Source organism: Photobacterium sp. Alg240-V54 (genome assembly GCF_900537155.1).
In the GTDB taxonomy this organism is placed as follows: Bacteria; Pseudomonadota; Gammaproteobacteria; order Enterobacterales; family Vibrionaceae; genus Photobacterium.
This window is the reverse complement of record NZ_UNRL01000009.1, coordinates 1-57,671: the sequence shown is the minus strand read 5'-3', so window position 1 is coordinate 57,671 and position 57,671 is coordinate 1. Positions and strand designations below refer to the sequence as shown.

At 40.9% G+C, this 57,671-nt stretch carries 41 protein-coding genes, 1 tRNA gene and 1 rRNA gene (1 of these 43 running past the window's edge); 21 read left to right on the top strand and 22 right to left on the bottom strand.

Features of this window, described 5'->3' with window-relative positions; all coding sequences use genetic code 11:
* Together G6R09_RS16895 and G6R09_RS16890 are read right to left on the bottom strand one after the other, a co-directional pair.
* Window positions 1-533 carry the start of an inorganic phosphate transporter gene (locus tag G6R09_RS16895; protein ID WP_065166855.1) on the bottom strand. Its footprint begins 733 nt before the window's first position, so only the first 533 of its 1,266 coding nucleotides appear in the window; the start codon lies at window positions 531-533; its stop codon lies off the left edge, out of view.
* Between the two features lie 31 nt (window positions 534-564).
* Window positions 565-1,245 carry a TIGR00153 family protein gene (locus G6R09_RS16890; RefSeq protein WP_060998533.1) on the bottom strand — a complete coding sequence of 227 codons (681 nt, stop codon included), beginning with the start codon at window positions 1,243-1,245 and terminating at the stop codon, window positions 565-567.
* 185 nt (window positions 1,246-1,430) lie between these two features.
* Between G6R09_RS16890 and G6R09_RS16885 the strand changes: the two genes are divergently transcribed.
* From G6R09_RS16885 to hldE, 4 genes are all read left to right on the top strand, one after another.
* Window positions 1,431-2,945 (top strand): inorganic triphosphatase, encoded by a 1,515-nt coding sequence (locus tag G6R09_RS16885; protein ID WP_163923648.1) that lies wholly within the window; start codon window positions 1,431-1,433, stop codon window positions 2,943-2,945.
* Between the two features lie 274 nt (window positions 2,946-3,219).
* On the top strand, window positions 3,220-4,803 hold the full coding sequence (locus tag G6R09_RS16880; protein WP_163923645.1) for a methyl-accepting chemotaxis protein: 1,584 nt from the start codon (window positions 3,220-3,222) through the stop codon (window positions 4,801-4,803).
* Between the two features lie 107 nt (window positions 4,804-4,910).
* Complete coding sequence (gene glnE, locus G6R09_RS16875; protein ID WP_163923642.1) at window positions 4,911-7,793, top strand: bifunctional [glutamate--ammonia ligase]-adenylyl-L-tyrosine phosphorylase/[glutamate--ammonia-ligase] adenylyltransferase; 2,883 nt, start codon at window positions 4,911-4,913, stop codon at window positions 7,791-7,793.
* Window positions 7,794-7,864: 71 nt separating this feature from the next.
* Window positions 7,865-9,295, top strand: coding sequence for a bifunctional D-glycero-beta-D-manno-heptose-7-phosphate kinase/D-glycero-beta-D-manno-heptose 1-phosphate adenylyltransferase HldE (gene hldE / locus G6R09_RS16870; protein ID WP_163923639.1), 1,431 nt, complete (start codon window positions 7,865-7,867; stop codon window positions 9,293-9,295).
* 64 nt (window positions 9,296-9,359) lie between these two features.
* Here hldE and tolC read toward each other — a convergent pair whose 3' ends face one another.
* Window positions 9,360-10,658: an outer membrane channel protein TolC gene (tolC, locus tag G6R09_RS16865; RefSeq protein WP_163923637.1), complete on the bottom strand. Its 1,299-nt coding sequence runs from the start codon at window positions 10,656-10,658 to the stop codon at window positions 9,360-9,362.
* Between the two features lie 322 nt (window positions 10,659-10,980).
* Between tolC and nudF the strand changes: the two genes are divergently transcribed.
* The 8 genes from nudF (at window position 10,981) to idi (ending at window position 19,552) form a co-directional block, all read left to right on the top strand.
* Complete coding sequence (gene nudF / locus G6R09_RS16860; RefSeq protein ID WP_163923635.1) at window positions 10,981-11,616, top strand: ADP-ribose diphosphatase; 636 nt, start codon at window positions 10,981-10,983, stop codon at window positions 11,614-11,616.
* Between the two features lie 33 nt (window positions 11,617-11,649).
* On the top strand, window positions 11,650-12,078 hold the full coding sequence (locus G6R09_RS16855; RefSeq protein ID WP_082955644.1) for a DUF1249 family protein: 429 nt from the start codon (window positions 11,650-11,652) through the stop codon (window positions 12,076-12,078).
* Window positions 12,079-12,118: 40 nt separating this feature from the next.
* Complete coding sequence (gene cpdA, locus G6R09_RS16850; protein ID WP_065166847.1) at window positions 12,119-12,943, top strand: 3',5'-cyclic-AMP phosphodiesterase; 825 nt, start codon at window positions 12,119-12,121, stop codon at window positions 12,941-12,943.
* Entirely contained in the window at window positions 12,943-13,521 is a 579-nt protein-coding gene (gene yqiA / locus G6R09_RS16845) for an esterase YqiA (protein ID WP_065166846.1), read from the top strand. Before cpdA ends, yqiA begins: the two co-directional genes overlap by 1 nt.
* 215 nt (window positions 13,522-13,736) lie before the next feature.
* A complete protein-coding gene (gene parE / locus G6R09_RS16840) occupies window positions 13,737-15,620 on the top strand; it encodes a DNA topoisomerase IV subunit B (protein WP_065166845.1) in 1,884 nt (627 codons plus the stop codon).
* Window positions 15,621-15,701: 81 nt separating this feature from the next.
* Window positions 15,702-17,981, top strand: a complete 2,280-nt coding sequence (gene parC / locus G6R09_RS16835) for a DNA topoisomerase IV subunit A (protein ID WP_163923634.1) — start codon at window positions 15,702-15,704, stop codon at window positions 17,979-17,981.
* Between the two features lie 162 nt (window positions 17,982-18,143).
* Complete coding sequence (locus G6R09_RS16830) at window positions 18,144-18,869, top strand: 1-acylglycerol-3-phosphate O-acyltransferase (protein ID WP_065166843.1); 726 nt, start codon at window positions 18,144-18,146, stop codon at window positions 18,867-18,869.
* Window positions 18,870-19,018: 149 nt separating this feature from the next.
* Window positions 19,019-19,552: an isopentenyl-diphosphate Delta-isomerase gene (gene idi / locus G6R09_RS16825; protein ID WP_163923632.1), complete on the top strand. Its 534-nt coding sequence runs from the start codon at window positions 19,019-19,021 to the stop codon at window positions 19,550-19,552.
* A gap of 54 nt (window positions 19,553-19,606) precedes the next feature.
* On the opposite strand, the gene G6R09_RS16820 is transcribed toward idi, so the two are convergent.
* The 8 genes from G6R09_RS16820 to G6R09_RS16785 all read right to left on the bottom strand — a co-directional run bounded on the left by G6R09_RS16820 (window position 19,607) and on the right by G6R09_RS16785 (window position 28,271).
* Window positions 19,607-19,993, bottom strand: a complete 387-nt coding sequence (locus tag G6R09_RS16820; RefSeq protein ID WP_065166842.1) for a RidA family protein — start codon at window positions 19,991-19,993, stop codon at window positions 19,607-19,609.
* Window positions 19,994-20,100: 107 nt separating this feature from the next.
* Window positions 20,101-20,586, bottom strand: coding sequence for an arginine repressor (locus tag G6R09_RS16815; RefSeq protein WP_087845987.1), 486 nt, complete (start codon window positions 20,584-20,586; stop codon window positions 20,101-20,103).
* Window positions 20,587-20,899: 313 nt separating this feature from the next.
* Window positions 20,900-21,367 carry an aspartate carbamoyltransferase regulatory subunit gene (gene pyrI, locus G6R09_RS16810; protein ID WP_065166840.1) on the bottom strand — a complete coding sequence of 156 codons (468 nt, stop codon included), beginning with the start codon at window positions 21,365-21,367 and terminating at the stop codon, window positions 20,900-20,902.
* Window positions 21,368-21,381: 14 nt separating this feature from the next.
* Complete coding sequence (gene pyrB, locus G6R09_RS16805) at window positions 21,382-22,311, bottom strand: aspartate carbamoyltransferase (RefSeq protein WP_065166839.1); 930 nt, start codon at window positions 22,309-22,311, stop codon at window positions 21,382-21,384.
* Window positions 22,312-22,740: 429 nt separating this feature from the next.
* Window positions 22,741-23,751, bottom strand: coding sequence for an ornithine carbamoyltransferase (locus G6R09_RS16800; protein ID WP_065166838.1), 1,011 nt, complete (start codon window positions 23,749-23,751; stop codon window positions 22,741-22,743).
* A 125-nt stretch (window positions 23,752-23,876) separates the two neighbouring features.
* Window positions 23,877-24,791: a carbamate kinase gene (arcC, locus tag G6R09_RS16795; RefSeq protein WP_065166837.1), complete on the bottom strand. Its 915-nt coding sequence runs from the start codon at window positions 24,789-24,791 to the stop codon at window positions 23,877-23,879.
* A 62-nt stretch (window positions 24,792-24,853) separates the two neighbouring features.
* Window positions 24,854-26,074, bottom strand: coding sequence for an arginine deiminase (arcA, locus tag G6R09_RS16790; protein ID WP_065166836.1), 1,221 nt, complete (start codon window positions 26,072-26,074; stop codon window positions 24,854-24,856).
* Between the two features lie 748 nt (window positions 26,075-26,822).
* Window positions 26,823-28,271 (bottom strand): YfcC family protein, encoded by a 1,449-nt coding sequence (locus G6R09_RS16785; protein WP_065176387.1) that lies wholly within the window; start codon window positions 28,269-28,271, stop codon window positions 26,823-26,825.
* 531 nt (window positions 28,272-28,802) lie between these two features.
* Between G6R09_RS16785 and rraB the strand changes: the two genes are divergently transcribed.
* Together rraB and G6R09_RS16775 are read left to right on the top strand one after the other, a co-directional pair.
* Window positions 28,803-29,201, top strand: a complete 399-nt coding sequence (rraB, locus tag G6R09_RS16780; protein WP_060998551.1) for a ribonuclease E inhibitor RraB — start codon at window positions 28,803-28,805, stop codon at window positions 29,199-29,201.
* A gap of 201 nt (window positions 29,202-29,402) precedes the next feature.
* Window positions 29,403-31,838, top strand: coding sequence for a glycoside hydrolase family 2 protein (locus tag G6R09_RS16775; protein WP_065166835.1), 2,436 nt, complete (start codon window positions 29,403-29,405; stop codon window positions 31,836-31,838).
* A gap of 53 nt (window positions 31,839-31,891) precedes the next feature.
* Here the strand turns inward: G6R09_RS16775 and G6R09_RS16770 are convergent, their stop codons facing one another.
* The 4 genes from G6R09_RS16770 to pepA form a co-directional block, all read right to left on the bottom strand.
* Window positions 31,892-32,305, bottom strand: a complete 414-nt coding sequence (locus G6R09_RS16770) for a DUF2061 domain-containing protein (protein ID WP_065166834.1) — start codon at window positions 32,303-32,305, stop codon at window positions 31,892-31,894.
* A gap of 199 nt (window positions 32,306-32,504) precedes the next feature.
* Window positions 32,505-35,366, bottom strand: a complete 2,862-nt coding sequence (locus G6R09_RS16765) for a valine--tRNA ligase (protein WP_163923630.1) — start codon at window positions 35,364-35,366, stop codon at window positions 32,505-32,507.
* A 28-nt stretch (window positions 35,367-35,394) separates the two neighbouring features.
* A complete protein-coding gene (locus G6R09_RS16760) occupies window positions 35,395-35,850 on the bottom strand; it encodes a DNA polymerase III subunit chi (protein WP_065166832.1) in 456 nt (151 codons plus the stop codon).
* A 48-nt stretch (window positions 35,851-35,898) separates the two neighbouring features.
* A complete protein-coding gene (gene pepA, locus G6R09_RS16755; RefSeq protein ID WP_065166831.1) occupies window positions 35,899-37,407 on the bottom strand; it encodes a leucyl aminopeptidase in 1,509 nt (502 codons plus the stop codon).
* Between the two features lie 194 nt (window positions 37,408-37,601).
* On the opposite strand from pepA, the gene lptF reads away from it, so the two are divergent.
* Window positions 37,602-38,702: an LPS export ABC transporter permease LptF gene (gene lptF, locus G6R09_RS16750; protein WP_065166830.1), complete on the top strand. Its 1,101-nt coding sequence runs from the start codon at window positions 37,602-37,604 to the stop codon at window positions 38,700-38,702.
* Window positions 38,702-39,775 carry an LPS export ABC transporter permease LptG gene (gene lptG / locus G6R09_RS16745; protein ID WP_065176386.1) on the top strand — a complete coding sequence of 358 codons (1,074 nt, stop codon included), beginning with the start codon at window positions 38,702-38,704 and terminating at the stop codon, window positions 39,773-39,775. The genes lptF and lptG overlap by 1 nt, the downstream gene beginning before the upstream one ends.
* Window positions 39,776-39,837: 62 nt before the next feature.
* On the opposite strand, the gene G6R09_RS16740 is transcribed toward lptG, so the two are convergent.
* Window positions 39,838-40,329, bottom strand: a complete 492-nt coding sequence (locus G6R09_RS16740; RefSeq protein ID WP_065166829.1) for an RDD family protein — start codon at window positions 40,327-40,329, stop codon at window positions 39,838-39,840.
* 240 nt (window positions 40,330-40,569) lie between these two features.
* On the opposite strand from G6R09_RS16740, the gene G6R09_RS16735 reads away from it, so the two are divergent.
* A tRNA-Leu gene (locus G6R09_RS16735) sits at window positions 40,570-40,654 on the top strand.
* 171 nt (window positions 40,655-40,825) lie between these two features.
* Here G6R09_RS16735 and G6R09_RS16730 read toward each other — a convergent pair.
* Window positions 40,826-42,148, bottom strand: a complete 1,323-nt coding sequence (locus G6R09_RS16730) for a porin (RefSeq protein WP_163923627.1) — start codon at window positions 42,146-42,148, stop codon at window positions 40,826-40,828.
* Between the two features lie 425 nt (window positions 42,149-42,573).
* On the opposite strand from G6R09_RS16730, the gene G6R09_RS16725 reads away from it, so the two are divergent.
* Window positions 42,574-43,440, top strand: a complete 867-nt coding sequence (locus G6R09_RS16725) for a PA4780 family RIO1-like protein kinase (protein ID WP_065166827.1) — start codon at window positions 42,574-42,576, stop codon at window positions 43,438-43,440.
* Window positions 43,441-43,515: 75 nt separating this feature from the next.
* Here the strand turns inward: G6R09_RS16725 and G6R09_RS16720 are convergent, their stop codons facing one another.
* Window positions 43,516-44,199, bottom strand: coding sequence for a 2'-5' RNA ligase family protein (locus tag G6R09_RS16720; protein ID WP_163923625.1), 684 nt, complete (start codon window positions 44,197-44,199; stop codon window positions 43,516-43,518).
* A gap of 514 nt (window positions 44,200-44,713) precedes the next feature.
* Here G6R09_RS16720 and G6R09_RS16715 point away from each other — a divergent pair.
* Window positions 44,714-46,714, top strand: coding sequence for an FAD-dependent oxidoreductase (locus G6R09_RS16715; RefSeq protein WP_107204582.1), 2,001 nt, complete (start codon window positions 44,714-44,716; stop codon window positions 46,712-46,714).
* A 573-nt stretch (window positions 46,715-47,287) separates the two neighbouring features.
* On the opposite strand, the gene cadA is transcribed toward G6R09_RS16715, so the two are convergent.
* The 3 genes from cadA to G6R09_RS16700 all read right to left on the bottom strand — a co-directional run bounded on the left by cadA (window position 47,288) and on the right by G6R09_RS16700 (window position 52,801).
* Window positions 47,288-49,420, bottom strand: coding sequence for a lysine decarboxylase (cadA, locus tag G6R09_RS16710; RefSeq protein WP_163923623.1), 2,133 nt, complete (start codon window positions 49,418-49,420; stop codon window positions 47,288-47,290).
* 88 nt (window positions 49,421-49,508) lie between these two features.
* Window positions 49,509-50,861 carry a cadaverine/lysine antiporter gene (gene cadB, locus G6R09_RS16705; protein WP_087846004.1) on the bottom strand — a complete coding sequence of 451 codons (1,353 nt, stop codon included), beginning with the start codon at window positions 50,859-50,861 and terminating at the stop codon, window positions 49,509-49,511.
* A 473-nt stretch (window positions 50,862-51,334) separates the two neighbouring features.
* Window positions 51,335-52,801 (bottom strand): winged helix-turn-helix domain-containing protein, encoded by a 1,467-nt coding sequence (locus G6R09_RS16700; protein ID WP_163923621.1) that lies wholly within the window; start codon window positions 52,799-52,801, stop codon window positions 51,335-51,337.
* A gap of 294 nt (window positions 52,802-53,095) precedes the next feature.
* Here G6R09_RS16700 and lysS point away from each other — a divergent pair, with 294 nt between their 5' ends.
* Window positions 53,096-54,601 carry a lysine--tRNA ligase gene (lysS, locus tag G6R09_RS16695; RefSeq protein WP_163923618.1) on the top strand — a complete coding sequence of 502 codons (1,506 nt, stop codon included), beginning with the start codon at window positions 53,096-53,098 and terminating at the stop codon, window positions 54,599-54,601.
* Window positions 54,602-54,692: 91 nt separating this feature from the next.
* On the opposite strand, the gene tsgA is transcribed toward lysS, so the two are convergent.
* Window positions 54,693-55,880, bottom strand: coding sequence for an MFS transporter TsgA (gene tsgA, locus G6R09_RS16690; RefSeq protein WP_163923615.1), 1,188 nt, complete (start codon window positions 55,878-55,880; stop codon window positions 54,693-54,695).
* A 790-nt stretch (window positions 55,881-56,670) separates the two neighbouring features.
* Between tsgA and G6R09_RS16685 the strand changes: the two genes are divergently transcribed.
* A 16S ribosomal RNA gene (locus G6R09_RS16685) occupies window positions 56,671-57,671 on the top strand; the annotation flags it as partial.

The window sequence follows — 57,671 nt, the reverse complement described above, 5'->3', positions numbered from 1 at the left end:
ATTGGGTTATCAGTATCAAAGATTAATCTTTGAGCACTGATGAAAATCAGATACGCAAATATACCGGCAATAAGCGGTGTAATTAACCAGCTACCCACAATACCTTGAATTGAATGCCAATCCACTGCATTGGTGCCAACTGACACACAAGCAAAACCGATGATAGCACCGATAATAGAGTGTGTAGTTGAAACAGGCCAGCCCATAAAAGAAGCGACAAGTAGCCATGTACCAGCAGCAAGAAGCGCTGACATCATGCCAAAAACGAGGGTTTCAGGGTGGGTTGCATATAGAGAAGTTTCGATAACACCCTGTCGGATAGTATCGGTAACTTCACCACCTGCAAGATAAGCACCTGCGAATTCAAAAATCATCGCAATGATGATTGCTTGTTTTACTGTAAGTGCTTTTGAACCAACTGAAGTACCCATGGCATTGGCAACATCATTTGCACCAATACCAATCGCCATCAAAAGACCAAAAAAAGCTGCCACTCCGATTAATAGAGTGCCGTAGTTAGCCAGGATTTCCATTGTAAAACCTTGTTTTGTTTAATTCTCGTTATTAAGAACGCGAAAGCATAATTTCTAAACGTGAGCCGACCCGCTGTGCTTGATCAGCAATTGCGCCTACCCACTCGAGAATTTTGTACAGGAACATGACATCCACCGGGCTGTGTTGGTCTTCGATGGACATTAATTGTTGACGTAAGACAACCTGCATAGCATCGGTATCATCTTCGATAACATCTAGCTGATTAATCATTTCAGCAACAAGCGTCACTTCTCTGCCTTTGAAACCAGTTTCGAGTAATTCATCCAGTTCATTGATTACACGGCGAGCTTGATCAGCTGCGTCTAAACAACGTTGAATGTATGCCACGAAGTCTGGGTACATGATAGCAGGAACTTGTAGCTTACGTCCTAAGACTCGACCAGCGATATCTTTGGAGAGGTTAGCAAGTTTATCCTGCTGGGTTAACAGTCCTAACATATCAGTACGATCTACTGGCATGAAAAGACCACGAGGAAGCTTCAGACGGATCTCACGCTTAAGCACATCCGCATCTTTTTCAAGTTGCGAGATTTGTTCGCGTAAAATAGCCGCCTTTTCCCAATCTCCAGCATTACATGCCTCAAAGAACGGGATAAGCAGGTCACAACATTCAGTTACGCGAATAACATGACGTTGTAGTGGTTTGATTGGGGATTTTGCAAAGAGCCCCATAATTGTATTTACTGGCATAGCCGATCAACCTAAAGAGCGCCCGAATAAGGCTAAATCTTGAGCGATGGTCATTGAATCGCGCATGTTAACGTATTAAAGAGTATAGTGGAACCAGTTTTGATCAAGGTTTTATTGATATTTCTCACTTGCCCTTCGGTGAAGAAGCAAATATCCTTGGTTTGCCACCGTTTATAGGTATAACTATGGAAACCGAGATAGAACTGAAGTTTTTTGTCTTACCAGAATTTTCGACCCAGCTATTGGATAAAATTTCCGCAGCTAAAATTCTGCAACAGAGCCATCGTGAGTTAGGTAATGTTTACTTTGACACTCCCGACCAATTATTGCGCCAATATGATATTGGTTTACGCATTCGCCGTTTTGATGATGTGTTTGTTCAAACATTGAAAACAGCAGGTCGAGTTGTGGCTGGATTACATCAGCGTCCAGAATACAATGTTGAAGTAAACAGCACTGAACCAAGTTTAGCACTCCACCCAATGGATGCTTGGCCCCATGGTTTTGATGTTGCTGCAGTACAACAAAACATTAAGCCATTATTTAGTACCGATTTTACCCGTCAGCAATGGTTGGTTGCTATGGCTGATGGTAGTCAAATTGAATTAGCCTTTGATCATGGTGAAGTGAGTGTTGATGATAAACGCGCACCTATTTGTGAAGTTGAATTAGAGCTTAAATCGGGTCAAACAGATGCATTATTTACGTTAGCACGAGAATTATGCGCTGATGGCGGTATGCGATTAGGTAATCTTAGCAAGGCTGCTCGTGGCTACCGACTTGCTGCTGATTATCAAGGTGATCCTATTAAGCCGTTAGTTTTTGTTGAAACAATGGCGCAAGATTCCGTTGAAGAAACATTTATTCATACTCTTGAGCATGCGCTTGAACATTGGCTATACCACGAACAAATTTATGTGGAACGCCAAGATCCACAAGCATTAGTTCAAATTTCACAAGCATTAAGTTTATTGCGACAAACTTTTGCCACTTTTGGCGGTATTATTCCCCGTCGTGCCAGTGCCTTGTTACGTCAAGAATTGCAATGGCTAGAAGGTGAACTTGATTGGTTAGAAGAAGCCAATAGTATTCAAGAGCTGGTTGATGATAAAGCTTATGTACTGCGTAAACTAAATGTACGTAAAGAGCTGCAACAGCAATTAGAACTTCGCTACGTTCAATTACCTGATAGCGAAATGATGATCCAGCTGATGCGTTCAGCACGCTATTGTGGTTTATTACTTGATTTAAGTCGCTGGATTTTAAGTCGAGGTTGGCAACCTTTTCTTGATGATAAATCTCGTACTAAACTAGCAGCGCCTGTAAAAGCATTTGCGGATAATATGTTAACCCGCTCATGGTCTGAGTTATTGGATGTCTTTCCTGCAGAGCGTCAGCTTAGCCGTATTGATTACCTTGATCAAAAACCACGCTTAGTGCGTAATTTGATGAGTGGTATTGCGTTTGCGGGGTTGTATGACGAAGAACGTCGTGCCTCTTTTAGAATGCCATGGTTAGACTTATTACAAGGCTTAGATGACTTACGCGAGTTGGAGCCAATTCGACAGTTATTGCCGCTATTTGAAGGTGATGATTTAGCTCAAGTTGAAAAATGGTTACAACGCCAAGAAGAATCACTGTTGCATGCAATGAGCCAGACTCGACAGATCAGTATTGAGTTAACGCCGTATTGGACATAACGTCATCTCGACAACCCGGTCTCTATAATAACAACGCCTCGCTTAATGCGGGGCGTTGTTGTTTCTAGCGTGATAATCATTTCATCATAACAACAATCATCTGTGGTGAAGATCATGTTTTAATGGCTCTGTTGTGCTCAGTGCTAAATATTTACTCGTTGATGTCGATAATGTATTCAGACCATCATGATCGAGTGATGATATTACTGGCTTGCAAATAACACTATCACGATCAGCGTGAAGGGTTTAAACGTTTGCAATAGGGAGATAACAAATGGCAACGCTAATGTTTAAACCATGGGAAAAATGGCTCACAAATCTTAAATTAATCCCCAAACTGATCATGTTAATGGTCGTTAGTACATTATTGTTAATCGGTAAGCAGTTGTGGGATGCCGAGTTATTTTATCAATCTGTTGTCGTCAACCAACAAGCCAAAGTTCAGCAATTAGCGCAGTCTAACGCACAAACGTTAGCGGCATCGATAGCTAACCAACCGTTAGACTCAACGTCACTTGAGCAGCTTTTAACTGCATCAGACTCAAGTAGTAGTGTGTATTTCATTGATTATAAAAATAACATAGAAAAATCTGAATTTAATCAGGTGGTTAATCTAAATCAGCCATTATCAAATGGTCAAACATTGATTAGTCTTCTTAATAGTCACTCCAGTCAGCAGGCCTTTTCGCTACCAGATAACCAAGGCTATGGTTATATTGTTAAATTAGCGAGTGCTAATTTAGCCGTGATTAGTTATCAATCAAACACAGTAGCGTTACATCATTATCAACAATATCTTGTGCAAATTGTATGGCAAACAGGATTGATGATATTAATTTTCATGCTGATTTTATTACTCGTTTCACGGGTTATGTTACGCCAGATTGGTTGTTTAAAACAAAGTATTCAAGCATTAGCTCACAATGATTTATCGCAATCGCTACAGATGGAGTGTCGAGATGAGTTTGGTGAACTAAGCCGTGAATTAGAGCAAACCCGTTGCCAGTTAACGGCGGTATTTGTTGCTCAGCGTCAGGCTGCTAGTTCGCTGTCACAAGCGGCTGAAATGATGTCACTAACCATGGATCAAACCAAAGAGTCTGCGCAAGAAGAGTTTGCTGAAATTGATCAATTAGCATCGGCAATGGCAGAAATGACATCAACAGTACAAACAGTAGCAGGCCATGCCCGTGATGCATCAAATGCGACGCTTAATACTTCAGAACAAGCAGCAACCGGACAACAGTTTGTCGGTCGAACCATGGTAACCATTAATCAATTATCTGATGATATTACTCAATCGGCAGCGGCGGTTAATCAAGTTGAAACCCGTGTCGATAAAATAAGCTCAGTAATTGTCACCATTCAAAGTATTTCAGAGCAAACCAATTTATTAGCACTTAATGCTGCTATTGAAGCCGCCCGCGCGGGTGATGCTGGGCGTGGATTTGCGGTTGTTGCTGATGAGGTGCGTAATTTAGCCCAACGAACCCAGACTGCAACCGTTGAAATTCAAGATATGATCGCCCAATTACAACAAAGTGCTCAGCAGGCAGTAGCCCTAATGGAACGCAGTGTTGTTGAAGCTGCTGAAGGGGTTGAGTTGGTGACTAATGCTGGCGGTGAGTTAAATAAAATCGTTGAGCAAATTCAACAGATTAACGATATGAATTTTCAGATTGCCGCGGCTGCTGAACAGCAAAGTACTGTCGCAGATGAGATGAATATCAATTTAACCAATGTACGAGAGCTTGCTAATGGCTCGGTAGGGGTGGTGACAGAGCTTGCCTTTACCGCTGTTGATATGCACCAACAAGCCAATGATCTCGAAACTAAAATAACCACTTTTAAGGTATAAACCTCCCGCTTAGCCCTCTAAAATAAATTTATAACGCCCGTCAGTGATGGGCGTTTTTGTATGCTAAATTAGAACTCTTTATCGAGTTACTTGTTCAAGGACAGCACATGGCGATCGAAAAATCATATCCAACTATTCATCATTGTAGTGACTTAGTCGCCGCAGCAGATTTAGCGTGGGAGAAACTCACTCAGCAACAGCCGCAACAACTGGCGTTATGGCAAGATGAAGCCAAAAATGAGTTATTCGCGATGTTGGGTTTGAGTGATTTTATTAGTGCTTCTTTACAACAAGAGCCTCAATTACTTGAATGGCTGTTTGAGCACTATCAAACTTATGAAATGATTGATTACCGTGAGTTATTAGCCCTGCAACTTGCTCAAGTTACCGATGAAGCCAGTTTGATGCGCAGTTTACGTCATTTTAGACGTCGTTATATGGCCTTGATTGCGTGGCAAGATTTTAGCCATCGTGTCGATTTAGAGCACAGTTTAGCCAGTTTATCGCAATTGGCAGAAGCATTAATAATGGAAGCTTATCATTGGCTTTATCAGCAATGTTGCACTGAGTGGGGCATGCCAGTTAATGATCAAGCTGAACCCCAGCCAATGTTAATTTTAGGCATGGGTAAGTTAGGTGGTGGTGAGCTTAACTTCTCATCAGATATTGATCTTATTTTTACCTATCCAGAAAATGGTGAAACCGTCGGTGGTCGCCGTAGCCTCGCTAATGCCCAGTTTTTTACACGTCTAGGGCAGCGGTTGATCAAAGCGCTTGATCAAATCACTTATGACGGTTTTTGCTACCGAGTTGATATGCGCTTGCGTCCTTTTGGTGATAGCGGTCCATTAGTGATGAGCTATGCGGCATTAGAAGATTATTACCAAGAACAAGGCCGTGATTGGGAACGCTATGCGATGATCAAAGCACGAGTAATGGGTAAAGAAAGCTTTAGCCAATATCAAGGCTTGCGCCAAATGTTACGTCCGTTTGTGTTTCGACGTTATATCGATTTTAGTGCTATTCAATCATTGCGGCGTATGAAGGCGATGATTGGCAGTGAAGTGCGCCGACGTGGGCTGACCAATAATATTAAATTGGGCGCTGGTGGTATTCGAGAAGTCGAATTTATTGCTCAGTCTTTTCAATTAATTCGTGGTGGTCGCGAGCCAAGTCTACGTGGGCGAGGATTATTACCAACGTTAGCTGCAATTAAAGCATTGGCGTTGTTACCTGATGCTGATGTTGATGCGTTAACCAGCGGCTATTGCCATTTACGGCGGTTAGAAAATTTATTACAGGCTATTGACGATAAGCAGACTCAAACACTACCAGATAAGCCGCTTGATCAAGCACGATTAGCATGTGCAATGGCCCAACCTGATTGGGCATCATTAATGGCCATCACAACGCAGCATATGACCGCCATTCACGCTATTTTCGACGATATTATTGGTCATGATGATCAAGATAGTCAGCAAGAAGTCGCGACGCAATATCATGAAATGTGGGCAATGGTGACCAATGAAGATGTGTTATTAACTATTTTGGCAGAAATTAAAGCCCCAGAACCACAGCAGCAAGCGCAAAATTTAATCTCGTTTAAGCATGAATTGTTTAAGCGCACTTTAGGTCCACGAGGGCGTGAAGCGTTAGCAACACTAATGCCTGAAATTTTAGCGCAAGTGGTATTACGTGACGACGCAGTTAAGCTACTGCCCCGCTTGACCAAACTCATTATTCGAATTGCTACTCGTACCACTTATCTGGAGTTATTAACTGAGCATCCTGTCGCACTTAAACAATTGATTCGATTATGTGCGGCGAGTCCAATGGTGGCCGATCAATTAGCGTTATACCCATTATTATTAGATGAACTGCTGGATCCTCAGCACTTGTATCAACCGACAGAACTCACCAGTTATCAAGATGAATTACGTGAATATCTTGCTCGTATTCCGGAAGAGGATATGGAGCAACAGATGGAAGCTATTCGGCAATTTAAACAGACTCAATTATTGCGTATAGCAGCTGCTGATATAGCAGGTGTACTGCCATTGATGAAAGTAAGTGATCACTTAACTTATCTTGCTGAAGCGATTATTGCTGCGGTTGTTAATCAGGCATGGTTACAAACGGCAGCTAAATACGGTGAGCCAAGTCATTTACTAGAGCGACAAAGTAAAGGTTTTGCGGTGATTGGTTACGGCAAAGTGGGCGGTTGGGAATTGGGGTATGGCTCTGATCTTGATTTAGTGTTTGTCCATGATTGTCCTGATAATGTTTATACCACCGGTAATAAAGAGATCGATGGGCGACAGTTTTATTTACGTTTAGCACAGCGGATCATTCATCTGTTTTCTACCCGTACCGCTTCTGGCGTTTTATATGAGGTTGATATGCGATTACGGCCATCTGGCGCATCAGGATTATTAGTCACAACAGTCAGTGCTTTTGGTGAATATCAACAACAACAAGCATGGACATGGGAGCATCAAGCCTTAGTCCGGGCGCGAACGGTGTATGGGGATGCGCAGTTACAAGCGGCCTTTAGTGAGGTTCGTCAACAGGTATTAACGGTTGAGCGAGATTCGGCGCAACTTGCAAATGATGTCGTCACCATGCGCGATAAAATGCGTGCCCATTTAGGTAAGAAAAAAGCGGGTATGTTTGGACTGAAACAAGACCAAGGTGGCATTACGGATATTGAGTTTTTAGCGCAATATTTAGTGTTAGCTTATGCCCATCAGCAACCTGCTTTAACACGTTGGTCAGATAACATTCGAATTTTTGAATCACTGGCTGCCAACGGCATTCTTGATAGCTCTACAGCAGCGAAATTACAACAAGCCTATTGTGATATGCGTAATGCCATTCATCGGTTGAGCTTATTAGGATTACCGGCTTATGTTGAACAACAGCAATTTACTGATGAACGCCATACTGTGGCGCAAGTGTGGCAGCAATGGTTAGCGTCACATAAGGTTTAGTGACTATCGTGATGCCTCTTGATTTTAGTTTATGTTAGTATTTGAAGGTTGCCATATTCTCGGAGAAAGAAATGAAACTGACGCTGCCTGATTATAACCACGCAGAGGTATTGATTGTTGGCGATGTAATGTTAGATCGCTACTGGACTGGACCGACTGAGCGAATTTCACCAGAAGCGCCAGTGCCCGTGGTTAAGGTTGATCAGATTGAAGAGCGCCCGGGCGGCGCGGCAAACGTGGCAATGAATATTGCAGCGTTAGGTGGCAATGCCAAGTTAATCGGCTTAACTGGAGTCGATGAGGCTGCGCGTGCGTTAACCGAAAAACTATCATCATTAAATATCAGTAGTGATTTTGTTGCGCTTGCACAATATCCTACTATCACTAAATTACGAGTGATGAGCCGTGGCCAGCAGTTAATTCGATTAGATTTTGAAGAAGGCTTTCAAAGTGTCGAGCCTGCATTAATACTTGAACGTATGCAGCCTGCGTTGGCTAATGCGAAAGCAGTGATCTTTTCAGATTATGCCAAAGGCGCGTTGGAGCATGTACAGTCGATGATTCAATTGGCTCGTGCGGCTAACTTACCTGTACTCGTTGATCCTAAAGGGACTGATTTTGAACGCTACCGTGGTGCAACGTTATTAACGCCTAATTTATCTGAATTTAAAGCCGTTGTTGGTTGTGTAAACTCAGAACAAGAGTTGGTTGAAAAAGGCATGGCGCTTATTGAGCAATATGACTTTGAGGCGTTGTTAGTGACGCGTTCCGAACATGGTATGACTCTGCTTGAAAAAGGCTGTGAACCGCTGCATATGCCAACGTTGGCGCAAGAAGTTTATGACGTAACGGGTGCTGGTGATACGGTTATTTCTGTATTGGCAGCATCATTATCAGCAGGTAAATCGTTGTCTGACTCTTGTAAGCTAGCGAATGCTGCGGCGGGCGTAGTGGTGGCGAAGCTTGGTACCTCAACCTTATCAACTATTGAATTAACCGAAGCGATTCATGGTAGTCAGGATAGTGGTTTTGGGGTGATCTCTGAGCCGATGTTGGTTGAGGCTGTAAAAGCTGCGCGTACGCGAGGGGAAACTGTCGTTATGACCAATGGTTGTTTTGATATTCTTCACGCTGGCCATGTCGCTTATTTAACGCAAGCAGCAAAGTTGGGTGATCGACTTATTGTTGCAGTTAACTCGGATGATTCAGTAAAAGGTTTAAAAGGCCCAGGTCGACCAGTTAATCCAGAAGATCGTCGTATGGCAGTGTTAGCAGGTTTAGGTGCTGTCGATTGGGTGGTTCCGTTTACTGAACAAACACCGCAACGCTTGATTAGCGAAGTATTACCGAGCATTTTGGTGAAAGGTGGTGATTACACCCCTGAACAAATTGCGGGCGGCAAAGAGGTAATTGCTGCGGGTGGTCAAGTGTTGGTGCTTAATTTTGAAGATGGGTGTTCAACTTCGAAAATTATTGAAGCTATTCGTGGTGGACGTGGTTAATCTCAGGATTAGTTACAATAAAAAAGCGCCGTCAGGCGCTTTTTTTATATCGATATAATTTGGCTTACTTAGTTTGAATTAAGCCAGCATTAATATCTAATAGATCTTGCTCACTTAGAGTGCCGACAGCTTGTTTCAACTGTAGGCGCGCTAGAATATAGTCGTAACGCGCATTAGCCAGTTCGCTGTTAGCTGAATATAGGCTACGGGTTGAATCTAGAACGTCAACAATAGTACGAGTACCGACATCAAAACCGGCTTCGGTCGCTTCTAATGCAGACTTGGCTGAAACGACTGATTGCTTATAAGCATTAATCGAACCAATTGTGGCATTAATGTTGTTGTAGTAGTTACGGACATCTTTAACTACTGTGCGGTATTGCGCTTCAAGATCTTCACTTGCTGATACATATTTATATTGAGCTTGTTTTACTTGTGAAGACGTATTACCGCCGCTGTAAACCGGTAAATCAAGTTTAATACCAGCAGTTAGATTACCTTGATCTGGCTTAGATAAAGCGCTGGTATCATCATATTGATAACCAGATTCAAACGATAGCGTTGGTAGGTGACCTGAGTCTGCAAGTGAAATGTTATCACGCGCGACGTCTTGACCAATACGTGATGCTAATAAGGTTAAGTTTTCAGTTTCAGCATCTTTAACAAGCTTGTCTGCTACTTGTTGTGGCTTACTTGCAGAGAAGCTGGCGGTATTTAACGGATCGAGTGATGAATATGCATGACCGGTAATTTCACGTAATTCTTCATAGCTATTAGCGAGGGTGTTTTTCTTTACAATGATAGACGCAAGCACGGTATCGTATTGTGCTTGAGCATCATAAACATCAGTGATTGCAGATAGACCCACTTCAAAGCGTTGTTTCATTTGCTCTAATTGACGACCAACCGCGGCTTTTTCTGCTTCACCAAATTTTAAGTCATCTTTGGCTTTTAACACATTAAAATACGCTGATGAAACGCGTAGAATCAAACCTTGTTGCGCGACGGCATATGCAGCATCACTCTGGCGCGCTGTTTTTTCTGAGATATCAAGACCAACCCAACTGGCACGGTTGTATAATGATTGGCTTAATGTCACGCCACCGCTAAACCCATTGTCTTTAGCTGCTTTTGAATCAAGGTAGTAAGTGTTATAGCCAGCAGAAAGATTAATTTGTGGCAAAAGGGTACTACGTGAAGAGTTGATTGCTTCAAAAGCTGCATCTTTATCGGCCGCGGCTTTTAGAAGTGTTGGATCATTTTGCTTGGCTTGCTGATAAATCTGAGCGAGATCGTCAGCCGATGCTGATTGACTGATAGAGCCAATTGCAAGGCTGATAATGATTGGAAGCAATTTTTTCATGGATGCCTTTCCTGGTCTTGCTGACAAAAATGGGAATGAATATAGAGTACAAGCGCTATTTTACCTAAAGCAGGCTTGCTTGAAACTGATCATTACGTAGTTTTACTTAATGATTATATTTTAACATTCAACTATAAGCTCATTGTAATCGATTTAATAAACAGCGTGTCAAAAAGATCCATGATATTTGATTGTTTAAACGCGAAAAGTGGAATATTACACTGTTAGTATAAATTTAAAGATTATAACGTGATTTTAAGACTATCTCGATTGAAATAGATTAATTTTTAAGAGCCATATTACGTTAAAAAGGAACTAGCATATGAAGAAAGCAGTAGTGTGTTCATCTTTAGAACCACAATTTAATCGTCAAGATATTGAAGTGTTATCAACTCAAACAGTGTATGACGGTTTTTTTAAAATGGTAAAATACCGCTTACGACATAAGCTTTTTGCAGGTGGTTGGAGTGGTGAGTTTGAACGTGAATTGTTTGAACGCGGTCATGCGGCAGCAGTGTTACCTTATGATTCAAAACGTGATCAAGTGGTATTAATTGAACAGTTTCGAGTTGGTGCAATGGCTGCAGACTGCCAGCCGTGGCAGTTAGAAATTATTGCAGGTATGCTCGATCATGAGGAGGAGTCACCAGAGCAAGTTGTGCATCGAGAGGCGACAGAAGAATCAGGATTAGTATTGGGAAAAACTGAAAAAATATCCCGTTATTTATCCAGTTCAGGTGGTTGTTCAGAGGTGCTTGATATTTTTGTTAGTGATGTTGATAGTCGCTTAGCACAAGGGATCCATGGTGTCGCCAGTGAATCTGAAGATATTCGTGTTCATGTTGTGTCACGAAATCAGGCTTATCAATGGCTAGAATCTGGTAAAATTGAAAATGCAGCCACAATCATCGCATTACAATGGTTGCAGTTACATTATCAACGTTTGCAACAGGCATAAAATAAATTATTGTATAATCTATAGGGGAATGATTTGAATAAAAGGTATACTGTTGATTTGACAAGCCTAATGCGCTTGTATGAAACTAATTATGCTAAACTCCTACCGTTATTGCCTCGCAGTGATGAGGTCGGAGATACGCAAGTATATCTCGTGTGTGATGATGCATACCAGCTAACAATTATTGAATCAACCCGTTATACCACTGTGGTAACATTAGCTTTGGTTGATATGGATAAGATCGTTGACTATCTAGCGCCATTATTAACGGTACGGTTATATCATGATGCCAAGGTCGCAGAAGTGTGTGCTGCACAGCAGATTTCACGTCTCAAGCCAATATATGATTATCCTAACTTGCGTATGCATCAAAAAAATGAGAAACATCAAGTCAACCTTTTCTTAGGTGACTGGTTGAAGCATTGTTTACGCCATGGGCTTAGTAAACAATCCGTTTGTTAATTGAACTTAATTGCTCAGAATAGACAAGGTTTTTGACGTTTTGCAAACCTATTCGCTGCCACAGAGTAACCCCGATAGTGTGGTTCTTTTGCAGATCACCGACACTCACTTGTTTGCCAATGGCTCCGGCTCTTTGCTTGGTGTGGCAACCAAAGACAGTTTTCATGCCGTGCTTAATGGGGTAGACACTGCTGCGCGTCATTTTGATGCCATTGTCGCTACCGGTGATATATCTCAAGATCATACCCCGTATTCCTATCAGCGTTTTGCTGATGGTATTTCACGCTGGTCACAACCGTGTTTTTGGTTACCCGGTAATCATGATTTTCAGCCAACAATGCAATCTATTTTACCAAGTGAGCAAATTAAGCCACATCAGCAGGTATTAGTTGGTGAGCATTGGCAAATGATTTTATTGGATAGCCAAGTACAAGGCGTGCCGCATGGTGAAGTTAGCGCCGCTCAGTTAGCACTATTAGAGACCGCTTTAGCACGTTACCCTGATCGGTATGCATTAATCTTATTGCACCATCATCCGTTAGAGGCGGGAAGTGCGTGGTTAGATCAGCATCAACTCCATAATAATCATCAATTTTGGAATGTGATTGATAAGTACCCACAAGTTAAAGCTGTGTTATGTGGTCATATTCATCAAAATTTAGATCGCATTTACCATGGTGTGCGTGTGCTGGCGACACCATCAACCTGTATTCAGTTTATGCCTGATTCAGATGACTTTGCCTTAGATGACAATAATCCTGGTTGGCGTTATTTAGAACTAACCCGTGATGGAAAAATCATAACCAGTGTGCATCGTGTTGATGGCGATCAATTTAAACCAAAACTTGATGCTGAAGGTTACTGATGCCATCGTTATTGATTTATTTACACGGTTTCAATAGTTCACCATCATCATTGAAAGCGCAGCAAATGATGGCTTATTGTCGTGAACATCGACCTGATATCAAGTTTGTAGCCCCTCAATTACCGAGCTATCCGGCGCAAGCCAGTCAATATTTAGCCCAATTGGTTGAGCAATACAATGATCGCTATACGATTGGCGTCGTTGGTAGTTCGTTAGGGGGATATTTAAGCGCATGGCTCAGTGAGCGTTATCAGTTGCCTGCGGTATTAGTCAATCCTGCGGTTAAGCCTTATCAATTACTTGCGAATTACCTCGGGCCACAACAAAACCCGTATAGCGGTGAAAAGTATGTGTTGGCATCGCAACACATTGATGAGCTAAAAGCGCTTGAAGTGATAAACATTAGTTATCCTCAACAACTATGGGTACTATTGCAACAAGGTGATGAGGTGCTTGATTATCGTCAAGCAGCATCAAAATATGCACACTGTCGGCTAACAATTGAAGCTGATGGTGATCATAGTTTTTGCCAATTTGAACGTTTTCCCGCCACCATTCTTCAATTCTTAGGGTTATAACCGGACTTATCTGTTCATTGAGTAACGAGATAGGCTACCCTATAAATCAAGTTATGTGCATTAGCATAAAATCGATACCCAGTTTATGTCCCTTTTTAGTGATACTGAAAAGAGACCCGACTCACTGAATGTGAGTTTTCCGCTGACTCTCGCTTGACAACACCGCGAGGGTTACTGACTATTGTTTGCAAAATTTTCTCGTAAATTTCCTTGATATGACAGATCAAAGCTATAACGCCGGAGCCATTGAGGTTCTAAATGGCCTTGAGCCAGTACGCCGCCGTCCGGGTATGTATACCGATACGGTAAGACCTAACCACCTAGGTCAAGAAGTTATCGATAACAGTGTCGATGAAGCCTTGGCTGGACATGCTCGTAAAGTCGAAGTCATTCTTCATGCCGACCAGTCATTAGAAGTGATTGATGATGGCCGTGGTATGCCGGTCGATATTCATCCAGAAGAAGGTGTTTCTGGGGTTGAGCTTATTCTATGTAAATTACATGCCGGAGGTAAATTCTCGGGTAAAAACTATCAATTTTCAGGTGGTTTACATGGGGTAGGTATTTCGGTTGTAAACGCCCTCTCTAATCGGGTTGAAGTCACGGTTAAACGTGATGGTCAAGTGTATCAAATTGCATTTGAAAATGGCGATAAAGTCTCTGAATTAGAAGTCATTGGTACTTGTGGTCGTCGTGCAAAAGGCACCAAAGTGCATTTTTGGCCAAACCCTAAATACTTTGATAGCGCTAAGTTTTCTGTTACGCGCCTGAAAAGTAATTTAAAAGCCAAGGCAGTATTGTGTCCAGGCTTAGAAATCATCTTTACCAATAAAATCACTAATGAAACAATACGTTGGTGCTACGAAGATGGTTTGAAAGATTATTTAGCCGAAGGTGTTAAAGGCTATACATTATTACCAGAAGAGCCATTTACTGGTGTCTTTAGTGGTGCCACTGAAGCTGCCGATTGGGCGCTGCTATGGTTGCCAGAAGGCGGTGAGCTGATCACTGAAAGTTACGTTAACCTGATTCCAACCGCCCAAGGTGGTACTCACGTTAACGGTTTACGCCAAGGTTTACTTGATGCGATGCGTGAGTTCTGTGAATTCCGTAATTTATTACCACGAGGCGTAAAACTAACAGCTGATGATATTTGGGATCGCTGTGCTTACGTGTTATCGGTAAAAATGCAGGATCCACAATTTGCCGGTCAAACGAAAGAGCGTTTATCGTCACGTCAATGTGCGGCATTTGTTGCAGGTGTAGTAAAAGATGCCTTTAGTCTATGGCTTAATGAGCGCCCACAACTAGCGGAGTTATTGGCCGAAGTTTGTATTGCTAATGCCCATCGTCGTATGCGCGCTAGTAAGAAAGTGGTGCGTAAGAAAATTGCTTCAGGTCCTGCTTTGCCAGGTAAATTAGCTGATTGTTCACAACAAGACTTAAACCGCACTGAATTGTTTTTGGTCGAAGGTGACTCGGCAGGTGGCTCAGCCAAACAAGCCCGTGATCGAATGTTCCAAGCTATCATGCCCTTACGCGGTAAGATATTGAATACTTGGGAAGTTTCCTCTGATCAAGTGTTGGCATCAGAAGAAGTACATAATATTTCTATTGCATTGGGTATTGATCCAGACAGCGGCGATTTAAGTGGCCTACGTTACGGTAAAATCTGTGTCCTTGCCGATGCGGACTCGGATGGTTTGCACATTGCGACCTTATTGTGTGCTTTATTTATGAAGCACTTTGAAGCTTTAGTCCGTGCTGGGCATGTGTTCATTGCAATGCCGCCACTTTATCGTATCGATCTAGGTAAAGAGGTGTTTTATGCGCTTGATGAAGCGGAAAAAAATGCCATCCTTGAACGTCTAAGCGGTAAGCGAGGCAAGGTTAACGTGCAGCGCTTTAAAGGACTGGGTGAAATGAACCCATTGCAATTACGTGAAACTACCATGGATCCTAATACTCGTCGTTTGGTGCAACTGACTATTGATGACGATAGTGAAACCAATGAGATGATGGATATGCTGCTCGGCAAAAAACGCGCAGAAGATCGTCGTCATTGGTTGCAAAGTAAAGGCGATATGGCGGAAGTGTAATTCCTCTCCACGTATATTATTTTTTAAATCGGCAAACATTATGTTTGCCGAATCGCATTATTTAAGACGGATTATCTCACGATGACTGATGTCTCTATGGATGGCGTTGAACAGCTTCCACTTAGAAAGTTTACTGAAGACGCTTATTTAAATTACTCCATGTATGTGATCATGGATCGTGCCTTGCCTTTTATTGGTGATGGCTTAAAACCAGTACAACGTCGTATTATTTATGCGATGTCTGAATTAGGTTTGAACGCAACAGCAAAATATAAAAAATCGGCACGTACAGTTGGTGACGTATTAGGTAAATTCCATCCACACGGTGACTCAGCGTGTTATGAAGCGATGGTGCTGATGGCACAACCTTTCTCCTACCGTTATCCATTAGTCGACGGTCAAGGTAACTGGGGGGCGCCAGATGATCCGAAATCTTTTGCAGCAATGCGTTATACCGAATCACGTTTATCACGTTTTTCCGAAGTATTACTCTCAGAGATAAATCAAGGTACAGCTGATTGGGTACCAAACTTTGACGGTACTATGCTTGAGCCTAAAATGTTACCTGCACGGCTGCCGCATATTTTATTGAATGGTATTACCGGTATCGCTGTTGGTATGGCAACGGATATTCCACCGCATAATGTGCGTGAAGTCGCCAATGCTGCAGTGCACATGATCGAGAACCCAAGCGCTGATCTTGATCAATTGATGGAATTTGTTCAAGGTCCTGATTACCCAACCGAAGCTGAGATCATCACTTCAAAATCAGATTTAAAGAAGATGTATGCCACTGGCCGTGGTAGCGTAAAAATGCGCGCGATATGGCATAAAGAGAATGGTGATATTGTTATTACCGCGCTGCCACATCAGACATCGGGTGCTAAATTATTAGAGCAAATTGCCGCGCAAATGCGGGCTAAAAAGCTGCCAATGGTGGAAGATTTACGTGATGAATCTGATCATGAAAATCCGACTCGAATTGTGATTGTGCCACGCACTAATCGTATTGATTGCGATCAGCTGATGAATCATTTATTTGCATCAACTGATTTAGAAAAAAGTTTTCGCGCTAACATTAACATGCTTGGGTTAGATGGTCGTCCACAAGTAAAAGGCTTGGTGACAATCATTAAAGAATGGCTTGAGTATCGTCGTAGTACCGTACGTCGCCGTTTGCAATACCGTCTTGATAAAGTGATCGCTCGATTACATATTTTAGAAGGTTTATTGGCAGCTTACCTTAATATTGATGAAGTGATTGAGATCATTCGTAGTGAAGATGATCCAAAAGCTGAGTTAATGTCACGTTTTGATTTAACCGTGACTCAAGCCGATGCGATTTTAGAAATAAAACTGCGCCAGTTAGCCAAGCTTGAAGAAATTAAGATCCGTGGTGAATTAGAGGAATTAGCCAAAGAGCGCGATCAACTTGAAAAGCTGCTAGGTTCTGAGCGTCGTTTAAATACCTTGATCAAAAAAGAAATTATCGCAGATGCTGAAAAGTACGGCGATGATCGTCGTTCACCATTGGTTGAGCGAGCAGAAGCTAAAGCGATGACGGAACGTGACTTACTACCAAGTGAAGCAATCACAGTGGTGCTGTCAGACAAAGGCTGGATCCGTCATGCTAAAGGGCACGAGGTTGATCCTGTGACCTTAAATTATAAGTCAGGTGATAATTATCTTGCTCATGCTCGCGGTAAGAGCAATCAACCAGCCATATTCTTAGGCTCTGATGGTCGCAGCTATGCGCTTGAATCACATAGTTTGCCATCGGCACGTAGCCAAGGCGAACCGATCACTGGTCGTTTAAACTTAACCCCTGGCACGAATATGCGCCAAGTTATGATGGCTGAAGATGATCAGTTATGGCTTATGGCATCGGATGCGGGTTATGGCTTTATCTGTAAGAGCAGTGATATGGTATCTAAAAATAAGAGCGGTAAAGCCTTATTAACAGTACCTGAAAATGCCTTGGTTTTACCGCCTCAACCAGTTGCTGATCTTAATAATGATCAAATTATGGCGATCACTAATGAAGGTCGAATGTTGTTATTCCCGATAAAAGACTTACCGCAATTAGGTAAAGGAAAGGGCAATAAGATCATCAATATTCCATCAGCACGCTCAAAAGCTCGCGAAGAATTCTTATCTTATTTGGTTGTTCTTACTGCCGATAGCCATGTTACCTTGTATGCTGGTAAACGTAAGTTAAGCTTAAAACCAACGGATCTTGAAAACTTCCGTGGTGAGCGAGGACGCCGCGGATCGATGTTACCACGTGGATTACAGCGTGTGACTGAGATTGATGTTGACTCACCACAAACACTCAGTGATGAGCAAATTATCGAGAATTAATACTCGTTATATAGACAACAGAACCCTCATTTATTGGGGGTTTTAAATGATTTATTTGCGTGAGTTGTGGTGTTGTTGGTTAAGGTGTTAACCCACATAACAGGTGTTATTTTCCTTACTGTGGGTATACTAGCGCACACTTGTTCGCTGAGGAATGTTTGAATGATTTATATTTTACGCCTGATTGCGATCGCAATTTTTGCCATCGTAACCTTTGTCTTTGGCTGTGGTTATTGTTTATTAAGCCCACGTAACCCTAAACATGTTTATACTTTTGGACGCCTGTTTAGCAAGATGTCACGGGTGTTAGGGATTAAGCTTGAAATTCGTTACGCTGACGGTGCTGAGCAAGTAGGCTCTGCTGTTTATATTGCTAATCATCAAAATACTTATGATTTATTTACTGTTTCTGGTGCAATTATGCAACGTACCGTGACGGTCGGTAAAAAAAGCTTAGTCTGGATCCCATTATTTGGGCAGCTATACTGGATCACAGGTAATATTCTGATTGATCGTGCAAATCGCAGTAAAGCGGTCGGCACTATTGGTCAAGTGGTTGAGAAAATCAAAAAAAACAAAGTGTCTGTATGGATGTTTCCTGAAGGTACTCGCTCACGTGGTCGTGGCTTATTACCGTTTAAAACAGGTGCATTTCATGCTGCAATTGGCGCCCAAGTACCAGTTGTGCCGATTGTGTGTAGCTCAACCGATAAAGTAAGACTTAACCGCTGGAACAACGGTGTGGTGATTGTTGAGCTAATGAAACCAATCAGCACCGTGGGTTTAGAAAAAGAAGATGTACGTAAATTATTGACCCAAAGCCGTGACATAATGGCCGCTAAACTAGAACAACTAGATCAAGAAGTTGCGGAGCGCAATAAACATTAATTTTAGCTATTTAACGCTTAATAAGTATAACCAAAACAGATGGTATAAGTATTATTAACAAGGACATGTTTTCTGAGCATGTCCTTGTTTTGTTTTATAGTTAGTGAATAACGATAAACAGTATTTAGTGATAGAAGTAGAAGATGATCATGACTGAAGAATATGTAGTATTAGTAGATGAGCAAGGCCATGAACTTGGCTTACAAGAAAAAATGCAAGCTCACCGTGATGGTTCACTGCATTTGGCCTTTTCTGTATTACTTTACCGTGATACGGCTTCTGGGCGTGAATATTTATTACACCAACGCGCATTAGAGAAATACCATAGTGGTGGTTTGTGGACCAATACTTGTTGCTCTCATCCTCGTCAGGGGGAAACGATGAGTCAAGCAGGTGTGCGTCGCTTACAAGAAGAAATGGGCATTACTTTAACAACCAGCTTAACAGATATCGGTAATTTCTGTTATTTCGCTAATTTAGATCATCAGTTGATCGAACATGAATTAGATCATGTGCTTATTGCTGATGGTAAGGGGTTGGTGTTTACGCCTAACTCGGCAGAAGTGATGGCATATCGTTGGTGGTCTATGGCTGAATTAGCATTGCAATTACAGCAGGCACCGCAGTTATTTACGGCATGGTTTGCACAAGTATTAGACCTTGCAGAGCAAACATATCGTTAGTTGTTGCAGCAAACAGCGATCACTGATTTCAGTCTCGTGATCGCTATTTCAGCATTATTTGCGTACTGCAATCGCTTCAATTTCAATTTTCACATCTTTAGGTAGACGCGCAACCTCAACACAAGAACGAGCAGGGTAAGGCGCATTATGTTCATCAAAGAATGCACCATAGACCTCATTTACCGCACCAAAATCATTCAGATCTTTAACAAATACCGTCATCTTAACGATATCAGCAACACCTAAGCCTGATGCTTCTACAACCGCTTGAACGTTATCTAATGATTGACGTGTTTGAGCTGCAATATCTTCTGCAACTTCACCTGTTAGTGGGTTTACTGGAATCTGGCCTGATGTCATTACCATGTTACCAAGATCAACACCTTGTACATAAGGACCGATCGCTGCAGGCGCTTGCTCTGTATGAAGAATTTTTGTCATGAGTTATCCTATTTATGATCATTAAAAGGCGTAATAATTACCTTTAACCATGGATTGATATGGGGGCAATAAACCTATATTCAACTAATAATGATCGTTATCAGTGGCTACTGTAGTCCTAAACGTTGTTTTACAACCAACAGGCATTGGTTAATGCGTGTAATGTCTTTGGGCGCAACCATAACGGTATCATTACCGCCAATGGTGCCTAATATATCCACATGAGGTTGCATATCGATTAATCTTGCTACTAATTGTGCACCTCCTGGATGGGTTTTTATCACTACAACTAACTGGTTGTGACTAACAAATTCAATTTGTGATGCAATCGAAGCATTAATTTTAATGGGTTCATTTTCAGCAGTTAGACAATAAATTTTTTTACCAGCAGCATTAGGCACCTTAGCAACACCAAGCCTTAATAGTAGCCGTGATACCGTTGATTGACTGATATCATGAAAACCTAATTGAATTAACTGTTCTCGAATATCATCTTGTGTTGTAAAACTTTGCTGTTGTAATAAGCGTTTACATGCTGATGTCATATTATCATTACAATAATTATGATCGATTGCTGGGGCTTGGGTATCCATGCTTGGTCACTCCTTGGCAATGTATGGATCAATAATACATTGGACAATACAGGTTATTGGTGTCGCTATTATGAGGCTGTAGTTTGTGCTATTAATGTGCGCAGTTGCATATTGATGGTAGCAATTATAATGTAGCGGAGATATGACCATTATCACCAAATAACAAACGTTATAGGTAATTATTGTAGTGAATGATAGTAATGTGATGCGAGTTTGCGTTATGGATTACTTTTTCCTAAAAAATACCCAGTAATGATAATGACGTGTTTGAGTTAGTTGTCATCACTAATTACTGGGTAAGATATAGTCTGTTTTAGCTATTAGATTCAGTCACGATTTGGCGTGAGAATACTTTTTCGCAGTACTTACATTTTAATTGAATATCAGCTTTTTTAGTCAATACCTTAAAGCCACTATTAACCGGTTCACCATGTGAAATACAGTTGCTATTTGGGCATTTAAAAATGGTGCTGATAAATTCAGGTAGTGATAAGTTAAGTTTCTTTACCACCGCATAATTTTCAATTTGATTGACTGTAGCCTGTGGCGCGTAAAGCGCTAATTGGTTGGCCTGATCTTCGCTAACAAACACATTTTCAATCTTGATTAGATCTTTAGCACCTAATGCTGATGAGGGTAAATTAAGACCAATAGTCACGCGTTCGTTAGTGCCGTCAATATTAAATAATTTCAGGATTTTAATACCAACATTTGCAGGAATATGATCGATAACGGTGCCGTTTTTAATTGCTTCAACTTTGAGTTGGGTCTCTTTAACCATGATCGTCATTCCTCTTATAGGGTTTCATTAAGTACAAGTGCAAGTAACGCTTGACGTGCATAGACGCCATTCTCAGCTTGTTGGAAGAAATAAGCATGCTTAGTCTTATCAACATCAACCGTAATTTCATCAACCCGTGGTAGCGGATGCAATACTTTTAGATTGTCACGGGCGTTGTCTAGCATGCTCGCTGTAAGGATATAGGCTGCTTTCATGTGTACATATTCCGACTCATCAAAACGCTCTTTTTGTACACGAGTCATGTAAAGAATATCCAGTTCAGGGATCACATCTTCCATGTTGCTGTGTAAGCTATAGCTAATTCCAGCGTCATCTAATTCTTCGCAAATATAATCAGGCATAGCCAATACTTCTGGGGCGATGAAGAAGAATTTAACATCATTAAACTTTGACAGTGCTTGAGTGAGTGAATGCACTGTACGGCCATATTTTAAATCACCGACAAAGGCAATATTAATCCCATCTAATCGACCTTGAGTTTCATAGATAGTAAACAGATCCAATAATGTTTGGGTTGGATGTTGATTGGCGCCATCACCACCATTGATAACCGGGACACCATTAGAAAATTCAGAGGCTAACCGAGCAGCACCTTCTTGTGGATGACGCATAACAAATGCATCAACATAAGAGGTAATCACCTGTACCGAATCCGATAATGTCTCGCCTTTATTGGCAAGCGAAGTGTTTCCTGGCGAGTCAAATCCGACCACAGTACCGCCTAGGCGTTGGATAGCCGTTTCAAAAGAAAGACGGGTACGGGTTGAAGGTTCAAAGAAGCAACTGGCAATGACTTTATTTTGCAGTAACGTTGGGTTTGGCTCCGCTTTTAGTCTTGCAGCAGTATCAACAATAAGCTCTAGTTCAGCACGATTAAGCTCGGGGATGGAAATAATATGCTTTTTAAACAGCGAATTAGCCATGGCTTCTTTCCCTATGATGGTGTGATTAAATTGAATTTTTGGTGTTGCTAAATTTTAGACAAAAAAAAGCCCCCTACTAAAAGGAGGCTTTTTTTTGAAAAATAGTAAAAATAAAATAACCAACCATCATCAAAGGATGATTACAGCAGCTTAATTTTGCGGTGATGGCAGGTTTCATTTTTTATCTCTTGCTGGGCAAATTGCAAGGATTATACCGTCTATTTTTTATGGCGCAAGCGTTTGCGTTAACTATTCAACGGATGGATTTTTATGCAATTATAAGGGTGATTTTTTAACGCTTATTTTTAGGTATTTGATTGAAATTAAATGTTTTTTTGTTGGTGTTAAAAAACATAGTTGAAACAATATGCAACTGCCGCTCAAGTGAGCGGCAGTCGAATTATAGCGTAAGCATTTAAACTTGAGTGCTTAGTTGCCTAGTGTCGCAACCATTACTGCTTTAATGGTGTGCATGCGGTTTTCAGCTTCATCAAATACAATTGAATGTGATGACTCAATCACTTCATCGGTCACTTCCACTCCTTTTGATAATACTGGATACGCTTGAGCTAATTCTTTACCAACAGCAGTATCTTCACCATGGAAAGCGGGTAAACAGTGCATAAATTTCACATGTGGATTTCCCGTTGCTTTTAACATTGCCATATTGACTTGGTAAGGCAACATTAAATTAATTCGCTCTGCCCATGCTTCTTTGGCTTCGCCCATTGATACCCATACATCAGTGTAAAGGAAGTCACACCCCTGAACACCTTCTTGAACATCTTCTGTCATAGTGATTTTAGCCCCTGTTTCAGCTGCAATTTCACGACATTGAGCAACAAGTTCAGCATCTGGCCAAAATGTTTTTGGTGCGACTAGACGAATGTCCATCCCCATTTTCGCAGCACCAACCATTAATGAATTACCCATGTTATTGCGTGCATCACCAAGGTAAGCAAATGACATTTGGTGTAATGCTTTGCCACGGCCGTGTTCTTGCATGGTTAGAAAATCAGCTAGAATCTGCGTAGGGTGGAATTCATCGGTTAAACCATTCCACACTGGCACGCCAGCATAGGCGCCAAGCTCTTCAACAATGGCTTGTCCAAAGCCACGGTACTCAATACCATCGTACATACGGCCTAATACGCGAGCGGTGTCTTTCATTGATTCTTTATGGCCAATCTGAGAGCCTGAAGGGCCTAAATAAGAAACTTGAGCACCTTGGTCAAAAGCTGCGACTTCAAATGCGCACCGAGTACGGGTTGAGGTTTTTTCAAAGATCAACGCAATGTTTTTACCTTTAAGGCGTGGTTGCTCATAGCCATTGTATTTTGCTTTTTTTAATTCAGCCGAAAGCTCAAGTAAATGTTGAATCTCACGAGGAGTGAAATCAAGTAATTTTAGGAAGTTACGATTACGAAGATTAAAAGCCATGATGTATCCCTCTTAAGGTTCAGTATCTCTTCGACTGAATCTTTTATGTTATGATTGAGTTACTCGATAATGATCAATGTTAATAATATGTTTATCTTATTTCTTATCGTTTGTGAATGGTTATTCTACTTGTCTGCAATAATATTTGTTCCCGCGAGACCTTTTAGAATTTCTAAACCGTCATGTAACGCACCTATTCCGACCAATTTTCCGCCTTGTTTGATAAATTCACACGAAGCCTCGATCTTGGGACCCATAGAGCCGGCATCAAAGCTGTACTGCGATAATGCGCGTGGCGTGGTGCTGGTAATGGCTTTTTGAGTTGCTTGGCCCCAATCCAGATAAACAGCGTCTGCATCGGTTAAAATTAGCAATGCATCAGCATTTAACTGTTTAGCCAAATAAGCGGCTGACATGTCTTTATCGATCACAGCTTCAACACCGACCAGTTTGTTATTTTCGCGTTTAACCGGAATACCGCCGCCGCCAGTACAAATAACTAAGTGATCACGTTTAATTAAGGTTTCGATGGCATCGCATTCAACAATGCCAATGGGTTGTGGGCTTGGCACCACGCGACGGAAATATTGGCCGTCAGCTTTTACTGTCCAGTGAAACTTCTCTGCTAACTCACGCGCTTCAGCCTCTTGATACACAGGGCCAATAGGCTTAGTTGGATCGGCAAAAGCAGGATCTTGTGGATCAACGAGCATTTGAGTGAGCATGCAAGATACATCTTGTTGTGGCAGTAAATTTTTCAGTTCTTGCATTAAGATGTAACCAATCATGCCTTGGGTTTCTGATCCCAATACGTCTAATGGATAAGGCATGACTTTTTTATATTCCAACCCTTGCAGCGCCAGTAGCCCGACTTGTGGACCATTGCCATGCACCAGCACCACATTATATTGCTGGGCAATTTCTGCGATGGTTTTAGCTGCTGTAGCAATGTTTTGACGTTGAATGCTAGCTTCTAAAGGCTCACCACGGCGTAATAAGGCGTTACCACCAAGGGCAACAACAACAGTTTGTTTAGTCATAGTTGTGTATCTCCACATTTATTGGTGGCTGGTCGATAGGCGCTCCAGCCTTTGTTATTGGGTTAAATACCATCACGCTCAATTGGGCAGCTCATACAGCGAGCACCACCACGGCCACGACCAAGTTCATCACCAGGAATTGGAAGTACTGTGATACCAGCTTTATCGTACTTTTCATTGGTGTAAGTGTTGCGCTCATAACCAATAACGACACCAGGACTTACCGTTAATACGTTGTTAGCATCGTTCCATTGCTCACGTTCAGCTTCAAAGTTATCGCCACCGGTGGTAATTAAATTAAGCTGATCAACGCCTAAAGCTTTTTCAATAGCATGGACAAAATAGTTTTCTTGTTTGGCTTTAACACTGCCATAAGCATCACCAGTGAGACTCCAGCATTGAACGTCTTTACGGATCACTTCAGGATAGACAGAGAAGGTATCTTCGCGCATGTGGGTCATCACGGTATCGAGGTGCATGCATGAGCGATGTTTTGGTAATTCCATTGCGATGACTTGCTTGGCTTGACCGTGTTTAAATAAGCTCGCCGCTAATGCTTCAACACCTTGTGGCGTAGTGCGCTCAGACATTCCGATTAATACGCTGCCTTTTCCGATAACTAAAACATCACCGCCTTCAATAGTCGATTTGTCATAAGCATTTTGGTCATCGCCAAAGTATTTAATGAAATCTTGGCCTGCAAAGGTTGGATGCCAGCGGTAAATAGCGCGCAAATGGTTGGTTTCACGCTGACGTGCTTCTTTGGCCATCGGGTTAATAGACACACCGCCATAAACCCAGCATGAGGTATCACGAGTAAAAAGATGATTTGGCAATGGCTTGATAATAAAATCACAAGGCGAATGCATCTTTTGCATAATAGAGGATGATTGCAGTGGTAATTCGGCGTAACTTAAGCCACCTAATAAAATTGACGCTAGTTCAGCATGAGGTAAATCAGCTAAGAAACAGCGAATATCATTAGCGAAGGTATCACCAAAACGGTAATTTGATATTTGAGTTGATAATAGCCAATCTTTAGCTTCTGGAATGGCTAACGTTTCGCTTAACATGGTTTGTAATAATAAAACTTCAACACCTTGTTGGCGTAAAGTATTAGCAAATACATCATGTTCTTTACCTGCTTTTTCAACAGATAAAACATCATCAAATAATAAATCTTGGCAATTAGAAGGTGTAAGATTATTTAAAGCACGCTCTGGACGATGAATGAGTACGCGGCGTAGTTGACCTATTTCAGAACCCACATAAAAGTTACTCATGATAGTATCTCTCTATATATGCCTGTCAGTGATTGGCTATGTTTAAAGTTACGAAGCGTTAAATAAGTATTACGTGTTGTTGATGTTATTGATTCTACGTAGTTAGTGTTATTTATATAAGATCGTTATCACACTTTAATTATTAATGACTTAGCTGGTTTGAGATGGTTATTTACCAAAAGATAGCATCGGTAAATAAAGGTAGTTACCGATTTATTATGTGTTTATGCTGTTTTTTTAAAGGTAAGTTTGTTTTCAAGTTGTTGTTTTTGTTGTTTATTTTATTTTAATATGAAATGTTATGCACTTAATTTTTTAAATTAAGTATTAACAGTTGAAAATATTATTCAATGAATATGCGTAGATATATTAAATAACCCCTACTTTTATACTTTAAATAATACCATAATGTTTTTTTTGTGATGGGGGTTTACTATTTTATTTAATGATTTGGTGTTATTTTTTGATTTTAAATATGTTGTCTGAGAGAAATAGAGAAATAGAGAAATAGAGAAATAGAGAAATAGAGAAATAGAGAAATAGAGAAATAGAGAAATGAAGAAATAGAAAAACAGAGAAATAGAGGAGTAGAAAAGAGAATATATTGGCTGTAAGGCTAACGGTGTAAATAATTAACTATTGCTGCAAATTAAGCGTAATAACAAGCGAGTTATCGTTATCAGTATAATAAAAAACCGCCCGTAGGCGGTTTTATTAATGAAGAGAATGTTAAGAGTAAATGAGCAAACTAGACTAATATTACGCCGATACTTAATACCACCATCGTAAATACAATAATAATACCCAGTAATGGTGCGACCCATTTTAACCATCTTACATACGGAACACGGGCAATAGCCAGTCCTCCCATGACCACTGCAGAGGTCGGTGTAACCAGGTTAACCACGCCTGACGCTGATTGATAAGCTGTGACAACCAGATCGCGGCCTACACCTGAAAAATCAGCTAATGGTGCCATGATTGGCATGGTTAATACCGCTAAACCTGAGGTCGATGGCACTAAAAATGACAGTAATATCTCTAAAATATACATCACATTAATAAACACCACCGCAGATAGCCCAGTAACGATATGTTCGGCTGAGTTTAAAATGGTGTCAGTGATCATACCGCGATCCATGATCACCACAATGCCGCGAGCGATACCGATAATCAATGCCACGCCTAGTAGATCGCGCGCACCATCAATAAAGCTGGTAGAGAAATCTTCCTCGCTCATGCGTGATACCAAGCCAATCAAAATTGAGGCGCCGAGGAACATTGCTGATATTTGTGGCATCCACCAACCCGCGATGGCTACGCCATAAATCATCACCGCAAAAGAGAGACCAAAAATAGCCAAAATAACTTTACGGGTAGTAGTGAACTCAAGCATTTGATCTGATTGATTACTTAAGAAGTGGGCTTTATTTTGTTCATATTGGTCATACACAATTGATTTAGTTTGATCTTCTCGCACCATTTTTGCGTAGCGCATAACATAACCGACACAGATTAACCAACCGATAGTGAGGATAATAACCCGTAACATTATGCCATCAGTAAAAGGGATCCCTGCAGCATTAGACGCAATAACAGTAGCAAAAGGATTGATGGTTGAGCCGAGGGTGCCGATGCCAGCTCCCAATAATACTGTTGCAGCAGCAACCAAAGGATCAAACCGCGCAGCCATCATCACTGGAACAAGCAGGGTATAAAAAGGTAATGATTCCTCAGCCATGCCATAAATAGTACCGCCAGCGGCAAACAGTCCCATTAAAATTGGGATCATTAATTCTTCTTTGCCATGTAAGCGAGCTGTGACACGTTCAATACCGGCATCAATTGCTCCGGTTTTAGTTACTAGTCCTAAAAAGCCACCAATAATTAAAATAAACAATGACACATCAATCGCTGCGGCTTCATAAGACTCATGGTTATAGAATCCATCAATAGGGGCCAATAGCACGTCAATAACCCCCTGTGGGTTACTTTCTACTGCTTTATAAGTACCTGTAATGGGCACTTCTTTACCCAGTTCGGCATTCATCTGACGATCATATTGTCCAGCAGGTACTACCCATGTCAGGGCGGCAACAAACGCAATTAGAGTAAATAAAATGGTGTAAGCCGATGGGAATTTTAATTGAGCAAAAAAGCTTTTCTTTTGCGGTTTAATTTCGGTGTGTGTCGTCATGGTTATCTCCTGCACCATTGGTTAGTGATAACCATAAGGTGTGTTTGTCTGCATGAGTGGTAATAATCACTTATGAATAAATAAGGGAACAAACAATAAACGTAACTTATTAAATGGGTGTTGCTGAGTGTGTAAGTCGCTAATAAACAGCCTCATTTTTTGTGGTGGCGTTATGATTCTAAAGCGGAATATAGTTACTAACTCAACCATTGTTCACAGTTTTTTTGTATCAAAATTAGTGCATCACAGTATTAATTTTAGCTGAGGGATATTCGCGTAAAAAAAATGGGTGGCTATGCGAATGATGATTATACGACATGAGGATAAGAGCTTATGTTGCCGCTATTGTACAGTAATCAATAAAATCAGTATGGAATATTATGCATATTAATGAGTATTTGGTGGTTTAACCTTAATTGATTAATGGTTGATTAAGATCAATTTAGGTCTGGTATATACGTAACATATGGTAATTGAGTGCAAACCATGCGATATTTGCCAGCAAATTTATTCCATAGGTGGAGTGATACCATGTCTTACGCAGAATTGATTGCAGAGCAAAAAGAAGAAACGCGCGAAATTATTGCCGCATTACTTGAAGATGGCAGTGAGCCTGAGGCGCTTTACACTATTGAGCACCATTTCTCTGCAGACACCTTTGAAGAGCTAGAAGCGGCTGCAGTTGAAGCATTTAAACTTGGTTTTAATGTTTTAGAAGCAGAAGAGCTAGAACTTGATCCTGAAGATGGCGGCGGCAAAGTTGTATGTTTTGATGCCGTAATGGAATCCGCTCTAAACGCAGAATTAATTGATGAGCAAGCTGAAAAGCTAATTAAACTGGCTGAAAAGCACAACATCGATTATGACGGTTGGGGTACTTACTTCGAATCTGACGAAGATGATGAAGAAGAGAATGAAGACGAAGAATAAATCGTCATAATATCACTCTGTTCTTAAAAGCCGGCATTTTGCTGGCTTTTTCTACTTTTTGGCGGTGATATCAAATTTTGATATCAATAACATGATAGAAATTTACTCGTGATCACTGTCTGTAATCACAACGCGTGTAAATCTTTCCAATTATCCTCATACATTTAAATCATACTGAATAATTCAGTATTGGAGTGATTGATGACAATCTCACTTAATGGCCAGTGGTTGCTTGCGTGTGTGCAACGTTCAGCAATTCAAGACCTTCATATTAATTTGCCGGGTGATGTTCACTCTGCATTATATGCAGCTGGAGAGATCCCTGATCCTTATTGGGCAACCAATGAAAAAAAAGTTCAGTGGGTTGGTGAGTGCGACTGGATTGTCAGCCGCCACTTTGAATTAACAGCCGAACAGCTAACCTGCAATGCCATGGATTTGGTGTTGGAACAGCTGGATACGGTTGCTGAAATTCGTATTAATGGCCACACTGTTGCCGATTTTAATAATATGTTCATGCGTCATAAAGTGGATGTATTAAGTTGTCTGCAAGTTGGGACCAACCGGATTGAAATAGTATTACATCGTGCTGATTTAGCGGCTAAAAATCGAGCTGATAAATTACCATTTCCGTTACCTTGGGCCGAGGGCAATAACCAAATTCCATTTATGAATACGCTGCGTAAACCGCAATTTCATAGTGGTTGGGATTGGAGTATTTGCCTGTCGGTATTGGGGGTTTATGGTGATATTGTGCTGCAGCCGATTGAGCATGTTCGCATTAGTCATTTAGCCACTAAACAGAAATGGCACCAGCAAGAGTGTGAATTAGCGGTTACATTGCATTATGAAGTTGTGTCTGAAAAAGGGCTGGCTAATGCTGATGTTACTTTTGATGGCCAAACATTCCACCTGACGCTTGATCGTGAATCGACTAAAGCTTGTGTTATTTTTCGTATTGATAACCCTCGTCACTGGTGGCCTGCGGGTTACGGTAAACAGCAATTATATAAGTTAGCTTTAGAAGCTGATGGCGTTGCTATTACCAAGCAAATTGGCCTGCGTAAATTAGAACTTATCACCGAAGATGATGAGCATGGCCAAAGCATGGTGGTGATGGTCAATGATGTGCCCATTTCTGCTCGTGGTGCTAATTGGATTCCACTTGATGCCATGCCTGCGCGTATGACAGAACAGCGTTATCGTAGTTTACTTACCGATGCTGCTGCTGCCAATATGAACATGTTACGCGTGTGGGGCGGTGGCATGTATGAAAAAGATATCTTTTATAACCTGTGTGATGAATTAGGGTTACTTGTTTGGCAAGATCTGATGTTTGCCAATGCATTGTATCCATCAACGCCAGATTTTATTGCTGAAGTTGAACAAGAGGTTGAGTTTCAGGTTCGGCGTCTAAAAGATCACCCAAGTTTAGTGTTGTGGTGTGGAGATAATGAAGTGTTGGGGGCGATTGATCGTGATCCAGCATCGCGTCAGCACCGTGAAAAACACTTGATTAACTATGATCGTCTTAACCGTACTCTCGCTGAAGTGGTTGAGCGTGAAGATCCCTCACGACGTTTTTGGGCGAGCTCACCGTGCAATGGCGAATTAGATATTATCGACACTTGGCACCATGATCCGCAACGGGGTGATATGCATTGTTGGGATGTGTGGGACAGTGGTAAAGAATTTGATGCTTATTTGCAAGTGACGCCACGTTTTTGTTCTGAATTTGGTTTTCAATCTTGGCCATCATTACCAACCATCAAAAGTTGCTTGCCGGAACAAGATTGGAATATTAGCTCCCCAAGCTTTGAAAACCATCAGAAAAATAGCAATGGTAACTCGATCATTACCGAGATGTTTACTCGCTATTTCCGGTTTCCAAATGGGTTTGTCAATATGTTGTATTTATCGCAAGTGCAACAAGCATTAGCGGTCAAAACAGCCGCTGAATATTGGCGTACACAAAAACCGCTTAATCGTGGCATGCTATTTTGGCAGTTAAATGATTGTTGGCCCGTGAGTTCGTGGTCATCAATAGAGTACAGTGGTCGTTGGAAGCAATTGCATTATCATGCACGCCGCTTTTTCGCTCCACTAATGGCGACGTTTACTCGTGATCAACACGGGCTAAAGTTACATTTAGTCAATGATGGCCGTAAAAACACCGAGCTAAAAGGCGAAGTGGTGTGGCAAAGTTGGGAAGGGGAAATCCTTTATCGTGAACCGATTAATCAATATTTAGAAGCAGACTCAACCAAAGTGGTATGGGAGTGGCTCAATGAAGATTTAGACGGCCATGAACAAGATGGTTTTTTCCATGTTCATTTGCATAGTGGTCAGCAATTGATTGAGAACACTTGGTTGCCAGCACGCCCTAAGTACTGTGAGCTAGCGTGCCCTGATTTACGCTTTGAAGTCGCTGAACACAATAATGACATTGTGGTGATGCTAAGTAGCAGTAAGCCAGCTTTCTTTGTGCATTTAGAGTTTGAGGGCGAGGGAAGATTTGATGATTCAAGTTTTACCCTAGTACCTGAGCACCAACGCCAAATTAAATATATTGGCTCGGCTAGCTATGATGAAGTGGTACAGGGCCTGCGGGTTTATCACTTAAAGCAAAGTTACTAGCCATAACTAACAAACCCCTGCTTATGATAAGTCGTAAGCAGGGGTTTTGCGTTTTAATGATGCAAACACACCATCATTGACATTAGCTGCTGAGATGAATGTTGATGGCGTTGTTTCTTTTGCCACACTCGCTCATGAAAGTAATAAGCTAAGGTATTGATTGTTGGCTCGATCATCGCCATTGCCCCCCCAATCACTAAATCACCCGTTAATAAATACACCACACTAAATGCGACACTGAAATGCAGTACTGCAAAGCTGATTGTTTTTCGGCTTGGTGAGCTATATTGGGTCTGAACAAGCTTTTTGGTTTGCCATACTTTCTCATGGAAGTAAAAAGCAACGGTATTAACCATAGGTTCGATTAAAGCAATCAGGCCACCGATTAAAAGATTGCCCGTTAATAAGAATGCCAAGCTAAAAGCAACGCTAAAATGGATGATGGCAAAACTGAGGGTTTTCTTCATAAGGGTAATCTCATTAATTTGATGTAATGAGTATTACAAAAATAGTTTAATAGGTAAATTTGGTACTTTATATTCCACCAATAGGTAGAAGCTATTATTGTGGGTGTATTTAGATGAGGAGATTAAAAGTTGTAATGCAAAGAGCAATAAAAAACCGACGCCAAAGCGTCGGTTTTTATTGTTAGATCGTAGTTAAGACTTATAGCGCAGCAATTGTTGCTTTCTGCTCTGTTAGTTTAACCAATGTCTCTTCATAACCCGCTAGCTTTTCACGCTCTTTAGTGATCACGATTTCAGGCGCTTTAGCAACGAAGCCTTCGTTACTTAGCTTGCCAGAAGTGCGTTTGATTTCGCCTTCCATTTTCGCGATTTCTTTGTCTAAACGTGCAAGCTCTGCATCTTTATCGATCAAACCCGCCATTGGGATCATCAATTCAGATTTACCCACAAGTGCTGTTGCACAAGCAGGGGTAGCTTCACCGTCAGCTAATACTTTCACTTCTTCTAGTTTTGCTAGAGATTTCAGTACGGTTAGGTTTGCTTCAACGCGTGCAGTATCAGCGGCATCAGCGACTTTTAGCATGACTGATAATGGCTTGCTTGGCGCGATATCATATTCTGCACGTAGGTTACGAATGCTAGTGATAAATGCTTTAACAAACTCAATGTCAGTGATTGCTGCTTGGTCAAACTGTGCTTCATCAAACTGAGGCAATGCTTGATTCATGATGGTTTCACCTTCAACACCGTCAACCAGCGGCTTAACGCTCTGCCAGATTGATTCAGTGATGTAAGGTAATACTGGATGTGCAAGACGTAATGTCTTTTCTAATACAGTAATTAGCGTATGACGTGTTGCACGTTGTTGTGCTTCAGTGCCTTTCCATAGAACAGGTTTAGTTAGCTCTAGGTACCAGTCACAGAATTGGTTCCAGATGAACTCGTAAAGTACACCCGCAGCCATATCTAAACGGAAGTTATCAATATGGGTATTGAATTCTTTTGCCGCTAGTTGGAATTGTGATTCAATCCACTTATCAGCAACTGAATATTCAAGCTCGCTACCTGCTGCAAAACCACAATCTTGATCTTCTGTGTTCATAAGTACGTAACGACTTGCGTTCCATAGCTTGTTACAGAAGTTACGGTAACCTTCAAGACGCTTCATATCCCAGTTGATGTCACGGCCAGTTGAAGCCATAGCAGCAAGAGTGAAACGTAGCGCATCGGTACCGTATGGTTCAATACCTGCTTCAAATGTCTTACGGGTTGCTTTTTCAATCTTCGCTGCAAGTTGTGGTTGCATCATGTTACCGCAACGCTTTTCAACTAACGCTTCAAGATCAATACCGTCGATCATGTCGATAGGGTCGATTACGTTACCCTTAGACTTAGACATTTTATCGCCGTTTTCGTCACGGATAAGACCGGTTACGTAAACAGTTTTAAACGGTACTTGTGCTTTGCCGTCTTCATCTTTACAGAAGTGCATGGTCATCATGATCATACGTGCAACCCAGAAGAAGATGATATCAAAACCAGTTACCAACACATCAGATGGATGGAAGGTTTGAAGATCAGCGGTGTTTTCTGGCCAGCCTTGCGTACCAAATGTCCATAGTGCTGAAGAGAACCATGTATCAAGTACGTCATTGTCTTGGTTTAGTACCACAACAGGTGCTAGATTGTACTTTTCACGAACTTCTGCTTCGTTACGACCAACGTAAACTTTACCATCGTTATCGTACCAAGCAGGGATGCGGTGACCCCACCATAGCTGACGTGAAATACACCAGTCTTGAATATCACGCATCCAAGAGAAGTACATGTTTTCGTATTGCTTCGGTACGAACTGAATATCGCCATTTTCAACCGCTTGAATAGCTGGCTCAGCTAATGGTGCCGCGCGAACATACCATTGTGCAGTTAGCATTGGTTCAATAACCACGCCACCACGATCACCATAAGGAATGGTGAGATCGTGATCTTTAATTTCTTCTAGCAGACCTAGCTCGTCAAATTCAGCAACGATAGCTTTACGGGCTGCAAAACGCTCCATACCTTGGTATTTCGCAGGGATTTCAGTGCTGTAAACATCACTTTCTTCGCCGTTAGTGGTGAAGACTTCAGCCGCATCACGAATATCAGCGTTAAAGGTTAGAATGTTGATCATCGGTAGGCTATGACGCTTACCTACTTCGTAGTCATTGAAATCGTGTGCTGGTGTGATCTTCACACAACCAGTACCTTTATCCATGTCCGCATGCTCATCACCTAAAATAGGGATGCGACGGCCAACGATAGGTAGAATGATTTCTTTGCCGATCAGATCTTTGTAGCGTGGATCTTCAGGGTTAACTGCAACACCAGTATCACCCAGCATCGTTTCTGGACGTGTTGTTGCTACCACGATGTAGTCTTTACCGTCGGCTGTTTGTACGCCATCAGCAAGAGGGTAACGGAAGTGCCACATGTGACCTTTAACATCTTTGTTTTCAACTTCGATGTCAGAGATTGCTGTGTGTAGTTTTGGATCCCAGTTAACCAGACGCTTACCACGGTAAAGTAGATCTTCTTGGTATAGGCGAACGAAAACTTCTTGAACGGCATTTGATAGACCATCATCCATCGTGAAGCGCTCACGATCCCAGTCTACAGATGCGCCAAGGCGACGAAGCTGTTTGGTGATAGTGCCGCCAGATTCGTTTTTCCATTCCCAGATCTTATCGATGAAAGCATCACGACCGTAGTCATGTTTCGTTTTGCCTTCTTCAGCAGCGATCTTACGCTCCACAACCATTTGGGTAGCAATACCTGCGTGGTCAGTACCAACCTGCCATAGGGTGTTTTTACCTTTCATACGCTCACAACGAATCAAGGTATCCATAATGGTATCTTGGAACGCGTGGCCCATGTGTAGGCTACCTGTGACGTTTGGTGGCGGGATCATAATGCTGTAAGCATCTTTAGATGTATCACCATGAGGCTTAAAGTAGCCAGCCTCTTCCCAGCGCTGATATAGCGCTTGTTCAATTGATTGTGGGTTGTATGTCTTTTCCATAGCGCTCTTAGAAGGATTCTATGTGGAATTAAGGCGTCTCAGTAACAGCATTGGCAGTCGTAATTTGAATGCCAGCAAGGCGATAGGCCTTGTAACGTTCACGCGCCTGCTGTTTGAGCGTTTCATCGCAAGGGACAAAGTCTACCACTTGTGCAAAGCTAACCGCAAAATTTGCGACAATTTCGGCTAAATTAATTAATACTGCGCGGTGTCCGCTATAGCGTAAACCAGGCCAACCAATTTCAACCGGCGATCCGCCTCTTGGTCCTTCACCAATTAAATTGTGTGGGACAAAGTTGTCAGGATCTTGTTGCCATAGATACTCATCTATTTGTTCTGCTTGTTGTTTGTCTGCTGCAAGTAAGTAAACACGTAATCCTTGACGGTAACTCATAGCTGCGCAACGACAAGCAAAATGCCACTGAAAATCGCTATCAGCACCATCTTGATTATCATCTAATATATAAAACGTAGCATGAGTCATAAATTAATGTCCTAAAAGAAAAGGGCCAATGGCCCTTTTCTGAGTGTCTTATTCGACAATCTCTTGGCCTGCTCGATTGAGAAGGAATTGGACCAGCAATGGCACTGGGCGTCCAGTTGATCCTTTTGCTGCACCACCTTTCCAAGCGGTACCGGCAATATCAAGGTGAGCCCAATTATACTTCTTAGTAAAACGTGATAAGAAGCAAGCTGCAGTGATCGTACCTGCACCTGGGGTACCTAAATTCGCTATATCTGCAAATGGACTTGCAATCTGCTCTTGGTACTCATCGCTCATCGGTAGACGCCAAGCGCGATCGCCTGATTGCTCTGATGCATTAATTAACTCATGTGCTAATGGATTATGGTTACCCATTAAACCACTGATATGATGGCCAAGTGCCACCACACATGCGCCAGTTAATGTAGCAATATCAACCACACATTCAGGGTCAAAACGCTCAACGTAAGTTAATGCATCACATAATACTAAACGGCCTTCAGCATCGGTATTTAATACTTCAACTGTTTGACCTGACATGGTGGTTAAAATATCACCCGGACGGTAAGCACCGCCACCTGGCATATTTTCACAACCCGCTAGAATGCCGACAACATTGATCGGTAGGTTCAGTTTTGCCAGTGCTTTCATGGTACCAAATACAGAAGCGGCACCACACATGTCGTACTTCATTTCGTCCATTTGCGCACCAGGCTTGATAGAAATACCGCCTGAGTCAAATGTTAAGCCTTTACCAACTAATACAATTGGTTTGGTGTCTGGATCTGGGTGACCTTTATATTCAATCACCGACATCATGGCTTCATTTTTAGAACCTTGGCCAACTGCAAGGTATGATGTCATACCTAAAGACGCCATTTCTTGTTCACCAATGATTTTGGTCGTTACCGTTTCAAAATCATCAGCTAAACGACGAGCCTGTGAGGCTAAATAAGCAGGGTTTGCTACGTTAGGCGGCATATTACCAAGGTCTTTACTGGCTTTAACACCAGAAGAAATAGCAAGACCATGAGCAATGGCACGTTCGCCTAAAGACAGCTCGCGACGCGTTGGTACATTAAAAACTAATTTGCGTAGTGGACGGCGCGTCTCTGGCTTGTTACTTTTAAATTGATTAAAAGTGTAAAGGCTATCTTTGGTGGTTTCTACTGCTTGACGTACTTTCCAGTAGGTATCACGACCTTTAACGTGCAGTTCAGTAAGGAAACATACCGCTTCCATTGAACCGGTTTCATTAAGCGTGCTGATGGTTTTTTTGATGATTTGCTTATACTGGCGTTCATCAAGCTCACGCTCTTTACCACAACCAACAAGTAGTACACGTTCTGACAATACGTTTGGAACATGATGTAATAGCAACATCTGTCCTGGTTTTCCTTCAAGATCACCACGACGTAGTAATGAGCTTATATAGCCATCACTTATTTTGTCTAACTGTTCCGCGATTGGAGAGAGGCGACGTGGCTCAAATACGCCCACGACAATACACGCACTGCGCTGTTTTTCGGGGCTACCGCTTTTGACACTGAACTCCATGCGTACTCCTAACATCCTATAAAGACAATTAACGCTAAATGTTAGATAATACCACACTTGCTTGCTCTGCCGAGATTTCGGTATAGGCTTAAAGCGCGGACTTACATTCAGCTGAAAGATAAAAAAATAACTAATTTAACCAAAAACTATAGTGATTCCATCAAAAAAACAAGTTTTCTATGGGAATATAACGCGTGATTATTGTTAGGTATTTGACGAGAGAGACAGTAAAAAGCCAATTAGCCGTTCTTTTTGTGCTTTTTCTTGTTTTTATTAGCCAAAAATTCATTCGCATTTTAGCACAAGCGACGGATGGTTCGATCCCGAGTGATCTCATTGTGACGTTAATGGGGCTCTCTATTCCAGCAATGGCGTTGCTGATGTTACCACTGAGTTTATATATTGGTATTTTGCTGACCTTTGGTCGCTTGTATGCTGAAAGTGAAATTACAGTAATGAGCGCTACCGGTATGGGGAATAAATTTCTTATTCGTGCTGCCTTAGCGTTAGCCTTGATTACTGGCTCGATTGCAACCGCCAATGCATTGTGGGTTGCACCGTGGGCGCAATATAAAATTGAACAAATTACCGAACAAGCTAAAGCCGATCCGGGTTTAAATATGCTGGTTAAAGGGACGTTCCAGATGACACCCAACGGTTCTGGCGTGGTGTTCGTTAATGATATTACTGATAAAGGCTCAAAGCTGCACAATGTCTTTGTTGCCCAATTAAGAGCGCAAGATACGTTACAACCTAGCGTGATGGTGGCAAAACGTGGTTTTGTGACTGAGCAAGCCGATGGTCGCCAAATGTTGGATTTACAGCAAGGTACCCGTTATGAAGGTGTACCGACGCAGCTTAATTATGGCATCACTCAATTTGATGACTATCAAGCGTTAATTGGTCAGCGAAAAGTGAAGCAAGGCGACCGTGATTGGGAAGCAAAAACCACGGCTGAATTATTAAAAGATCCAACTAAAGCGGCGACGGCTGAGCTTCAATGGCGATTATCGTTAATTCTATGTATTCCGTTATTGGTGATGATTGTGGTGCCGTTGTCTGCGGTTAATCCGCGTCAAGGACGGTTTGCAAAACTAGCGCCTGCAGTATTGATTTATTTAGCTTATTTCTTGGCAATATCATCCGCAAAATCTGCGATTGAAGATGGTTTTATTCCGGGGTGGGTAGGAATGTGGCCGATTAATATTGGTGCGTTATTGATCGCCATTGGGTTAAATAGCTGGGATAGTTTACCGGTTCGACGCCTCAAAGATAAATTACGGAGACGCGGTTAATGTTTAAAATTCTCGACTGGTATATTGGCCGAACTATTATCGCGACATCGGCATTAACCTTGTCAACGTTAGTGGGTTTATCTGCCATCATTAAATATGTTGAGCAGTTACGTAAAGTGGGTCAAGGCAGTTATGACTTACTGAAAGCATTGTATTTTGTATTGTTATCGATGCCACAAGATATTGTGACATTCTTTCCGATGGCGGTATTACTCGGCGCATTAATCGGTTTAGGGATGTTAGCGTCAAGCTCTGAGCTGGTGGTAATGCAAGCGGCGGGCTTTTCGAAGTTAGATATTGGTTTATCAACCTTAAAAACCGCGGTGCCATTAATGATCATTGTGACCTTATTAGGCCAATGGGGGGCACCACAAGCACAAAAAGCGGCGCGTGAACTGCGAGCATTATGGATCAGTGGTGGCAGTATGCTATCGGTTCAAAGTGGTGTGTGGGCTAAAGATGATAATGACTTTATTTATCTCGGTCGTGTGCATGATAAAAATCAAATTGATGTGGTCAATATTTGGCAATTTAATAGCCAAGATAAACTGCTTGATGTGTTATCAGCCAAGACAGCCAGTTATGACGCTCAAAAGGGCTGGACAATGCACAATGTGACGGTGACTGATATGACCAATAAGGCCCAGATCAGCAATACCCATTATGAGACTAAAAAATGGCAAACCACATTAACGCCCGATAAATTAGCGGTAGTAACAGTGAAACCTGAAGAGTTATCGTTATCGGGGTTATATGATTATGTTGGTTATTTAAAGGAATCGAAGCAAGATGCTATGCGTTATGAATTGGCATTTTGGCGTAAAGCATTACAACCTGTTTCTATCGCGGTAATGATGCTATTGGCGTTATCATTTGTGTTTGGACCATTGCGCTCTGTGACCATGGGCGCGCGCGTATTATCGGGGGTTATTTTTGGCTTTGCTTTCTATATCTCCAATGAAGTCTTTGGGCCGATGAGTTTAGTGTATAACTTACCGCCGTTCATTGGGGCACTTGCGCCAAGTCTGGTGTTTTTAGCGATAACTATCTACTTGCTCAGACGTAAATTATAGCGATAAAGAGGGAGCCTGATGGCTCCTTTTTTATTGATTGTTATCTTATAAGCTAGCGGGTCTTATTTGACGTTATCGGTCACGACCATTTCACATTCAGCCATAATATCTTGCATTGAACGACGCTGGCTATTAAATGCCAGTAAGTTGCCTAAACCAAAAGCAGAGGTCGCAATACGAATTAATGCCTGAGTGATTTTAATGTGAGAACCATCTTGGTTTTGAAGCTTGAGTTTCCATGCTCGCATACCTAATGTTTGCCCGGCTTGAGTCCAGAAATAGCTATAAAAACCAATAATAATCATGGCAAGATAAGCACTATATAACATGCTCGCAGTGGGATCTGACATCAAATAGTCACTGGCATCTTGGTAGTTACCTAACGTAAGAACATCAAGATGAAGTAGTGCTGCTACGACAGCCATCGCCAGTGCACCTGCAACCATTAAAATAGCCACGATGATCAACATATCGTAGAACCAAGCGCCTAAACGACGCAATAAGCTTGGGTATTGGTGTGAAGGGGCAATATGCTTTGGCTTGATTTTCTTCATGATGGTTCCAGTATCAATGATGGATGAACAAATCCTTATGCGCGGCAGTGTAGCAGTAACTAAATGCGAATGAATGGACTAAATTGCTACAAAATATATTCATTGCTGTATTAGCGATGGTTTGATTAGCAGCAATACAATCAATCTAGTTTAAAAAACCAACGCTATAGTGTTTATATTATAAAAATACTAGCTAATTGCTTGCGCATCAACACGATATACGTATAATAGCCACCATAAGCCCGAGTGGTGAAATTGGTATACACGACGGATTCAAAATCCGTTTCCTTCGGGAGTGACGGTTCAAGTCCGTCCTCGGGCACCAAATTTCAAAAAAAAGCCTCAATCGCAAGATTGGGGCTTTTTTTGTGCCTCATTGCTATTCTAAATTTCTTAAGTTCGCTTTTCACCTTGTCATCAATCAAAGGAAAGCGGGTTTAAGTCCCCTTTTAAAAGCCCCAACGAAATCTTGAGGCTCAGATCTTATTGGCTGTGCTTAAAACACGGAATAAGGGACGATCACCTGCAGACGAACATCGGTTTCATCTCTACCTGCGGTGGCTGATTTAATTTCGTCACGGGTTAACCACGTGCTATGTAACTGCACTACACTGCCTTTTAAAGTGCCCTGTTGAAGGGTATAGCCAACAGTACCATTGACTGCTGCCTCACTGCTGTAGCCGACTTTATTGCTGTTCATTCCTGAGCCGTAACCGACACCCATATAGTAGTTCCAGCCATTACCAGCATTAAAAGACAATCGGTTATACATTGACATCTCACCAGATTGATTCCAATCAGATAACGCATCCCAAAATTGTGACCAATTACCGTTATTCATGGCGTAGGTATAAATAGTCCGTGGCACAATTTCAGTATCATTATTGCTGTTGGCATAACGTAGTTGAGATAGCCAACTCCATTGACCATGATTGATATGTAACGATAGCCCTGTCATATAACCTAAACCGTTATATTTAATCTTGTCGTTAACGCCATAAAAATCAGCCGCGAGTTGAGTATTAGGGGTTAGTTGATAATGGGTATAGAGTTTATAAGAGGTTGGATTAACGCTACGAGTAGTGTCGCTATAACGGACATCCATTGCTTGGCCAATACCGAGATTATAAGAAAAATCTCCGACAGTGTTTGCATAACCTAATGAATGTAAATAGTTCCACTGCGTATTTGCCCAACCAACATAATCATCCTCACTTAGTAACCATGGTGCGGTGTATTTATCAGCCCAGAAGTAAGTTAATTTGCCACTACCAACCTCCGCATTAACCTCTAAGCCACGGTAAGTACCAGGTACAAATGACCACACATTACCAACCGTGCCGTTGCCTGTAGATTGAATTAAACCAACTTTACCGCTAAACAGATCGTGGTATTTAAATTTAACCGCAGCCGTATAAAGTTTGAAATGAGGACCATTACCCGCGCCCCAGTCTTGGTTATGTGAAAATGAAATCTCATTGGATAAATATTGGCCATTATCATTTTGAATACTGTTGTTATAGACATCTCCAGCTAAATAGCCAGCAACATCGACCCCAATAAAATTGTTATAGTAACCGGAGTTTAAATCGACAATCGCATTGTAAGCGGAGTAATTGAGTCTGCTGTAAGAGTTAAAATTTGCATTGTCATTTCGAGATCGAACGCGAGTATCACTGATAAATTTAGTCGTGAGTGACGCGCCATTAATAAAGCTATTATTCGTTGTGGTTTGTGCCATCGCTAATGGTGATAACGTTAGCGCACTGATGATTGCTAGAGTGAGTAATGATTTTTGGGGCTGTAAGCTATTGTTCATGTGATTTCTCATTATTATTTTTATTGTTAAATCGTTACCCATTAATGAGGGCTATCTATATTGGCGCTAATAATGGAAGCAGCTGAAAATGAAAGCTATATTGAAGAGCGGAATTTTATGTTGTTGTTTTCTAAGTTGAATGTTGTAGCCATTGTGTCATCTGTTTATTGATATCACTTGTGTTTAGGCTTGCTACTATTGGACGCCACTGAATATAGAAACAATAGGGTAAGCGATTAGTTTTACCTTATTGTTTTTTAAGAAAAATATTGTAGTTGTTGTTGAGGGGGGTTAGTGCTGCAGTGTTATAGTTAATGTACTGGTTTAGAAATAACCACCCATCACTACTTGTTAAATATTTTCAGCTAGCGATAATGCGATATTATAAGCAGGTATATTTCCAGTTACGGACAAATGTAGGTGTAATGAAGATTCCTCCACGATTACAACCTTTGGTTGAAGATGGTCTTATTGATGACGTTTTATCTCAGCTGATGAGCGGTAAAGAAGCCTCTGTGTATGTTGTTCGCAGTGGTGGCAAAATTTGTTGCGCCAAGGTCTATAAAGAAATCGACCAGCGTAGTTTTAAAAAAGCAGTGACCTACCGTGAAGGGCGTAAGGTACGTAATAGTCGTCGTGCTCGTGCTATGGAAAAAGGTTCTAAATTTGGCCGTGATGAGCAAGAAAAAGTATGGCAACAAGCAGAAGTTGATGCGTTGTCATTATTGCTACAGGCGAATGTGCGTGCCCCTATCCCTTATGGTTGTTTTGATGGGGTGTTATTGATGGAGTTAATTACAGATGCCGATGGCGCTGTTGCTCCACGCTTAAATGATATCACGTTAACCAAAGCACAAGCCTTACGTGATCATGGGTTAATGATCACCTATATCAAGCGCATGCTATGCATTGGTCTTATTCATGGTGATTTATCAGAATTTAATGTGCTGGTGGATGGTCAAGGTCCGGTGATTATTGATTTACCTCAAGCTGTAGATGCTTCTGCAAATAATAATGCCAAATGGATGTTTGAGCGCGATGTCAATAACATGGCCAATTATTATGGTCGTTATGCGCCAGAGCTACTAGCAACTCAATATGGCAAAGAAATGTGGGCATTATTTCAAGCTGGTACGCTAACTCCCGAGACTGAGTTAACCGGTGTGTATATTGAAACTGAGATTGATGCTGATATTGATGGTTTAATGGCAGAAATCAATGCTGTTATGGCTGAGGCTGAATTACGTCGAGCACGTTTCATGGATGAAATGCACGAACAAGAAAGTGAGTAATCGCTATCGTTTTTTAGCCTGATATAGGAAGGTTAAAAATAAAAGCCTCAATAGTTGAGGCTTTTTTTGTGGCTGTTATTTGGTAAATGGGTAGCGGGCAATAACGGCTTTAGCCTGACCGTTGCTATTAACCGCAGCGATGCCTATTCCCAATGCATCAAACTTCAGTTGCTGAAATTTTTGGCCATAATTGGTCATAAACTGAGTTAGTTTTTGAGGATCAGATTGCGCTAATAAGGTGATATGGGGGTCAAAATTAGTAAAGACATTGGGACTACCATAGCGTTGGAATGCAGCAAGTTTTTCAGGGTAGTGACTTACCCAAGCTGGCGCTTTTTGATCCATGGTACGTAGTGGAGAGACAGTAATGGCTGCGGTATCAGCTAAACGTTGTAGCTCTCGAGTATTACTTATTTCAAGCATCAACCAGTCTCCTTTGGTGCGCTCAATATGTTCAAGTGTTAATGGAAATTGATGCCATTGGCTTGCTAGTTGTTGGGCTTGTTGCTTTAGTAACTTGAGGTTTGAGGTCGAATATTGCGATAAATAGAGCGTGATATGAGGTAAATAGCCTTGGCTGTAAAGAGAAGATAACTGTTGTTGTTTAAGTTGGCTGCTAATGGCTGATACTGTTTTATCAACATTGTGGCTTGGGATTAAAAACAGGTTGTAACTGGTTATTGAGGCGGGGGAAGGGCTTGCTAGTGCGACTTGACTGATGCTGATCAAAGCCAGTGTTAACATGCATTTTTTAAGCATTTGGGAATTCCTTAAAGTAACTAATAAAGCATTTTATTCTTTTTTGGCATGTATTTTTGTGGTGGCGCTAGCAACATTGAGCCTTAAATCGCGTTGATTAAGGATCGTTTAAATGATTTTATCAATGTGATGGTGAATATTTTTGATGGTTGGCTTTGTCTGGTTTTACAGGCGATAACGACTTATTTCATTAATGATGGATATTTTCAACGTAAACGCTAATCAAGACCCTAAGTCACTATTAGGTTGCACTGAATACCGTATTGCAGTGGTATCTATCAAACACGATATCCCTACTTTATATAATGATTTGTCATGGTTTTAATAACAATAGCTTTAAAGGCAGCATTAGTAATGACTTGAGTTGGTAAGGTAATAAAAACTAATGCAATTGTCATACAAAAAACAATTATTATGATATATGGGCATATCCAACATGCATTTAATGCACTTAATTAATAGTATTTTTACTTTTAGACTTTGAGTTACTGTTGATTAACTCAAAAGCATAATAATGAATAGATCAGAACTCTTTACACCAATGAAAATTGGTAGCGTAACTATTAAAAACCGAATTGTAATGGAACCAATGGGTCTAATGGGACTTGCTGGCCGTGAAGGCGAATTTAATCAACGCGCTGCTGATTATTTTGTTGAAAGAGCGAAAGGCGGTGTTGGTCTGATTATTACGGGTTTTACTAAGGTAGAAAATGAAATTGAGCGCATGAAAATGCCGACATTCACCTGTGTAACTCATAATCCCACTGCTTTTGAAAATTCATGTTATGAAATGATTGAGCGCGTGCATTCTTATGGCGCAAAAATCTTCTTACAAGTATCAGCGGGTCTTGGTCGCGTAGCAAAACCGACCCTGCTTGAAACTCAACCGGTTGCACCAACAGAAGTACCTAACTATTGGCAACCTGATGTGATGTGTCGTGCCTTAACCACAGAAGAAGTGGAACGCATTATTTCTCGTTTTGAGGAAGCGGCAGCGATTGCTAAAAAAGTCGGTTTTGATGGTATTGAACTGCACGCAGTGCATGAAGGCTATTTAGCCGATCAATTTACCATGTCAGTGTTTAACAAAGATCGTAGCGACCGTTTTAACGGCGATCTTGAACAACGTGCAACTTTCCCAATTGAAATTCTTAAAGCGATTCGTCGTGGTGCGGGTGAAAACTACCCAGTGACTGTACGTTACAGCATACGTTCATTCATTAAAGAATTGGGTCAAGGTGGTATTAATGTCGCAGCGAAAGAATCTGGACGCGATACAGAAGAAGGACTTGAGTTAGCTAAGATCCTTGAAAAAGCGGGTTATGATGGCTTTAATGCCGATACTGGATCTTATGATGCATGGTATTGGGCGCACCCACCACTATACGCGAAAGATGGTCTATACCTTCCATTTGTTAAACAGCTCAAAGATGTTGTTAATGTGCCTATTATTATGGGCGGTAAGATGGGTGATCCTCAACTTGCTCAAGACTCAATTAAAAATGGTTCAATTGACTTTGTTGGTTTAGCGCGTCCGTTATTGACTGATCCTGAGTGGCCAAATAAGGTCATGAAAAATCGTGAAGAGCAGATTCGTCCATGTATTGGTTGTCATGATGGCTGTCTACAACGTATTTTCAATCACAAGCCAATTTCATGTTCAGTGAACCCTGCTTGTGGTCGTGAAAAAATCTATAACATTGAAAAAGCATTAGAGCCTAAGCGTGTAATTGTTATTGGTGGTGGTATTGCAGGTCTTGAAAGTGCTCGCGTGGCAAAACTTGCTGGCCATGAAGTGAAGCTGTTTGAAAAATCAGATCAAATTGGTGGTCATATTTATGAAGCTGCCGCTCCTGATTTCAAAAAGGCAGATGAGAAACTACTTGATTGGTACCGTGTCGAGCTAGAGCGTCTTGCTGTACCAATGTATTTAAATACTGCTATTGATAAAGACTCAAAAGAGTTAGATGACGCGCAAGCAGTGATTATTGCAACAGGTTCAGTGCCAGTACGTTTACGTAATATTGAAGGTATTGATGAGCCACAGATTTGCAGCGCTGATGATATTTTATTAGCCAAAAAGCCAGTTGGCGATGACGTAGTGATTATTGGTGGCGGTTTAGTGGGCTGTGAAGTTGCACTATGGCTTAAGAATCAAGGCAAGCAAGTAACAGTGGTTGAGTACCTGTCTAAAGTGATGGACGGTGGTGCTGATACTAACTGGGCCAACAAATCAATGCTGCTTGATTTGATGGAAGAAGCGCAAGTTAACATTATGACCAGCAGTAAGTTTGTTGGTTATAAGAATGGCCATGCGCATATCGAAACAGCGAATGGCATTGAGCAGATTGTAGCTGATAACGTTTGTATTGCGGTGGGTTACTCCAGCGTTAACGATCTTCATGACGAGATTTTAAGTCGTGGTAAAGATACTTACCTCATTGGTGATGCACGTAAAGTGTCTAATATTATGAATGCGGTTTGGGATGCTTACGAAGTCGCACGTAATATTTAATTAGCGCCAATAAACTAAAGAGTAAGGCACACTCATCTGAGTGTGCCTTTTTTTGATCTGTTGTTAGTGAAGATGGCGTCGAGGTTTTAGGATCGAGATGTGAGATGTGAGATGTGAGATGCGAGGTTAGAGTGTAGTGGTTAGAGGGACTCGCTCGATACATCCTGACAATTTGAGCCGGGAGCAGATGAATATGATGCTTATTATTTTGAAAATATCGCTCCCCAATAATGAGCAGAGCCACACGCCGCCATATAAATTATAGATGTAGGGTATTGTGCTATAAATGCGACCATTTAAGCTTGAGACATGTTTTGATTAGACTTTAATTTTCCATGTTGATTAAACAATGCAACTTGAACAACGTTTTTAGCGAGATCAATACAAATAGTGCTAGGCTTATTCATGGTGTGGGCTCCTTTTTGGTTGACGCTATAACTGTAGCTGACAATGTCAGTAAGGTGGGGAGTCCATACCACTGAGGAAGAGCTGTTACACAGAATTATTTACAGGATCTAAAAAAGGCATGCTATTACTAGCATGCCCTAATATGACTTATGTCGATCGTATTGATTACTGCTTGATCACTTTCACTTTGTAAACACCATCAACGTTGTAAACACCGTGAATGTCAGTCTCAAAGCCTGGGAAGTGATTACCAATTTCGCATAGCATTTCAAGGAAATCTAATACAGGGCGAGATTGCTCGGTCACCATTTCACCAGGAAGCACAACAGGCACGCCTGGAGGATAAGGAAGGATCATATTGGCACTGATTTCATTGACCATTTCTGATAATGGAATCTCACGAACCTCACCACGTAGCTCTTGTTGCCATGCATCATGTGGTGTCATCTTCATTTCTGGTAACACATCAAATGCTTTGTACATAAGCTCGGGTAATTGGAATTTCACGGTTAAATCGTGAATACCTTGTGCAAGATCTTGTACACGCATATTAGCGTAGAATTGAGGATCTTCTTGGTATAGTGCTGGCAAGAATGACTTGATAGTCATGTTACGATCATAGCCACGTTTGAACTCAGTTAATGCGCGTAATAGCTGCATTGCTTTTGGTTTATCAATACCAATTGAGAACAAGAATAATAGGCTGTATGGACCTGTTTTTTCAACCACGATACCGTGTTGGTCAAGGAACTTAGCTACGATAGAAGCTGGAATACCTGTTGCAGATAGTTTGCCTTCTTCGTTCATTCCTGGAGTAAGTAGGGTGATCTTGATTGGATCAAGGAACATATGATCTTCATCGATATTCTTAAAACCATGCCATTTATCATTAGGGTTTAGGTCCCAACATTCCGTTGTTTCAATGTTTTCTGGTTGCCAAACATCAAAGAACCAGCCATCACATTCAGAGCGTAGTTTTTTGATTTCTTTACGGAAACGAATTGCGCGGTCGATTGAGTCTTGAATTAAACGACGACCAGCATTGCCATGCATCATCGCTGCAGAAATTTCAGCAGACGCCACAATACCGTATTGTGGTGATGTTGAAGTGTGCATCATGAATGCTTCGTTAAAAGACTCTTCTTCAAGCTCACCTTTAACATGAATCATGGAAGCTTGTGAGAATGCAGCCAGTAATTTATGGGTTGATTGTGTTTCATAGAACACTTTACCCGGCATTGCTTCACCACTCATACCACATTTACCTTCGTAAATAGGGTTAAAGTTAGTGTAAGGCACCCAAGCACTATCAAAGTGGATAAACTTAGTATCCAGTGACTCTTTGATAAATTGGGTGTTGTAGAACAAACCATCGTAAGTTGAGTTAGTGACTACCGCATAACCTGGTTTAGTAGCTCCTGGCGTATTTGCTACTTTTTCTGCAATGACTTCACGGCTAAATTCACTCTTAGGAATACCCCCTAAAATACCGTAAGCGTTACGTGTCGGACGGAAGTAAATTGGCACAACATCGGTCATCATCATCATGTGAGTTAATGATTTATGACAGTTACGGTCAACTAATACTGTGCTGCCAGCAGGGGCTGAGAACATACCAACAATTTTGTTCGCAGTTGAAGTACCGTTAGTCACAATGTAAGAACGATCTGCGTTAAATGTACGTGCAATGTATTCTTCAGCTTCTTTATGAGGACCTGAGTGATCCAACAATGAGCCAAGTTCAGGCATTGAGATTGAAATATCTGCTTTAAAGGTATTTGCGCCGTAGAAATCGTAGAAAATGCTACCTACAGGGCTTTTATTAAATGCAGTACCTGACATGTGACCTGGTGTACAGAAAGTATATTTAGCCTCATCAACGTAGTTAAATAATGCTTTGGTTAGCGGTGGTAAAATACTGTCTTTGTAATCTTCAGTTGCTTGCTCAATTTTATGCGCAATATCAGAAGCACTACCAAGGCAATATTCAAAGAAGTAAATATTTAAACGAAGATCAGCTAAATTGATATCTAAAGTAGAATGTTCATTAGCAAATGCATATAACGGTAGTTTCTCGTTAATTTGGTTAATTTGCTGGCACAAGTCTAATGAGTAAGTATCCCAGTCAAAAATCACACCACTGATACGTGGATTCATTTCAAGTAGTTTCATTAAATCTTTTTCGTCAACAGGGTATACAACTTTGTAGCCACGTGTTGCTAATGCTTGTTCTAATTCTTGAACTGGGTATTTTTTGAAGAATACACCTAAGTTATTTAAGATTGCTATAGTATTCATTATTGAATATCTCCAGGGTGAACAAAGGCGCACCACTCCAATTTGGGAGGTGTAATGTGCGCCTTGATAATATTATTAGGGAGTAAACTTAGTGAGATTGAGCCACTTTATTCGCTTGTTCTTGTTGTTCCAGTTGCAAGTGTTGACGGAAGCCAAGCTTACGAGCGTAGAACATGAAGATAGCTAGCGAAACAACGAAAGTTGCGGCTAATGCTGATGGATCTGCACCGATAAGTGCGATGAAACAGAAGATACATGCAACACCTGCAAACAACATTACAAACACATTGCGAGTTGTCATACCTTCGTAACGAATTAAGTTAACAGCTGAGTAGAAGTAAGGCAGCATAGTTAATAGCACTGCGTCAGATGTTAGGATGTCAAATAGGTTTGAAGCATGACTATCACTAGAGCTAAAGATAGTGATTGCAATCATTAGAATCGTCATCATTACAGATGCTAAAACCAAGCCTTTTTTAGCGACGCCATTTTTATCAGTTTCACCAAAAACAGCAGGGAAGTTGCCATCATTAGCTGCACGTTTGCCAGCCTCACCTACTAACATCATCCAAGAACCTAGAGATGTAAAGCACGCTAAAGCGGTAAATGCTGCAACAAATGGAGCTGTCCAAGCACCAAAGATAGCAGTTGTTGCAAGTGCAAATGGTGCACCAGAAGCTGCTACTTCAGAAGCTGGGAACATACCAGCGATAACTTGGGTTGATAGAATATAAATAACACCTGCAATAACGGTTCCAAGCAGTGTCGCTAATGGAACGGTTTTCTTTGGATTTTTAACCATACCCGATGATACCGCTGCTGATTCAACACCAACAAATGACCAAAGAGTGATTAGTACCGCGCTAACAATAGCGTGTGAATTTGAGCTATGTGATGTATTCCAGTTTTGCATGTAAGTTGTCGCATCAAAATGGCCCCAACCAACAACTGCAGTACCAACGATAGGAACAAGAATAAGTACTAAGCCTAAAGTACATAGACGACTTACCCACGAACCACCCAATAAGTTAATAATGGTGAAAATCCAAACTGAGGCAATAGTTGCGATTGCCGCTGGAATAGTGTTGTTCAAAATTGGGAAGAACACAGAAAGGTACGATACCCCAGTGATAGCGATAGCAAGATTACCGATCCAGTTAGCGTGGTAATAAAGCACACCAGTTTGGAAACCAAAAGCAGGCGAAACTTCACCAGCGTAGGCAATAGGACCACCTTCTTGGGGGTTGTTCGTTGCTAAACGAGCGTAAACAAAGGCCAAAGACAAGGCGCCAACTAAACAAATAATCCAGCTATAAATAGATATTGAACCTACTTTTGCCAATGTCGATGGCAAGAGTGCGATACCACTACCCATCATATTACCGGCTACTACACCGGTACAGGCGATTAAGCCTATCTTTTTTGATGTATCGGACGACATGTAACGATCTCCAAATAATACAATTATATTTAAAATGTTTAAGCACGTTTAACGTCAGTAATAAGAAGGCTTTTGCTTCTAGGTAATCAATGACGAGTAATTTCGATTTAATCTACAGCAGATGGAAAAGTTAATTAAATAACCTTCTACTCAACGATAATTAAATAATAAAGTTGGTTTTTTTTAATTTTATTTATTTTAGAATCCTTTTAAATCAATATCTTATTGCATTTGTGAAAAAATAAATTATTTATCAGTAAAATAATGACCGTGTGATAATCGTTATAAACTTGGGGATGTTAATTTAAGCTGTCACAGTACTAGCGTTATCAACGCTACATCAGCATAGTTATTAGTGATGATCACCAAATACAGGTCTATGCATTGCGACCTGTTAAAAAAATAAATTAGTTACTGATTGAGAAATGAAATAAATAGCGTTGTTTAATAGTAAATATGTAGATGCTATAAATTTAGTGCGGAGGTGTGATTTCAGCAGTATTTATTTCTGATATGAAAACGAGTTTTTGACAAAGTTGAAGTGTCTCTTGAGAAGGCGATAAATACATAGCCATACTATAATACTCGTTGGCTTGCTGTCTTTTATGTGTAAGTTCACTGAGCTTACCTAATAAAATGTAACGTAATGCTGTATTTTGCTGAGATTGTAATGCCGCCTGTGATAAATAATGTTCAGCAGCGGTTAAGTTACCTTGGTAAAGATCATTGAGTGCTAAAGCATCATATATTTCACTGGATACAAATTGTTGATTTGATGTAATACTTTTGACTAGCACTTTTCCATAATTCATCAATATTGGCATTGATGTTACTTTATTGTTTATGGTCAGTATGGTTGCATAAGCAAGGTATCGCTGTGCTAATAAATAACTATTTTTTGGCGACAGTTTAATAAGTTTACTGATTTTTTTAATATAATTAATGTTCGTTTGACCATCATTATTTATGACACTAGGCAATTCAAGATAGCCATACAAAATAGTAGGGTTGGTGAGAGTAATATGATTCTGGATTTGTTGGTGGTTGTAATTTAATGCCTGTATTAGTTTGTTGAGAAAACCATCTATAATTAAATATGAGTTATTGCTATCAAGATGAAGATTTTGTTGTAACATAACCGTTTTTGATATGTTATTAAATAGTTCTATGTGTAATTGGTGTTGTTGATTGACATAGAGTGACAGTGTTTTACCTGCATTAGGCTGTTCGCTGAAACTACTGATGTAATTTGTAGATTTAAATAAAGCATTGTTGATTATTTTTGCGATCGAATATAACTGATTTGTCGATGACTGCTGTGTTAATTCAATATTTATTAAGCGTGGATTTAATATTGTTGTAGGTGGTGTAATTTTCTCGTTGCTCCAACTGATAAAAACGAGTGTAATTAATAACATAGTTAGGATGCAAATATCGAAAAACCAATGGTTCCACTTAACATTATTTGAACTTGTTATTGTCGTTGATGGCGCTTCTTTTGAGGTTTCGTTAAAAGCACGCGTCATTGGTCCTGCAGGGAAAGAAGCGTGGGATGCGGTGTCATTAGTGTGTTCATGTGAAGAGTGAAATTCCTCCAACTTAAAGCCTGTATTGGGATCGACATATATTTGTTGTACGTCGATATCAAGCTTATAACCTCGCTTTGGAATAGTAACAATCCAATGATCTTCATCCATTTTTTTTAGCGTTTTACGAAGCTCAAAGATAGACTGCGTGACGACTTGTTCACTAACAACGGCACCATCCCAAACATTTTCAATTAATTCATCGCGTGTAAAAACAATGCCTTGATGCTTGGCTAAAAAGGCTAATAGCTTGGTAATTCTCGGTTCTATAATATAATTTTGTCCTGATTTATATAAACAATTTTCTGTTGTAATTAATAACCAGTTATTTATTTTATAATTTACCCAAGCCATTTGGTTTTTATTCTATTGTTAAAAAATATAATGATATTAATTTCTATATTATTTGCTTTTATATATAGATGGAATTTTTTATTTAAATGGTAACTGTAATTTCATATTTCATTTTTAAATCTAAGTAATAAATAAATTATGTGTTTCTAATGTTTTGTGATGTGTGTCACGTTTTTTATTTTGTGGTTATTTATTTTAAAGTAAGTCTAATATCGGGTTATAAATATAGTTTTTTTAAATAAATATTCGAACCCTTCTTGCTTTAATTAAACGATTCATGAATAAGGAAATATTATGTTAGAAAATGAAATTGATGAAAATAGGCTGATTGCAGAACGTCGAGCAAAACTTGATTATATAAGAAAAGACAGTAAAGCAAATGGTCACCCAAATACTTTTCGTCGATTGAAATTAGCAAATGAATTAATCACTGAATTTAAGAATAAATCTAAAGACGATTTGATTAATACCAGTTATATAACTGCTGTCGCTGGTCGTATTATGGCAAAGCGTGGGCCATTTTTGGTATTACAAGATGTTTCTGGACGTATTCAAGTTTATGCTGATAAACAGGTTCAGGCAGAGTTAAAGCAAAAATATCATGGTTTAGATATTGGCGATATTATTGGTGTTAAAGGCCAGTTACATCGTTCTGATCGTGGTGAGCTTTATGTCACTATGGATAGCTATGAGCTACAAACCAAAGCATTACGGCCTTTGCCTGAAAAATACCATGGTTTAACCGATCAAGAGCAACGCTACCGTCAGCGTTATGTCGATTTGATCATTAATGAAGAATCACGTAATACCATGATCATGCGATCTAAAGTGGTGGCAGCGATTCGTCAGTTCATGATTAAACAGCAATTTATGGAAGTTGAAACACCAATGATGCACCCGATTGCGGGCGGTGCTTCAGCGCGACCTTTTGTGACTCACCATAATGCACTAGATATTGATATGTATCTTCGTATTGCGCCTGAGCTGTACTTAAAGCGTCTTGTGGTTGGTGGCTTTGAACGGGTATTTGAAATTAACCGTAACTTCCGTAATGAAGGACTATCACCTCGGCATAACCCAGAATTTACCATGATGGAATTTTATATGGCCTATTCTGATTACAATGATCTGATTGATTTTACAGAAAGCCTATTAAGTACTATTGCTAAAGATCTTTGTGGTAATACAGCTCTACCTTATGGCGAGCATGTGATTGAGTTTAATGGACCTTATACTCGAATGACGATGCTAGCTGCAATTCAACACTACACTCAAGATAATCCACGTATTCAAGCATTAACCTATGATGATGTTAAGAATCGTGAATTGATGGCAAATATAGCGCGAGAAGTTGGTCTAACGGTTGAACCATTTTGGACTTGTGGTCAGTTGTTAGAAGAAATTTTCGGTGAAACTGCTGAGCCTAAATTAATACAGCCAACCTTTATTACTGGTTACCCCGCAGATATCTCGCCATTAGCACGTCGTAGTAATGACGATGCGTTTTTAACTGATCGATTTGAGTTTTTTGTTGGTGGTCGTGAAGTTGCGAATGGTTTCTCTGAACTGAATGATGCTCAAGATCAAGATGCGCGTTTTAAAGCGCAGATGGATGCGAAAGATGCCGGTGATGATGAAGCAATGCAATATGATGAAGATTATATTCGTGCGCTAGAATTTGGTTTACCGCCAACTGCAGGTGAAGGGATTGGTATTGACCGTTTAGTGATGCTGTTTACGAATGCACATACTATTCGTGATGTGATCCTATTCCCATCAATGCGTCCTAATAATAATTAATAATAGCTCCAGCAGCGGCAGCAGACTCGCTGCTTTTATTCAAATATAAAAAAGCCTCAATAGTGAGGCTTTTTTATTAGCGTAATGTTAGTTAGTGACCACTATGACCATGAATACGGTGTTTAGTAACAAAACCAACCAATACACACATTACAAACACAACAGCATATAAGCCGTTGGCAGTAACTAGTGCAGCGTGTGCACCGTAGTTTTTAACAATAGGACTTGTTACTACGAAAGTTAACATAGTACCGATTGTGCCGCATAACAGGATAAAGTTAACCAATTTGGGTGATGATACTTTGGTCTGTTGTGAGCCTAAGGTAATAATCGTGGTGTAAATTGCACTACTAATAAAGCCAAGTGCTGAAATGATATAGATAAGGTTGTGAGGATCCGTATCTTTATTAAATAGATACATCAGCACAGTTGCTAAACCAGATAAAACAACGACAAAATAGTGCAGGTCGAATTTTTTAAGTAAAACACTGAAAATCCACATACCAATCATATAAGCACCCCAGAAGTAACTGACTAATTGGCCTGCATCGCTAATTGATAAGCCTAGCTTTTGAGTTGCGTACTCAGGGATCCAAGAAATAAAGCCTAGTTGACCGAGGATATAACATAAAGCAGCAATGGCTAGAAATAGAACACCTAATCCCCATTTTTCTTTTGGTTCATTAATGCTCTCTTCTTGAGGTGCATCTTTACCTAATACAGGGAATGTAGAAATTAATGCTAATACGAAAATAGCAAGATAGATAACACCGATTGCGGCATATACCCAGTACCATTGCATGTGGTGTGCGAGTACTGCTGCAGAGATTACTGGGAAAATCATACCAGCCATACTGAAAAATGAATCAGTAAACAACAGGCGAGAACCTCGTTCTTTACCATCATAAATATGGGTGATTAAGTAAGTACCAATCGACATGGTAATACCACTTACCACACCAAGTACAAACATGCAGCCAGAGAAGATAGCAAGATTATGACCGAAAATAAGGCCAAGAATTGCTAATAGCATGAGAATGAAACCAAAAATGAGCTGGCGCTTAAGCGGTACAATTTCCATCAACCACACATTAAGGAAGATCGAAATTAAAATACCGGTATTAAGAAAAGTAAAAGTGTTGCTCATGCTAGATATTGGCAAATCAAAATATTTGGCAATATCTCCCATAACGATACCGGTGACGATAATCAGAGATCCAGTAAGGGCATAAGATAAGAAACTTATCCACGTCAGAAGGATGCGATTCTGGTTTGTCATAGCAAATCCTGTATAGCTTTCGATTATAATTAAAGAGGCAGAATAAGGTGCCAATTAATGAAAGGGCTGAATCCTAACATAAGGACTAGCTTTGTTTGTGACGTACTTCACCATTATATGACACAGGGGGATTTATCATACCAATAAGATATAAATAATCGAAATTTATAAGTTGGTTTTATTCTACTGGTTGTTTTTATTGTTTTTGTTTTTGTGTGAATTTAAGTTTTTTTAACAATATATGCTGTTATTTATATATTGTTACTGTCGCTTGGTCGTATTTGGACGCTTTTGCTCAATAAAATGACCTTAGCTAAGTGACGACTATAAATAGAGACAATATAGAACGATGGTGTAAAGCACGAAAAACACTAATGAGTGATTGTTTTTGAAGCATATCTTAATGGTTTGGTTAGAGTGTGTACTAATGTGCATTTTTTTTAATAAAATTGAAAATTAACACTTGCCAATGTGATCGAAGTCCCTATAATGCGACCTCACTGACACGGACAACGGCGCAAGCGGTTACCGAAATCAGTATTGTTCTTTAACAATTTGACCATGCAATCTGTGTGGGCACTCGTTGAATAGTTAAGTCGAAAGATTTATCAATGAACTGAGTGACCAATACAAATAACCTAATCTATTTATAGAGAAGATTGTTTGGCACAGTCAATTCATTATCGTTCTCTTCTCTATATGAAAAGAATAACGATAATAGCTTTAAAATTACTAAGGTAGTTTTGAAGTCAGTATTCATTGAGCCGTCTCGAAAGAGACAACAAAACTTTAATTGAAGAGTTTGATCATGGCTCAGATTGAACGCTGGCGGCAGGCCTAACACATGCAAGTCGAGCGGTAACAGATTGATAGCTTGCTATCAATGCTGACGAGCGGCGGACGGGTGAGTAATGCCTGGGAATATACCTCAGTGTGGGGGATAACTATTGGAAACGATAGCTAATACCGCATAATCTCCGATCTTTTACGAGATGGGAGCAAAGCGGGGGACCTTCGGGCCTCGCGCGCTGAGATTAGCCCAGGTGGGATTAGCTAGTTGGTGGGGTAATGGCTCACCAAGGCGACGATCCCTAGCTGGTCTGAGAGGATGATCAGCCACACTGGAACTGAGACACGGTCCAGACTCCTACGGGAGGCAGCAGTGGGGAATATTGCACAATGGGGGAAACCCTGATGCAGCCATGCCGCGTGTATGAAGAAGGCCTTCGGGTTGTAAAGTACTTTCAGTTGTGAGGAAGGCGTTAAAGTTAATAGCTTTAGCGTTTGACGTTAGCAACAGAAGAAGCACCGGCTAACTCCGTGCCAGCAGCCGCGGTAATACGGAGGGTGCGAGCGTTAATCGGAATTACTGGGCGTAAAGCGCATGCAGGCGGTCTGTTAAGCAAGATGTGAAAGCCCGGGGCTCAACCTCGGAACAGCATTTTGAACTGGCAGACTAGAGTCTTGTAGAGGGGGGTAGAATTTCAGGTGTAGCGGTGAAATGCGTAGAGATCTGAAGGAATACCGGTGGCGAAGGCGGCCCCCTGGACAAAGACTGACGCTCAGATGCGAAAGCGTGGGGAGCAAACAGGATTAGATACCCTGGTAGTCCACGCCGTAAACGATGTCTACTTGAAGGTTGTGGCCTTGAGCCGTGGCTTTCGGAGCTAACGCGTTAAGTAGACCGCCTGGGGAGTACGGTCGCAAGATTAAAACTCAAATGAATTGACGGGGGCCCGCACTAGCGGTAGAGCATGTGGTTTAATTCGATGCAACGCGAAGAACCTTACC

What these genes read in the sequence shown, in the direction of transcription:
- arcA (WP_065166836.1), bottom strand. Translation starts at nt 26,074, where the DNA reads ATGAGTAACTTTTATGTGGGTTCTGAAATAGGTCAACTACGCCGCGTA.
- glnE (WP_163923642.1), top strand. Translation starts at nt 4,911, where the DNA reads ATGGCGATCGAAAAATCATATCCAACTATTCATCATTGTAGTGACTTA.
- G6R09_RS16700 (WP_163923621.1), bottom strand. Translation starts at nt 52,801, where the DNA reads ATGGCTTGGGTAAATTATAAAATAAATAACTGGTTATTAATTACAACA.
- G6R09_RS16730 (WP_163923627.1), bottom strand. Translation starts at nt 42,148, where the DNA reads ATGAACAATAGCTTACAGCCCCAAAAATCATTACTCACTCTAGCAATC.
- parE (WP_065166845.1), top strand. Translation starts at nt 13,737, where the DNA reads ATGACAGATCAAAGCTATAACGCCGGAGCCATTGAGGTTCTAAATGGC.
- hldE (WP_163923639.1), top strand. Translation starts at nt 7,865, where the DNA reads ATGAAACTGACGCTGCCTGATTATAACCACGCAGAGGTATTGATTGTT.
- cadA (WP_163923623.1), bottom strand. Translation starts at nt 49,420, where the DNA reads ATGAATACTATAGCAATCTTAAATAACTTAGGTGTATTCTTCAAAAAA.
- G6R09_RS16885 (WP_163923648.1), top strand. Translation starts at nt 1,431, where the DNA reads ATGGAAACCGAGATAGAACTGAAGTTTTTTGTCTTACCAGAATTTTCG.
- G6R09_RS16820 (WP_065166842.1), bottom strand. Translation starts at nt 19,993, where the DNA reads ATGACAAAAATTCTTCATACAGAGCAAGCGCCTGCAGCGATCGGTCCT.
- rraB (WP_060998551.1), top strand. Translation starts at nt 28,803, where the DNA reads ATGTCTTACGCAGAATTGATTGCAGAGCAAAAAGAAGAAACGCGCGAA.
- G6R09_RS16880 (WP_163923645.1), top strand. Translation starts at nt 3,220, where the DNA reads ATGGCAACGCTAATGTTTAAACCATGGGAAAAATGGCTCACAAATCTT.
- pepA (WP_065166831.1), bottom strand. Translation starts at nt 37,407, where the DNA reads ATGGAGTTCAGTGTCAAAAGCGGTAGCCCCGAAAAACAGCGCAGTGCG.
- parC (WP_163923634.1), top strand. Translation starts at nt 15,702, where the DNA reads ATGACTGATGTCTCTATGGATGGCGTTGAACAGCTTCCACTTAGAAAG.
- G6R09_RS16770 (WP_065166834.1), bottom strand. Translation starts at nt 32,305, where the DNA reads ATGAAGAAAACCCTCAGTTTTGCCATCATCCATTTTAGCGTTGCTTTT.
- G6R09_RS16785 (WP_065176387.1), bottom strand. Translation starts at nt 28,271, where the DNA reads ATGACGACACACACCGAAATTAAACCGCAAAAGAAAAGCTTTTTTGCT.
- G6R09_RS16765 (WP_163923630.1), bottom strand. Translation starts at nt 35,366, where the DNA reads ATGGAAAAGACATACAACCCACAATCAATTGAACAAGCGCTATATCAG.
- G6R09_RS16890 (WP_060998533.1), bottom strand. Translation starts at nt 1,245, where the DNA reads ATGCCAGTAAATACAATTATGGGGCTCTTTGCAAAATCCCCAATCAAA.
- pyrB (WP_065166839.1), bottom strand. Translation starts at nt 22,311, where the DNA reads ATGGCTAATTCGCTGTTTAAAAAGCATATTATTTCCATCCCCGAGCTT.
- G6R09_RS16800 (WP_065166838.1), bottom strand. Translation starts at nt 23,751, where the DNA reads ATGGCTTTTAATCTTCGTAATCGTAACTTCCTAAAATTACTTGATTTC.
- G6R09_RS16830 (WP_065166843.1), top strand. Translation starts at nt 18,144, where the DNA reads ATGATTTATATTTTACGCCTGATTGCGATCGCAATTTTTGCCATCGTA.
- G6R09_RS16760 (WP_065166832.1), bottom strand. Translation starts at nt 35,850, where the DNA reads ATGACTCATGCTACGTTTTATATATTAGATGATAATCAAGATGGTGCT.
- tsgA (WP_163923615.1), bottom strand. Translation starts at nt 55,880, where the DNA reads ATGACAAACCAGAATCGCATCCTTCTGACGTGGATAAGTTTCTTATCT.
- G6R09_RS16715 (WP_107204582.1), top strand. Translation starts at nt 44,714, where the DNA reads ATGAATAGATCAGAACTCTTTACACCAATGAAAATTGGTAGCGTAACT.
- G6R09_RS16815 (WP_087845987.1), bottom strand. Translation starts at nt 20,586, where the DNA reads ATGGATACCCAAGCCCCAGCAATCGATCATAATTATTGTAATGATAAT.
- G6R09_RS16725 (WP_065166827.1), top strand. Translation starts at nt 42,574, where the DNA reads ATGAAGATTCCTCCACGATTACAACCTTTGGTTGAAGATGGTCTTATT.
- idi (WP_163923632.1), top strand. Translation starts at nt 19,019, where the DNA reads ATGACTGAAGAATATGTAGTATTAGTAGATGAGCAAGGCCATGAACTT.
- yqiA (WP_065166846.1), top strand. Translation starts at nt 12,943, where the DNA reads ATGCCATCGTTATTGATTTATTTACACGGTTTCAATAGTTCACCATCA.
- pyrI (WP_065166840.1), bottom strand. Translation starts at nt 21,367, where the DNA reads ATGGTTAAAGAGACCCAACTCAAAGTTGAAGCAATTAAAAACGGCACC.
- lysS (WP_163923618.1), top strand. Translation starts at nt 53,096, where the DNA reads ATGTTAGAAAATGAAATTGATGAAAATAGGCTGATTGCAGAACGTCGA.
- nudF (WP_163923635.1), top strand. Translation starts at nt 10,981, where the DNA reads ATGAAGAAAGCAGTAGTGTGTTCATCTTTAGAACCACAATTTAATCGT.
- cadB (WP_087846004.1), bottom strand. Translation starts at nt 50,861, where the DNA reads ATGTCGTCCGATACATCAAAAAAGATAGGCTTAATCGCCTGTACCGGT.
- G6R09_RS16720 (WP_163923625.1), bottom strand. Translation starts at nt 44,199, where the DNA reads ATGCTTAAAAAATGCATGTTAACACTGGCTTTGATCAGCATCAGTCAA.
- G6R09_RS16740 (WP_065166829.1), bottom strand. Translation starts at nt 40,329, where the DNA reads ATGAAGAAAATCAAGCCAAAGCATATTGCCCCTTCACACCAATACCCA.
- arcC (WP_065166837.1), bottom strand. Translation starts at nt 24,791, where the DNA reads ATGACTAAACAAACTGTTGTTGTTGCCCTTGGTGGTAACGCCTTATTA.
- G6R09_RS16775 (WP_065166835.1), top strand. Translation starts at nt 29,403, where the DNA reads ATGACAATCTCACTTAATGGCCAGTGGTTGCTTGCGTGTGTGCAACGT.
- tolC (WP_163923637.1), bottom strand. Translation starts at nt 10,658, where the DNA reads ATGAAAAAATTGCTTCCAATCATTATCAGCCTTGCAATTGGCTCTATC.
- lptG (WP_065176386.1), top strand. Translation starts at nt 38,702, where the DNA reads ATGTTTAAAATTCTCGACTGGTATATTGGCCGAACTATTATCGCGACA.